This is a genomic window from Streptomyces lunaelactis (assembly GCF_003054555.1).
Classification (GTDB): domain Bacteria; phylum Actinomycetota; class Actinomycetes; order Streptomycetales; family Streptomycetaceae; genus Streptomyces; species Streptomyces lunaelactis.
Genome location: NZ_CP026304.1, coordinates 7,856,016 through 7,913,011, shown reverse-complemented (window position 1 = coordinate 7,913,011; position 56,996 = coordinate 7,856,016). Strand labels below are relative to the sequence as shown.

49 protein-coding genes and 8 pseudogenes (2 of these 57 cut by a window edge) are annotated in these 56,996 nt (G+C 68.8%); 33 read left to right on the top strand and 24 right to left on the bottom strand.

The window, feature by feature from the left end; all coding sequences use genetic code 11:
* Positions 1-205 carry the 5' portion of a hypothetical protein gene (locus SLUN_RS36165; protein WP_108154092.1) on the bottom strand. Its footprint begins 425 nt before the window's first position, so 205 of the gene's 630 nt are visible here — the first part of the coding sequence; it begins with the start codon at positions 203-205; its stop codon lies beyond the left edge, outside the window.
* Positions 206-729: 524 nt separating this feature from the next.
* On the opposite strand from SLUN_RS36165, the pseudogene SLUN_RS39745 reads away from it, so the two are divergent.
* From SLUN_RS39745 to SLUN_RS36120, 8 genes and pseudogenes are all read left to right on the top strand, one after another.
* A pseudogene (locus SLUN_RS39745) lies at positions 730-1,173 on the top strand (mannose-binding protein); the annotation flags it as partial.
* A gap of 635 nt (positions 1,174-1,808) precedes the next feature.
* On the top strand, positions 1,809-2,534 hold the full coding sequence (locus SLUN_RS36150) for an IPT/TIG domain-containing protein (protein ID WP_108154091.1): 726 nt from the start codon (positions 1,809-1,811) through the stop codon (positions 2,532-2,534).
* Positions 2,535-2,598: 64 nt separating this feature from the next.
* The gene (locus tag SLUN_RS36145) at positions 2,599-3,114 is read left to right on the top strand and encodes a VOC family protein (RefSeq protein WP_254709907.1); all 516 of its coding nucleotides are present in this window, start codon (positions 2,599-2,601) and stop codon (positions 3,112-3,114) included.
* 183 nt (positions 3,115-3,297) lie between these two features.
* Positions 3,298-3,945: an ABC transporter permease gene (locus SLUN_RS36140; RefSeq protein ID WP_108154090.1), complete on the top strand. Its 648-nt coding sequence runs from the start codon at positions 3,298-3,300 to the stop codon at positions 3,943-3,945.
* Complete coding sequence (locus SLUN_RS36135) at positions 3,938-5,233, top strand: betaine/proline/choline family ABC transporter ATP-binding protein (protein ID WP_371413885.1); 1,296 nt, start codon at positions 3,938-3,940, stop codon at positions 5,231-5,233. The genes SLUN_RS36140 and SLUN_RS36135 overlap by 8 nt, the downstream gene beginning before the upstream one ends.
* Positions 5,234-5,337: 104 nt before the next feature.
* Positions 5,338-6,105 (top strand): ABC transporter permease, encoded by a 768-nt coding sequence (locus SLUN_RS36130; protein WP_257153862.1) that lies wholly within the window; start codon positions 5,338-5,340, stop codon positions 6,103-6,105.
* Complete coding sequence (locus SLUN_RS36125) at positions 6,105-7,094, top strand: glycine betaine ABC transporter substrate-binding protein (protein WP_108154088.1); 990 nt, start codon at positions 6,105-6,107, stop codon at positions 7,092-7,094. Before SLUN_RS36130 ends, SLUN_RS36125 begins: the two co-directional genes overlap by 1 nt.
* 130 nt (positions 7,095-7,224) lie before the next feature.
* Positions 7,225-7,432 (top strand): annotated as a pseudogene (locus SLUN_RS36120) (HAD-IA family hydrolase); the annotation flags it as partial.
* A gap of 681 nt (positions 7,433-8,113) precedes the next feature.
* Here the strand turns inward: SLUN_RS36120 and SLUN_RS40560 are convergent.
* The 4 genes and pseudogenes from SLUN_RS40560 to SLUN_RS36100 all read right to left on the bottom strand — a co-directional run.
* A complete protein-coding gene (locus SLUN_RS40560; RefSeq protein WP_257153861.1) occupies positions 8,114-8,419 on the bottom strand; it encodes a DUF899 family protein in 306 nt (101 codons plus the stop codon).
* A 109-nt stretch (positions 8,420-8,528) separates the two neighbouring features.
* Positions 8,529-9,380 (bottom strand): NADP-dependent oxidoreductase, encoded by an 852-nt coding sequence (locus tag SLUN_RS36110; RefSeq protein WP_306610735.1) that lies wholly within the window; start codon positions 9,378-9,380, stop codon positions 8,529-8,531.
* A 113-nt stretch (positions 9,381-9,493) separates the two neighbouring features.
* Positions 9,494-9,922, bottom strand: a complete 429-nt coding sequence (locus tag SLUN_RS36105) for a nitroreductase family deazaflavin-dependent oxidoreductase (RefSeq protein ID WP_108154087.1) — start codon at positions 9,920-9,922, stop codon at positions 9,494-9,496.
* A 414-nt stretch (positions 9,923-10,336) separates the two neighbouring features.
* Positions 10,337-10,667, bottom strand: a pseudogene (locus SLUN_RS36100) (NADPH-dependent FMN reductase); the annotation flags it as partial.
* Here SLUN_RS36100 and SLUN_RS41815 point away from each other — a divergent pair.
* The 4 genes from SLUN_RS41815 (at position 10,653) to SLUN_RS36075 (ending at position 15,204) form a co-directional block, all read left to right on the top strand.
* A complete protein-coding gene (locus SLUN_RS41815; protein ID WP_371413884.1) occupies positions 10,653-10,781 on the top strand; it encodes an NAD(P)H-dependent oxidoreductase in 129 nt (42 codons plus the stop codon). The pseudogene SLUN_RS36100 and the gene SLUN_RS41815 sit on opposite strands and share 15 nt — an antisense overlap.
* Positions 10,782-10,871: 90 nt before the next feature.
* On the top strand, positions 10,872-11,669 hold the full coding sequence (locus tag SLUN_RS36095; protein WP_108154086.1) for an SDR family NAD(P)-dependent oxidoreductase: 798 nt from the start codon (positions 10,872-10,874) through the stop codon (positions 11,667-11,669).
* Positions 11,670-12,064: 395 nt separating this feature from the next.
* On the top strand, positions 12,065-12,961 hold the full coding sequence (locus SLUN_RS36085) for an oxidoreductase (RefSeq protein ID WP_108155137.1): 897 nt from the start codon (positions 12,065-12,067) through the stop codon (positions 12,959-12,961).
* Positions 12,962-13,371: 410 nt separating this feature from the next.
* On the top strand, positions 13,372-15,204 hold the full coding sequence (locus SLUN_RS36075; RefSeq protein ID WP_108154084.1) for a glycoside hydrolase family 15 protein: 1,833 nt from the start codon (positions 13,372-13,374) through the stop codon (positions 15,202-15,204).
* Positions 15,205-15,720: 516 nt separating this feature from the next.
* Here the strand turns inward: SLUN_RS36075 and SLUN_RS36070 are convergent.
* A complete protein-coding gene (locus SLUN_RS36070) occupies positions 15,721-16,731 on the bottom strand; it encodes an NADP-dependent oxidoreductase (protein WP_175313308.1) in 1,011 nt (336 codons plus the stop codon).
* A gap of 111 nt (positions 16,732-16,842) precedes the next feature.
* Here SLUN_RS36070 and SLUN_RS36065 point away from each other — a divergent pair, with 111 nt between their 5' ends.
* From SLUN_RS36065 to SLUN_RS36045, 5 genes are all read left to right on the top strand, one after another.
* The gene (locus tag SLUN_RS36065; RefSeq protein ID WP_108154083.1) at positions 16,843-17,436 is read left to right on the top strand and encodes a TetR/AcrR family transcriptional regulator; all 594 of its coding nucleotides are present in this window, start codon (positions 16,843-16,845) and stop codon (positions 17,434-17,436) included.
* A 359-nt stretch (positions 17,437-17,795) separates the two neighbouring features.
* Entirely contained in the window at positions 17,796-18,170 is a 375-nt protein-coding gene (locus tag SLUN_RS36060; RefSeq protein WP_108154082.1) for a hypothetical protein, read from the top strand.
* A 200-nt stretch (positions 18,171-18,370) separates the two neighbouring features.
* The gene (locus SLUN_RS36055; RefSeq protein WP_108154081.1) at positions 18,371-18,703 is read left to right on the top strand and encodes an ArsR/SmtB family transcription factor; all 333 of its coding nucleotides are present in this window, start codon (positions 18,371-18,373) and stop codon (positions 18,701-18,703) included.
* Between the two features lie 681 nt (positions 18,704-19,384).
* Complete coding sequence (locus SLUN_RS36050) at positions 19,385-20,059, top strand: hypothetical protein (RefSeq protein WP_108154080.1); 675 nt, start codon at positions 19,385-19,387, stop codon at positions 20,057-20,059.
* A gap of 410 nt (positions 20,060-20,469) precedes the next feature.
* The gene (locus SLUN_RS36045; protein WP_108154079.1) at positions 20,470-20,763 is read left to right on the top strand and encodes a DUF6300 family protein; all 294 of its coding nucleotides are present in this window, start codon (positions 20,470-20,472) and stop codon (positions 20,761-20,763) included.
* A gap of 203 nt (positions 20,764-20,966) precedes the next feature.
* On the opposite strand, the gene SLUN_RS36040 is transcribed toward SLUN_RS36045, so the two are convergent.
* Together SLUN_RS36040 and SLUN_RS36035 are read right to left on the bottom strand one after the other, a co-directional pair.
* Positions 20,967-22,685, bottom strand: coding sequence for an acyl-CoA dehydrogenase family protein (locus SLUN_RS36040; protein WP_108154078.1), 1,719 nt, complete (start codon positions 22,683-22,685; stop codon positions 20,967-20,969).
* A gap of 79 nt (positions 22,686-22,764) precedes the next feature.
* Positions 22,765-23,331, bottom strand: coding sequence for a PadR family transcriptional regulator (locus SLUN_RS36035; protein WP_108154077.1), 567 nt, complete (start codon positions 23,329-23,331; stop codon positions 22,765-22,767).
* Between the two features lie 573 nt (positions 23,332-23,904).
* Between SLUN_RS36035 and SLUN_RS36030 the strand changes: the two genes are divergently transcribed.
* Positions 23,905-25,188, top strand: a complete 1,284-nt coding sequence (locus SLUN_RS36030) for a hypothetical protein (RefSeq protein ID WP_175313300.1) — start codon at positions 23,905-23,907, stop codon at positions 25,186-25,188.
* 31 nt (positions 25,189-25,219) lie between these two features.
* The gene (locus SLUN_RS36025) at positions 25,220-25,441 is read left to right on the top strand and encodes a hypothetical protein (protein ID WP_108154076.1); all 222 of its coding nucleotides are present in this window, start codon (positions 25,220-25,222) and stop codon (positions 25,439-25,441) included.
* A gap of 211 nt (positions 25,442-25,652) precedes the next feature.
* Here SLUN_RS36025 and SLUN_RS36020 read toward each other — a convergent pair.
* From SLUN_RS36020 to SLUN_RS36000, 6 genes and pseudogenes are all read right to left on the bottom strand, one after another.
* Positions 25,653-26,201 (bottom strand): annotated as a pseudogene (locus SLUN_RS36020) (acyl-CoA dehydrogenase); the annotation flags it as partial.
* Positions 26,193-26,402 (bottom strand): annotated as a pseudogene (locus SLUN_RS40555) (PadR family transcriptional regulator); the annotation flags it as partial. The pseudogenes SLUN_RS36020 and SLUN_RS40555, both read right to left, overlap by 9 nt.
* A gap of 614 nt (positions 26,403-27,016) precedes the next feature.
* Positions 27,017-27,456: pseudogene (locus SLUN_RS42495) on the bottom strand (hypothetical protein); the annotation flags it as partial.
* Positions 27,457-27,514: 58 nt separating this feature from the next.
* On the bottom strand, positions 27,515-28,393 hold the full coding sequence (locus SLUN_RS36010) for a universal stress protein (RefSeq protein WP_108155135.1): 879 nt from the start codon (positions 28,391-28,393) through the stop codon (positions 27,515-27,517).
* 450 nt (positions 28,394-28,843) lie between these two features.
* On the bottom strand, positions 28,844-29,047 hold the full coding sequence (locus SLUN_RS36005; protein ID WP_159100412.1) for a hypothetical protein: 204 nt from the start codon (positions 29,045-29,047) through the stop codon (positions 28,844-28,846).
* A 124-nt stretch (positions 29,048-29,171) separates the two neighbouring features.
* Positions 29,172-30,041, bottom strand: coding sequence for a universal stress protein (locus SLUN_RS36000; RefSeq protein WP_108154073.1), 870 nt, complete (start codon positions 30,039-30,041; stop codon positions 29,172-29,174).
* Between the two features lie 636 nt (positions 30,042-30,677).
* On the opposite strand from SLUN_RS36000, the gene SLUN_RS35995 reads away from it, so the two are divergent.
* The 4 genes and pseudogenes from SLUN_RS35995 to SLUN_RS35980 all read left to right on the top strand — a co-directional run bounded on the left by SLUN_RS35995 (position 30,678) and on the right by SLUN_RS35980 (position 34,786).
* Complete coding sequence (locus SLUN_RS35995) at positions 30,678-31,301, top strand: DoxX family protein (RefSeq protein WP_108154072.1); 624 nt, start codon at positions 30,678-30,680, stop codon at positions 31,299-31,301.
* Positions 31,302-31,383: 82 nt separating this feature from the next.
* A pseudogene (locus SLUN_RS35990) lies at positions 31,384-31,575 on the top strand (glyceraldehyde 3-phosphate dehydrogenase NAD-binding domain-containing protein); the annotation flags it as partial.
* The gene (locus tag SLUN_RS35985) at positions 31,575-32,378 is read left to right on the top strand and encodes an HAD family hydrolase (protein ID WP_371413883.1); all 804 of its coding nucleotides are present in this window, start codon (positions 31,575-31,577) and stop codon (positions 32,376-32,378) included. The pseudogene SLUN_RS35990 and the gene SLUN_RS35985, both read left to right, overlap by 1 nt.
* 2 nt (positions 32,379-32,380) lie before the next feature.
* Positions 32,381-34,786, top strand: coding sequence for a glycoside hydrolase family 65 protein (locus SLUN_RS35980; protein ID WP_108154070.1), 2,406 nt, complete (start codon positions 32,381-32,383; stop codon positions 34,784-34,786).
* A gap of 12 nt (positions 34,787-34,798) precedes the next feature.
* On the opposite strand, the gene SLUN_RS42490 is transcribed toward SLUN_RS35980, so the two are convergent.
* Positions 34,799-35,803: a universal stress protein gene (locus SLUN_RS42490; protein ID WP_371413882.1), complete on the bottom strand. Its 1,005-nt coding sequence runs from the start codon at positions 35,801-35,803 to the stop codon at positions 34,799-34,801.
* On the opposite strand from SLUN_RS42490, the gene SLUN_RS35965 reads away from it, so the two are divergent.
* Both SLUN_RS35965 and SLUN_RS35960 read left to right on the top strand, forming a co-directional pair.
* The gene (locus SLUN_RS35965; protein WP_108154069.1) at positions 35,702-36,601 is read left to right on the top strand and encodes a universal stress protein; all 900 of its coding nucleotides are present in this window, start codon (positions 35,702-35,704) and stop codon (positions 36,599-36,601) included. The two genes, SLUN_RS42490 and SLUN_RS35965, sit on opposite strands and share 102 nt — an antisense overlap.
* 150 nt (positions 36,602-36,751) lie before the next feature.
* Positions 36,752-37,447, top strand: a complete 696-nt coding sequence (locus tag SLUN_RS35960; RefSeq protein WP_108154068.1) for a response regulator — start codon at positions 36,752-36,754, stop codon at positions 37,445-37,447.
* A 193-nt stretch (positions 37,448-37,640) separates the two neighbouring features.
* Here the strand turns inward: SLUN_RS35960 and SLUN_RS35955 are convergent, their stop codons facing one another.
* Positions 37,641-39,371 (bottom strand): sensor histidine kinase, encoded by a 1,731-nt coding sequence (locus tag SLUN_RS35955; RefSeq protein ID WP_257153860.1) that lies wholly within the window; start codon positions 39,369-39,371, stop codon positions 37,641-37,643.
* 738 nt (positions 39,372-40,109) lie between these two features.
* On the opposite strand from SLUN_RS35955, the gene SLUN_RS35950 reads away from it, so the two are divergent.
* From SLUN_RS35950 to SLUN_RS35940, 3 genes are all read left to right on the top strand, one after another.
* Positions 40,110-41,462 (top strand): HAD-IC family P-type ATPase, encoded by a 1,353-nt coding sequence (locus SLUN_RS35950; RefSeq protein WP_257153859.1) that lies wholly within the window; start codon positions 40,110-40,112, stop codon positions 41,460-41,462.
* A gap of 85 nt (positions 41,463-41,547) precedes the next feature.
* Entirely contained in the window at positions 41,548-43,932 is a 2,385-nt protein-coding gene (locus SLUN_RS35945) for a phosphoketolase family protein (protein WP_108154067.1), read from the top strand.
* Positions 43,933-44,089: 157 nt separating this feature from the next.
* Positions 44,090-46,705 (top strand): cation-translocating P-type ATPase, encoded by a 2,616-nt coding sequence (locus SLUN_RS35940; RefSeq protein ID WP_108154066.1) that lies wholly within the window; start codon positions 44,090-44,092, stop codon positions 46,703-46,705.
* Between the two features lie 170 nt (positions 46,706-46,875).
* Here the strand turns inward: SLUN_RS35940 and bla are convergent, their stop codons facing one another.
* Complete coding sequence (gene bla, locus SLUN_RS35935; RefSeq protein WP_108154065.1) at positions 46,876-47,754, bottom strand: class A beta-lactamase; 879 nt, start codon at positions 47,752-47,754, stop codon at positions 46,876-46,878.
* A 222-nt stretch (positions 47,755-47,976) separates the two neighbouring features.
* Here bla and SLUN_RS35930 point away from each other — a divergent pair, with 222 nt between their 5' ends.
* Positions 47,977-50,196, top strand: coding sequence for a WD40/YVTN/BNR-like repeat-containing protein (locus tag SLUN_RS35930; RefSeq protein WP_108155131.1), 2,220 nt, complete (start codon positions 47,977-47,979; stop codon positions 50,194-50,196).
* A 16-nt stretch (positions 50,197-50,212) separates the two neighbouring features.
* Here the strand turns inward: SLUN_RS35930 and SLUN_RS35925 are convergent, their stop codons facing one another.
* The 3 genes from SLUN_RS35925 to SLUN_RS35915 are packed head-to-tail and all read right to left on the bottom strand — an operon-like array spanning position 50,213 to position 51,719.
* Complete coding sequence (locus SLUN_RS35925) at positions 50,213-50,605, bottom strand: hypothetical protein (protein WP_108154064.1); 393 nt, start codon at positions 50,603-50,605, stop codon at positions 50,213-50,215.
* A 41-nt stretch (positions 50,606-50,646) separates the two neighbouring features.
* Positions 50,647-51,093, bottom strand: a complete 447-nt coding sequence (locus tag SLUN_RS35920) for a nitroreductase family deazaflavin-dependent oxidoreductase (protein WP_108155130.1) — start codon at positions 51,091-51,093, stop codon at positions 50,647-50,649.
* Positions 51,094-51,152: 59 nt separating this feature from the next.
* On the bottom strand, positions 51,153-51,719 hold the full coding sequence (locus SLUN_RS35915; protein ID WP_108154063.1) for a dihydrofolate reductase family protein: 567 nt from the start codon (positions 51,717-51,719) through the stop codon (positions 51,153-51,155).
* A gap of 146 nt (positions 51,720-51,865) precedes the next feature.
* On the opposite strand from SLUN_RS35915, the gene SLUN_RS35910 reads away from it, so the two are divergent.
* Together SLUN_RS35910 and SLUN_RS35905 are read left to right on the top strand one after the other, a co-directional pair.
* Positions 51,866-52,222, top strand: a complete 357-nt coding sequence (locus SLUN_RS35910; RefSeq protein ID WP_108154062.1) for a DUF779 domain-containing protein — start codon at positions 51,866-51,868, stop codon at positions 52,220-52,222.
* Between the two features lie 106 nt (positions 52,223-52,328).
* Positions 52,329-52,763, top strand: a complete 435-nt coding sequence (locus SLUN_RS35905; RefSeq protein ID WP_159100411.1) for a hypothetical protein — start codon at positions 52,329-52,331, stop codon at positions 52,761-52,763.
* Here SLUN_RS35905 and SLUN_RS35900 read toward each other — a convergent pair.
* Entirely contained in the window at positions 52,753-52,947 is a 195-nt protein-coding gene (locus SLUN_RS35900; RefSeq protein WP_108154060.1) for a hypothetical protein, read from the bottom strand. The genes SLUN_RS35905 and SLUN_RS35900 overlap by 11 nt on opposite strands.
* Positions 52,948-53,199: 252 nt before the next feature.
* Between SLUN_RS35900 and htpX the strand changes: the two genes are divergently transcribed.
* Together htpX and pspAB are read left to right on the top strand one after the other, a co-directional pair.
* Entirely contained in the window at positions 53,200-54,120 is a 921-nt protein-coding gene (gene htpX / locus SLUN_RS35895) for a zinc metalloprotease HtpX (RefSeq protein ID WP_108154059.1), read from the top strand.
* A 62-nt stretch (positions 54,121-54,182) separates the two neighbouring features.
* On the top strand, positions 54,183-54,785 hold the full coding sequence (gene pspAB / locus SLUN_RS35890) for a PspA-associated protein PspAB (RefSeq protein WP_108154058.1): 603 nt from the start codon (positions 54,183-54,185) through the stop codon (positions 54,783-54,785).
* Between the two features lie 28 nt (positions 54,786-54,813).
* Here pspAB and SLUN_RS35885 read toward each other — a convergent pair whose 3' ends face one another.
* The 3 genes and pseudogenes from SLUN_RS35885 to SLUN_RS35875 form a co-directional block, all read right to left on the bottom strand.
* Complete coding sequence (locus SLUN_RS35885) at positions 54,814-55,680, bottom strand: phosphatidylinositol-specific phospholipase C/glycerophosphodiester phosphodiesterase family protein (protein WP_108155129.1); 867 nt, start codon at positions 55,678-55,680, stop codon at positions 54,814-54,816.
* A 170-nt stretch (positions 55,681-55,850) separates the two neighbouring features.
* Positions 55,851-56,118, bottom strand: a pseudogene (locus tag SLUN_RS41810) (ABC transporter ATP-binding protein); the annotation flags it as partial.
* Positions 56,119-56,165: 47 nt separating this feature from the next.
* Positions 56,166-56,996, bottom strand: partial view of an acyl-CoA dehydrogenase family protein gene (locus SLUN_RS35875; RefSeq protein ID WP_108154057.1) — the 3' portion only. The gene runs 258 nt beyond the window's last position; only the last 831 of its 1,089 coding nucleotides appear in the window; the start codon falls outside the window, past its right edge — the gene reads right to left on this strand; the stop codon is at positions 56,166-56,168.

Here is a 56,996-nt window from a genome sequence, read left to right as displayed (position 1 = left end):
CACCCTCGGTGCTCATCATCCGCGGCGTCGTCAGATGCGTCAGCCCCGGAACGGTCAACGGAACCCCCGCGAACATCCCCTCCTCGTCAGGAATGCCCGCGTCCCGCGAGGCCAAGGGGTGCAGACCAATCTCGTGGGCCAGCATCCCCATGATGTAACCGATGTCGTACTTCTCGAAGTAGTAACTGGCAAGGTTGATGTCCACACCGGCATCACCACGGTCTGTCACATCGGCCGGAGTCTCCGTCGTACGGAGGTGCAGGGTGATCCGGACAAGGCGGTCGCCGACGTAGTCACGGATCGTGTCGTGCTTCCGCAGCAGCTCGATGATGCGGACCGCCTTGTCGCGGTACCCCTCGTTCGTGTGCTTCAGGTTGGTGAACTCGAAGTTCCCCGACTTGAAGGGGATGAGGACCGGCTCCGGTGCTGCGGGCGTCGTATTCGGGTTCTGCTCGGTGCCGGTGTCGGTGTCGGTGTCGGTGTCGAGGGCAGTCTGGGGCGTGCCTCGCCGGTGTTGCCGCCGGTCCGGTCCGGAGCAACGCGTTGCTGGATGCTGTCGCCGCGGTTGTTGGTTCCGACGCTGGTGGCGAGCTGGGCGAAGTCTCCGAGGACGCCGAACCTTCCCTTGTCGGCAGGCAGCAACGGGCGGACGGGACTGTCCTGGGCGATGTGCTCGGCCAGCTGGGCTTTGTAGGTGTTGTAGACCCTTGCCGTGTAGTTGGGGTCCCTGATCGCCCTCGCCCGGTGGTCGTTGCTCCGAAGGTCGCCGTCGTCCAGCCTGCCGCGCCCTCGCCGAGCCCCAAGGCGAGCAACTCGCCCGAGAAGAAGGCCAAGGCGACCCCGAAGCCGAACTGGGGCACCAAGACCGTCTACACGACCAGTGTCCTGCAGGTCGGAAACACCTGGTCCACCAACCGCATCCGCATGGTCATGCAGAGCGACGGCAACCTCGTCGTCTACAACGAGAAGGGCAAGCCCATCTGGGCGGCCATGACATTCGGCGCCAACCACCGGGCAATCTTCCAGCAGGACGGCAACCTCGTCATCCACAACGCCGACGACCGCCCCATCTGGGCCTCCAAGAGCCATGGCCACGAGAACGCCCAGCTGGTCCTGCGGGCGGACGGCAAGGTCGTCATTCTTCACAACGGCGGAGTCATCTGGTCCACCTGACACCGCGACGGGTCGGAGAGGCCCGCCGACTGTCGGACCTCGCGGCGGGAGAGGGGCGCCCCCGTCAAGGCGACTTGACGTAAGCCTTGCCGGGTCGATCACGACAGCGATGCCGGCGATCCGGCCGTCGATGACGGTGAATGCAATGACCGAGAGTGGGGAGCCGTCCTCGCGCCACGACACGATCCCGGGAAGGCCGTTGACAAGCACCGCCCTCCCCGCGCGGCTACGCCGGCGGACAACTGCGCGCCGGCGGCGACCTCAGTGGCGCCGAGGGCGACGACCACGCCGTCGGGGGTGTCGACGGTCCGACACCGCGTTCCTCATCGACGCGCCCCGGGCCGCCTCGGCAAAGACGGGTGCGAGGCATGCCAGCCTGCGGCCGCATCGGCCGCCGAAGGCCCTGACCGCTCAAGAACGCGGACGAAGCCCCGCCACCAGCCGGGCATACCCCAATGGGTCATGCAGGCCGTCGTGATCGGCAGGCCAGTCGACCCCAGCGCCAACTGATCCCCCATAAGGGTGAAAAGTGCTGATCTGACGTTCACATCCGCAGGAAGTGATGCATCACCGTCCCGAGTACGCGTTTTCCAGCGGCATACCGGCCGGACGCAGGACAGACACGGAGGAAGAACATGCCGATCACTCAGAACCAGGGTTCAACCGCAGGGGGCCAGACAGTGACCGTGACCGGCACCGACCTCGGCGGTGCCACGGCGGTGAACTTCGGCACGAAGCCGGCCGCCATCACCGGCAACACGGCCGGCTCGGTCTCCGTCATCACACCGACGGGAGCCGGCGTGGTGGGGGTCACGGTCGTCACCCCCGGCGGCGTCGGCGGTCCAGAGCCCTTCTTCTATCTCCCGCCGCCGGTGATCCTGTCCGTGTCGCCGGGCTCGGGGCCGGTGGCAGGCGGCAGCACCATCACCATCTCCGGGCGGTACTTGGCCTCGGCGACCACCGTGCAGTTCGGTGGCTCGACGGTCACCCCGACGGTGGTGTCCGACCAGGAACTGACGGTCGTCTCGCCGACCGGTGCGGCCAGCACGGTGGCGCTGGCCGTGGTCACGCTTGGGGGGACGGCCAGCACCGCGTTCCGCTTCGTCGACCCGCCGACCGCGACCGGGTTCAGCCCGCTGAGCGGGCTGCCGGCCGGCGGCACCCTGGTCGGCATAACAGGAACGAACCTGCTGACCACCACCGGGGTGACCTTCGGCGCCGTCCCGGCCACCTTCGCCGTGCTCTCCGACACCGAGATCGCGGCCATGGCGCCGGCCCATGCGCCAGGGACAGTCACTATCACCGTCACCACCACCGGTGGCAACGACGCGGCGCCCGGGACCTTCCTGTACCTGTTGTGAACGCTCCGCCGTCCCACCACCACGCAGAGCCCGGCATCGCACCATGCAACGGTGGGATGATTTCATGGCGGTCGAATCAGTGGTCGTGCGGCAGCGCGTCGAGGATCTGGATGCGGCCGTGCCGTTCTACGAGAAACTCACCGGGAGCACCGCATCCCGTTTCGCCTTTGCCGGGGTCACCCTGGCGAGCGTCGGCCCCTTCCTGCTGTTCAGCGGCCCGGATGAGGCTGCGCAGCGAGTTGCCGGTGTGGCGGCCACTCTGGCGGTGGCAGACCTGGACGCAGCGGTGAAGGAAGCGGTGGAGGGAGGCGCCGAGGTGGTGGTTCCCACCTCTCCGACACCCAACGGTCACCGCGTCGTACAGCGGCACCCCCCACGGCAGGGTTTACGAGTACGTCGGTCCCTGAACCTCCAGCCTGGGGCGTCTCCCACCGGCATCGCTTGGGGCATGTCGCTTCGAACAGCCGTTGTTGAGCCGGCTTCACCACGCCGCCTGTCCTGCCGCTGGGTGCACCGGATGCCGCGCGTGCCACGGTCACGGACCTGGTCCGGGCCGCGGAACGTCACCAGACCGCCGTGACCACCAGCAGCCGCCCCTTCCTCGGTGATGTCGCCGAGGATCTCGCCGGGCAGCTGCCGAGCCGGTGATGCGGCTCCCGTCGGGCGCGGCCCAAGTACTCCTCGCCGCTGGGGGGGTGGTGACATGCTGTGCCGTTTGGTGGCACGCTCGAATGCCGACCGCCCTTGAGGGAGGGACCGAGAAGTGAGCTTCTGGGAGTACCTGGGCACCCGCTACCAGCAGCTGCTGGTGGACGCCTATCAGCACGCCAGCGCCGTCTTCCAGTGCATGGTCGTCGCCACGGTGCTCGGGGTCTTGATCGGCGTCCTCACCTACCGCACCGAGTGGGCGGGAAACCTCGCGATCACCACGACCGCAAGCATCCTCACCGTCCCCTCCCTGGCTCTCCTCGGCCTGCTCGTCCCGGTCGTCGGCCTCGGCGTCGCGCCGACCGTCATCGCGCTGACGCTGTACGGACTGCTGCCCGTGGTCCGTAACGCGGTCGTCGGGTTGCGCGGAGTCGACCCGGCCCTCGTCGAGGCCGCCAAGGGCATGGGGATGTCACGGTTCGCCCAGCTGCTCAGGGTCGAACTGCCCCTCGCCTGGCCGCCGATCCTCACCGGTGTCCGGGTGTCGACCCAGATGCTGATGGGCATCGCGGCGATCGCGGCCTTCGCCTCGGGGCCCGGGCTCGGCAACCAGATCTTCCGCGGGATCTCCAGCCTGGGCAGTGCGAACGCGCTCAACGAAGTACTGTCGGGGACGCTCGGAATCGTCGTCCTGGCCCTGCTGTTCGACGCCGGGTACGTGCTGATCGGACGGCTCACCATCTCACGGGGGATCCGTGGCTGACTCTGCCGAAATCGTCGAACCGACCTCCCCGACGTCCGGCGCCGCAGGCCCCGGCGGATCCGCCCGATCCGCCGAGCCCGACCGGCCGGCCGCCGCCGGCGCGAGTATCCGGCTGGACAACCTCACCAAGCGCTATCCGGACAGCCAGGCCCCGGCCGTGGAGGACGTGACCCTGGACGTCGCGGCCGGCGAAACCGTGATCCTCGTGGGGCCCTCGGGCTGCGGCAAGAGCACCACCCTCAAGATGATCAACCGGCTGATCGAGCCCACCTCGGGGCGGATCACCATCGGCGGCGAGGACGTCACCGGGATCAACCCCGTGGCGCTCCGCCGCACCATCGGCTACGCCATCCAGGCCACGGGCCTCTTCCCGCACATGACCGTCGCCGAGAACATCGCGCTCGTACCGAAGATGGCCGGCTGGCCCCGCGCGAAGGTGCGGGACCGGGTCGAGGAGATGCTCGAACTGGTCGGGCTGGATCCCGGGGAGTTCCGCGGCCGCTATCCGCGCCGGCTCTCCGGCGGCCAGCAGCAGCGGGTCGGGGTGGCGCGGGCGCTGGCGGCCGACCCACCCGTGCTGCTGATGGACGAGCCGTTCGGGGCCGTCGACCCCATCACCCGCGAGCGCCTGCAGGACCAACTCATCAGGTTGCAGCGCGAGTTACGCAAGACGATCGTCTTCGTCACGCACGACTTCGACGAGGCCATCAAGGTCGGCGACCGGATCGCGGTGCTGCGCGACCGGTCGCAGATCGCCCAGTTCGACACTCCGGAAGCGATCCTGGCCAGTCCGGCGGACGACTTCGTCGCCGGTTTCGTGGGCGCGGGAGCCGGGGTGAAGCGGCTGCACCTCAAGCGCGTACGGGAGGTGAAGCTCGCCGACGTCCCGACCGCCACCGTCGACGACCCGCTCGAGACCGCCCTGCACCTGCTGGACGCGGGCTCCGCCTCCGCCGACCACCTGCTGCTACTGGACCGGGAGCGGCGCCCGCACTCCTGGCTGCGACGCGAGGACCTGACGCGCGCCCGGAGTGCGGAACCCGCCGGAGAGCCGCTGCCGTTGTCGGCGGGCACCCCCGTACGGAGCCGGATCGGGGTGGACATGACGCTGCGGGACGCGCTGGAGGCGCTGCTGGCCGACGGTGCGGGCCGCGTCGCGGTCACGGGACAGGACGGCGCGTACGCCGGCGTGGTGGACATGTCGACACTACTGAACGCGATGCACGGGGCGCCGGGCGAGCGGGGAGCCGAGGAGGCTCGGCCGACCGGCCGGGGTGAGCCCGCGTGAGCCGGAGCGAGGTCGATGTCGGGGACGGTGGTGGAGCCGCTCCCGAGGCCGGTTACGGGTCCCCGGCCCCGGGGCCGGCTCCAGGGCCAGGGCATGACGAGCCCGTGACCCGGCTCGCCGCACTGGACCGGGTCCCGCCCCGTATCACCTGGCAGAAGCTGGTGACGCTGCCGGCCTTCGTCGCGGTCGTCCTCGGCGCCACCGCGCTGTATCTCCGCACCACCGAGCTGGACTCGATCGCCAGGAACGCCCTCGCAGACGGCGCCGTGCGCACCGCACTCCTCCAGCAGACCGAACTCGTCGCGATCTCCACCTTCTTCGTGCTCATCATCGCGATCCCGCTGGGCATCGCGCTGACGCGCGGGGTCCTGCGCCGGGCCGCACCGCTGTTCGTCGCGGTGGCCAACATCGGCCAGGCGACCCCGGCCCTGGGCCTGCTGGCGCTCCTGGTGATCTGGCTCGGCATCGGCCAACGAGCCGCCTTGGTCGGCATCGTGGCATTCGCGGTGCTGCCGGTGCTGAGCAACACCGTGGCCGGCCTGAGGGCCACCGACCCGGCACTCGTGGAGGCGGCGCGCGGCATCGGGATGTCGCCGCTGCTGGTGCTGTTCCGGGTCGAACTGCCCCTGGCCGTACCGCTGATCCTGGCGGGCGTACGGACCGCGCTCGTGCTGAACGTCGGCACCGCGACGCTGGCCACCTTCGGCGGCGGAGGAGGACTCGGGGACCTGATCTCCTCCGGCATCACCAACCAGCGCATGCCGGTGCTGGTGCTCGGCTCCGTACTGACGGTCGCCATGGCGCTGATCGTGGACTGGCTGGGGATGCTCGTCGAGTTGCTGCTGCGCCCGCGCGGCCTGGAGGTGGACTGATGCGCCTGACCCGGGTACGGACGGCCGTCGCGGGCGCGGGCGCCCTGCTGCTCGCCGCCGCAGGGCTGAGCGGCTGCGGACTGACCAGCGGCAGCCCGCTGGCCGACTCGGTGCAGCCCGGCTCCATCGGGAAGGGGCGACCGCTGAAGGGCGCCCAACTGACCGTGACCTCCAAGGAGTTCACCGAGCAGATCATCCTGGGCCAGATCATGGGGCTGGTCTTCAAAGCGGCCGGCGCGGAAGTCCTGGACCGGACGAACATCCAGGGCTCGATCGGTGCCCGCGAGGCGGTCAAGTCCGGTGCGGCGGACGGGATGTACGAGTACACGGGCACGGCCTGGATCACCTACCTCGGTCACACCAAGCCGGTCGTCGACCCGTACGAGCAGTGGGAGGCCGTACGCGACGAGGACCGCCGCAACGGCATCGCCTGGCTGCCCGCCGCCCCGCTCAACAACACCTACGCGCTGGTCGCGAACCGGGCGAATGCGCAGAAGTACCGGCTGCGCACTCTCTCCGACGTGGCACGTCTGACGAAGAAAGACCCGGGCGCGGCGACGATCTGCGGCGGAAGTGAGTTCTCGGTGCGCGAGGACGGCCTGCCGGGCGTGGCGAAGACGTACGGATTCGCCCTCCGGCGCGGGAACTTCAAAAAGATGGACGACGGCGTCGTCTACACCCAGGTCGCCAAGGGCGCGGCCTGCACCCTCGGCGTGGCTGCCACCACCGACGGCCGCATTCCGGAACTCGAGCTGAAGGTGCTGGAGGACGACCGGCACTTCTTCCCCAACTACAACGCGGCACCCGAGATGAACAGCACCACGATGAGGAAGTACCCCGCCATCGCCGACGTCCTCGCCCCGATCACCAAGCGGCTGACGGGGGCGGAGGCCCAGCGGCTGAACGCGCGGGTGGACGTGGACGGGGAGGACCCGCACGAGGTGGCGAAGGACTGGCTGGTGCGGGAGGGCTTCATCCGGGAGGGCTGACAGACGGCTTAGCCCCAGGCTTGAACTCCATCACAACCGGCTCACCGCCCCGAAGAGATCACGGCAGCACGACGGTGCACGTCGGCCCGGTCGTCCGGCAGCCACTTGGTGACGATGCCGGTGAGCATCTGCCCGGTCCCGGGATACCGTCTCGGCCGACGAGGTCGCGCACGACAAGCCCGCGCCGGACGTCTTCCTGGAGGCGGCGCGCCGCCTGGGAGTGTCCGCGGCCGGCTGCGTGGTCCTGGAGGACCACGCCCCAGGCGCCGCCGCTGCACACGCGGCCGGGATGCGCTGCGATCCCGTACGTCGCCGCACAGGCCGACGACCCGGCGTTTTGCGGCGGGCAGACGCAGGCGAAGCCACAACACGGACGCCACAATCACCTCATAGGCGCGCACGCGAGGAGTACGGCGGGTCCGCCTCGTCAAAGACGGGCAGACAGCCAGCCTTTGACGAAGATCCGGGCCATTCCCGGGCCGGCCCTCCACCACTTGTCTCGATCTTGGCTATCTTCGCTGGTCAAGCTACGTCTGAGCCTTGTACCACCAGCAGACGAAGAACTTATTAGTAAGTTATTCACCAAAGAAGATCGGCTTCTTCTAAGAACTTGAGGACGGCGCCTGACCTGCGCAAAAGCCCCGTCAGGCACCGTGCCCTGGTCTCGGGACAGCTACGAAATCGCATGATTTCCAAAGTTCACTTGCCTCCGATATCCCACTTCATACAGAAGATCCGGGCCGTGCACGGGCCAGCGCGATCGCCGGTCCACCGTGCATACCAGCAGACGCAGAGCCCTTTCCAAGGTCATGCAGAGCACGCCAGCCGCCGGCCCCGGAATCCCCACCCCGGGAGCCGGACGGCTCATGTGCTGTGCGACGGGTGGGCGGCGGCGGCGTTCGCGGCGAGCGCACCCGACACGCCCGCACCTTGAAGTCCCTGGTGCGCGCTGCGAGATGCCGCGCACGCCCGGATGAGTATGCCGACCGAACCGATGGCAATCGACCAGATGCCGTTGCCTACAACAAGGTTGACAGTGGTGATTGGACATCGACGATCTCGGCCACTACCAACAGTGGCGCGCCGACCCGTTCACCACACGGATCCGGTGCTCGGTCAGAGAGCACGCCATCCGGACCTCCACCGTCGTGCAAATAGCGGCTCCAGCCCATCCGCTGCTTGTACGCCTGCAGTTTCGCGATCGGAGCCCGCGACACCGCGCAGAGCGTGACATCGTCGTTCGCGAGGTGGATGACTGAGCCGTCAAAACCGTCAGCGATCGCCGAGCGGGACGGGCACCCTGCCACTACATGCGGCGCGGCCACCCGTTGATGGGACGTCCACCTCAAAGCCATCCCACCCAGGCCACAGCCTCACTACACCCCCCGCCACCAGGCCGTTGACCAGGACAAATGGAGAAATCTCACTGGAGCACTAGGGCCTGAGGACGATCTTGCCGTGGGTGTGGCGGCGTTCGAGCTCGGTGTAGGCCTCGCGGACTTGCGCCAGCGGGTAGACGTTCGCGATCGGCACCTCGAGCCGTCCGTCGGCGATCAGGCCGGCAAGCTCGGCGAGCACCTTGGCGCCCGGCCCGGCCGCGACCCCTCCGTCAGTCTTCACCCCGTGCTTCTCGGCGGCCGCGAAGTCGGCGATGGTGTCGATCCGATCGGTCGCGACGCCGAGGGCGAGGGCCAGTTCGACGTACCCGTGGCCGAAGGTGTCGATGAAGGCGTCCACGCCGCTGGGCGCGGCGGCCCTGATGCGGTCCGCGATGCCCTCGCCGTACGCGACGGGGATCGCGTCGTGGCTCTTCAGCCACTCGTGGTTGCTCTCGCTCGCCAGGCCGATGACCGCGGCCCCGGTACGGCGCGCGAGCTGGACGGCGAGCGAGCCGACTCCCCCGGCGGCTCCGGAGATGACGACGGTCTCGCCGTCCTTGGGCTGGACGGCGTGTACCGCCCCCCACGCCGTTACGCCGACGACGTACAGGCTGCCGGCCACCTCCCATGAGACCTTCTCCGGCTTGCGCGTGAGGTCACCGGCCTCGACCAGGACCAACTCGGCCTGGGAGGCCCGCTTCTGGGTGAATCCGATCACCTCGTCGCCGGGCAAGAATCCAGCAACCCCCGCGCCGACCTCCTCGATGACCCCGGCGAGGTCGCTGCCCTGCCCGGACGGGAACGTCGACGGGAACAGGTCAGCCACCGCCCCCGTGCGGATGGCCGCCTCACTGGGGTTGATGCCGGCCGCTTTCACGCGTACGAGGGCCTGCCCGTCCCCGGGCACCGGGCGTCCACCTCGTCGACCCGCAACACGTCGATCCCGCCGAACTCGTCGTACCTGACCGCCCTGGGCATGATCTCTCTCCTTCGACTCGCTGAAACTGACAGGGGTGTGGGCTACGCCCGCCGGAGTTCGAGCACGGGAATGATGCGGATTCCGGCAGTCTGGCGTGCGTACTCGGCAAAGCCGGGGTAACGCCGCGCTTGCTCGGCGTAGATGCGGTCCCGTTCGGCGCCGATCAGTTCGCGGACGGTCACCTGGTAGGTCGCAGTGCCGCGTTCGATGGTGCTCTCACCGGCGGCGGTCAGGTTGCGGTACCAATCCGGGTTGGTGGGTGCTCCGCCCTTGGTTGCGAAAACGTAGACGATGTCCGGCTCGGTGTCGTGCGGGAGGTACATCGTCGGGCTGACGTGCTCCTGCCCGCTCTTGCGGCCGCGGTGATGGACGAGGACCAGCGGAGCGCCCTCGAAGACCCCGCCGACCCTGCCCTCGTTCGCTCGGAACTCTGCGATGGTCTTCGCGTTCCGGTCGAGTGCTTCGCTCATGTCGAACTCCTATCGTCAACGATCCGGGTTATGCGCTGGGAGGATGAGCTGTAGGGACAGAGCGGGTTCTGCCTTGCGCTAGGCGGTGACGCGAGCGCCGCTACTCATCGACGTCGCTGGCGGCGGGGAAGGCTGCCGCAGGATTGCTTCGAGGCTCTCTCGCTGTTCGGTGCTCACGGAGGATCTCCCTTCGGTCGGCGGCCTCCTCCCGGGAGGCGGGCCACTGCGATCCTTTCCACCAGGCGGGTGATGAGGCATCACCGGATCACGGAGATTCGCACGGCCGGGGCACCCGCAGGACCGATCATCTGCGGACAGGCGTGCCTTCTCGGTGCAATGGGACGTCTCGGCTCGTAGGACATGGCGGGACTTCTTGTACGCCGCAAAATGGGTGAACGGAGCCCGGCGGGTGGCTCAGGCTGCGGCGGCCGAGGCCATGCGCAGCGGTGCGAGCGCGGTGCTCCAGGCGATGACCTGGTCGAGCATCGTGTTCAGGGGCGGGCAGGTTGTGGTCGCCGGGCTTGAAGACGCTGAAGTTCTCGAATTCGGTGATCATCGACAGCGTGACCTGCTGGCGTACGTCGGTCATCTGGAGCTCGCCGGCGACGAGCCTCAGCTGTTCGACAGCCCGGACGCCGCCGACACCGCCGTAGGACACGAAGCCGACCGCCTTGTTGTTCCACTCGGCGTAGAGGAAGTCGATGGCGTTCTTCAGTGAGCCGGGGATGCCGTGGTTGTACTCGGGGTGACGAAGAACGCGATCGACTACGCCTACGCCGAGTGGAACAACAAGGCCGCAGCGTTCGTCTCCTACAGCACCGTCGGCGGCGTCCACGCTGTCGAGCACGTGCGCAGCTGAACCGACCCGCTGCGGACCCGCGCGCGGCGCCTGGTCCCCGCAGCTCTCAGCAGGTCACCGCCTCCGTGGGTGTGACCAGGAGGAATCCTCATGACAGAGAACAGCGTCTCCGCCCAAGCCGCACCGTGGGCCACGCACCAAGGCCGCGTCGCCGTCGTAACCGGCGCCGCGCGTGGCCTCGGCGCCTCCATCGCCCGCGGACTGGCGCGCCGGGGCGCGACCGTCGCCGCAGTCGACCTGTCGGCCCCCGAGCAGACGTACAAGGAGATCGAGGAGGCCGGCGGCACGTGCGTTCCGTTGGTCGCCGATGTCTCCGACCCGGACGCGGTCCGCGCGCTGCACGATTCGGTGCTGGCTGCCTGCGGGCCCGCCGGCATCCTGGTCAACAACGCCGGGATCGCCGGCATGGCGCCGCTCGCGGACGTCGACTTCGCGCACTGGCGCCGAGTGCTGTCCACCAACCTCGACTCCCAGTTCCTCATGTCCACGGCCTTCGCCGCGGACATGCGCGAGCGCGGCTGGGGACGGATCGTCAACATGAGCTCCTCGGCGATCTACACCAACACCACCGACATGACGCCGTACCTCGCCAGCAAGGCAGGCATCCTCGGACTGACCAGCGGCCTGGCCAACGACCTGGCCCCCTTCGGCATCACGGTCAACGCCGTCTCCCCGGCGTTCACCCGCACCCCGCTGATCGACGAAACCGTCGCGGACGGGGCCATGCCCGCCGGCATTGACTCCCTGCTCGCCACCGAGCAGGCGATCAAACGCCGCGCCACGCCCGAGGACATCGTCGGCACCGTGCTCTTCCTCACCGGCGAGGACTCCGCCTTCGTCACCGCCAAGTTCATCGCAGCCGACGGCGGCTACACCCGCAACTACTGACCCGCCTCTTCCCAGAGGACCCCGACGGCGCTGTGCGGAACACGGTCGGGGCCCAGACAGAACCGCGCGCGACCTGACCGATCACCCCTTCGTGAAAGGCAGTTGAGACGATGTCGGTGCTCGATTTCCCCCTCGAACCGCCGCTCCTTCCTGGCCCGGTCTGCCAAGGTCGCGGCTGTCCCGGCGATCGCCGCGCCGGCCTCCACCGACGCCAACGGCCTGCCGGACTACGCCCCGAGTCCGCCTCGGGGCTCGGCCCCGCGGTCAATGCCCAGGGCTACTACGTCGGGCGGATCAAACGGAACCTGCCACGCTGGCGGATCCGGGCTCGCGGCCCGTACAAGCACCATCATGGTGGTGCATGCACGAACAGTGATTCCAGCGCAGGAGAAACCATGTCGGACCACCTGCACGTCATCGAATCCGCAGGGTCGTACGCTCTCGGCCCCTGGCACGTGCGCCGGGTCGGATACGGCGCGATGCAGTTGGCCGGCGACAACGTCTTCGGCCCGCCACGAGACCGCGACGAAGCGCTGCGCGTGCTGCGTGCCGCAGTCGACAGCGGCGTGAACCACATCGACACCGCGCAGTACTACGGCCCCAGCGTGGTGAACGAGCTCATCCGCGAGGCGTTGCGCCCCTACCCGGCCGACCTGGCGATCGTCAGCAAGGTGGCCGCCCGTCGCGATGCCGCCGGCGCGGTACTGCCCTTCGACGAACCACACCAGCTCCGCCAGGGCATCGAGGAGAACCTCACCACGCTGGGCATCAGCCACCTGGCCGCGGTGAACCTGCGCATGATGGACCAGTCAACACCCGGCAAGCGGTTCGACTCCCAACTGGCAGCCCTGATCCAGGCCCGCGAGGAAGGCTTGGTCGACGGCATCGGCCTCAGCAACATCTCGAAGCGGCACCTGCTGCGAGCGCTCGAGCAGACGGAGGTCGCCTGCGTCCAGAACCTCTTCAACCTCGCCGATCAGAGCTCCCTGGACGTGCTCCAGGAGTGCACGAACCGGGGCATCGCGTTCGTTCCCTTCTGCCCGCTCGGCTGGCCGCAGGGCGTCCAGAACCACATCCTGACGAGCCCGGCGCTGGCCGCGCTGGGCAATCGGCTGCAGGCGACCCCCGCACAGATCGCACTCGCCTGGCTCCTCGACCTCGCGCCCAACATCCTTCTCATCCCCGGAACCCGCACGCGCGCTCACCTGGCCGAGAACCTCGACGCCGCCGGAGTCCAGCTTGATGAGGCTTCCAAAGCGGAGTTGGCCAGACATTTTCCGGCGACGCGCTAGCTGTACAGTCCCGGTCAGCTGTGCTGCGGGCTGTGATGCCGCCGGCCGCGGTGCGGCCTGCTGAGTTTCGGGCACCGCACCGGTGCGTTCCTGACGGTGGACCCGGATGGTGGCGATCGCGATGAGCAGGGCGATCATGGCCGGTCTTCGCCGCGAGCAGCAACCCGAAGGGGACCGCGCCGGGCAGTTTGGTGACCTGCGGGGTGTCGGACGCGGCGCCGGAGGGCGTGACGGCGAAAACGTCGAGGTTGCTGCCGTCCACGCCGAGAGGTGCCGGCGGGCTGCCTGAAACCAGCCGACCGCCGAGTCCTGTCCGCACGGCTCCGCCAGACCCACTCCTCGAGTAGCGGGCTAGCATGAAATGCGGAGGTTCTTCTCCAGGCCCGCGCCGCAGCGGCAGGGAGGCCGGCATGGCGTTCGACACGACTGGTTTCGAGCAGGCCGACAGCAGCCGCTACATACCGATCTCCAAACACGGTCTGATCGGCGATCTTCGAACGACCGCCCTGGTCGGCACGAACGGCACCATCGACTGGTACTGCTGCCCGCGCTTTGATTCGCCCAGCGTGTTCGGGTCCATCCTCGACGCCGACCGGGGCGGCTCGTTCGAGCTGGCCGCCGAGGTCCCGACACGCACCAGGCAGTTCTACTTCCCCGACACGAACGTCCTGATCACGCGGTTCTTCGCCGCAGACGGCGTGGCCGAGATACAGGACTTCATGCCCGTGGTCGACGAGTCGCGGGAGGCGGCCCGGCACCGGCTGATCCGGCGGGTGGTCTGCGTCCGCGGAACCCTCCCGTTCAGGGCGCGGATCGCCCCCCGCTTCGGCTACGGCGCCGAAGCGCACACCACGAACCTCGAAGGCCACACGGCGGTGTTTCGCTCCCCGTCACTGACGCTCGCGCTGACCGCCACCGCACCCCTGGAGAGCGACGGCCTGGATGTGTGGTCGCACTTCAAGCTCCTAGAGGGCGAGTCCCACGTGTTCGCCCTCGACCAGATCGGCGACGACGTGGCCCCTCGGTCCTGTCCACGCGCCGAGGCACAGGAGCAGGCCGAGGCGACGGTCAGGTTCTGGCGTCACTGGCTGGCCGGTTCGCGCTACCACGGGCGGTGGCGGGAAACGGTGAACCGCTCCGCTCTGGTACTCAAGCTGCTCACCTACGCCCCGACCGGTGCGATCGTCGCCGCACCGACCACCAGCCTGCCCGAGCAGATCGGCGGCGAGCGCAACTGGGACTACCGCTACGTCTGGGTCCGCGACGCCGCCTTCTGCGTCTACGCGATGCTGCGCCTGGGGTTCACCTCGGAGGCCGAGGCGTTCATGGGGTTCTGCGAGCGCGGCATCATGGGCGGCACCGGTGCGACCGGCCCGTTGCAGATCATGTACGGCATCGACGGGCGCAGCGAGCTGCCCGAGTACGAGCTGCCGCACCTGGAGGGCTACCTCGGCTCCGCACCGGTCCGGGTCGGCAACGCCGCCACCGGCCAGCTCCAGCTGGACATCTACGGAGCCCTGATCGACTCGATCTACCTGTACGACAAGTGGGGACAGCCGATCAGCAGCGCCCGCTGGGACGAGGTCGGCGCGATGGCGGACTGGCTCTGCGAGCACTGGGACCAGCCCGACGAGGGAATCTGGGAGACCCGCGCGGGCCGGCGGAACTTCGTCTACTCGCGGCTGATGTGCTGGGTGGGACTGGAGCGGGCGATCCGCATGGCGAACCGCCGCGGCCTCCCGGCCGACCTGCCCCGCTGGCGGCAGTCCCGGGACGCGATCTACCGGCAGATCATGCAGCGCGGCTGGTCGGCCCAGCGGGGCGCGTTCGTCCAGGCCCTGGACGACGATGTCCTGGACGCCTCGCTGCTGATGATGCCGATGGCCAAGTTCATCTCGCCCACCGACCCCAAGTGGCTCTCCACCCTGGACGCCCTCACCGCAGACCTGGTCTCCGACTCCCTGGTCTACCGCTACGACCCGACCGCCAGCCCCGACGGCCTGCACGGCCCCGAGGGCACCTTCTCGATCTGCTCCTTCTGGTACGTCGAGGCACTGGCCCGTGCAGGCCGACTGGAGGAAGCCCGGCTCGCTTTCGAGAAAATGCTCACCTACGCCAACCACCTCGGCCTGTTCGCCGAGGAGATCGGCCCGACCGGCGAACAACTCGGCAACTTCCCCCAGGCCTTCACCCACCTCTCGCTGATCAGCGCCGCCTTCAACCTCGACCGCGCACTCGGCTGACGCGGCACCGCCACCCGGACGCAGTGCCCGACGCGCCCCTGGGTGGGGCAAGATCCGGGCCAGTTACGGGCCAGCACCGCACGATCGACGACGGATCCCTCTATTTCGCCTGCTCAGAAGCGGTATGGCGCGTGTACCACCAGCACTCGAAGAACCTGCGGGTGTCGTACTCGCCGAAGAAGCTGGGGTTCTTCTAGCCACAGAGAAAGGGCGCCTCAACGAGCGGCGCGCCGCCTTGCGACCGACCGCTCCACCGTCAGGACGCCGGACCGCTGCCGCCGGCGACGGTGATGTGCCGGCCGGTGATATACGCAGCTCCGCCAGCATCAGGAATGCGACCGTCTCGGCGATCTCCTGCGGCGAACCGAGCCGACCGCACGGGTCCGCTCGGTTCGCCGCAGCAAGCATCGTGGCCGCCTGGTCGCCAGACGCGCCCCAAGCTCTCCGCATCGGCGTCTCGATGGCCACCGGTGTCCCGCGGACGGGCGCCGGACGCGTCGGGGAAACGGCTCGTTCCTAAGCGACCGTGAGCACGATCTTGCCCTGGATGTGCCCTCGGGCGGCGCGTTCGTGCGCTGCTCGGGCATCCGCGAGCGCCAACGTGCTGTCGATCGCGACGCGGACCGTGCCCGCGTCGAGCAGGCGTCCCAGTTCAGCGAGCTGCGCGCCGTTCGAGCGGACCTGTGCGCTCGAGACCGTGACGCCCAGCTTCGCGGTCTCTTCTTCGTCGAATTCGCCAGGGAACACCGGGAAGAGGGCGCCGCCGCGCTTGAGCGTGCGCAGGAAGCGGCTGCTGTCGGGGCCGCCGACGGTGTCGAGAACGAGGTCGACGTCGTGCACGAGTTCCTCGGGACGAATCTTGGTGTAGTCGATGAACTGATCGGCGCCGAGCTCGCTCAGGAACGATTCATGCGCGCCCGATGCCACCGCGATGACACGTGCACCCTTCCACTTCGCCAGCTGTAGCGCGAAGTGCCCCACGCCGCCCGCGGCGCCGTTGATGAGCACCGTCGTGTCGGCGTCGAGTGCCGTCGGGCGATGCCGTGCCTCCTGGAAGGGCGAGGGGTGATCGTGTCCGAGCTCGATCAGGAACTGCCACGCCGTCAGCCCCGCCATGGGCGCCCCGGCGGCGTGCACGTGGTCGATGCCGGCCGGCTTGCGTGCGAGGTCCGACGCGGGCGCGGCCACGTACTCGGCGTATGCGCTGCCGTCGAAGCTGGGAAAACGCAGAAGACCGAAGACTTCATCACCTACGGCGAGGCCGTCTACGTCCGCGGCGACGGCCTCGACGACGCCCGAGACGTCCGTACCCGGAATCACCGGCAGGCTGACCGTCGATTCCGTCTCCCCAGGCATCCTGGTCAGCCCGCCGCGCAGGTACCAGTCCGGAGGATTGATGCCGACCGCGTGAACGCGAACGAGCACCTCACCCGGCCCCGGCTCGGGAATCGGCACCTCGTCGTAACGCAGAACTTCAGGGCCGCCGTGCTCATGGAGCCGGACCGCCCTCATCGTGTGTGTCGGCATCGTTTTCTCCTGCCCGCGCTGCGGGATACGCTTATTCGGATCAGCGATCCACATAAATGGACCACTGATCCGAATATATGGACCACTGATCCGGATAGTCAAGAGGGACAGATGCGGGCCGACGCCAGGAAGAACCGCGACCACCTGCTCGCAGTAGCGGGCACCGCCATCACCGAGCAAGGCGTCGACGTGTCACTGCGCGACATCGCGCGCAGGGCCGAGGTCGGGCTCGCGACGCTGCTGCGGCACTTCCCGACGCGCGAGGCGCTGCTCGAGGCCCTGCTCCGCACGAGCTTCGACGAACTGACGGCAAAGGCAGGCGAGCTCGAGACGTCGAGCTCGCCCGAAGACGCTCTCGTTTCGTGGCTACGCGACTGCGTCGCGTGGACAACCGAGTATCGGGGCGTGACCGTGCTGATGGCAGCCGCCATCGAGGACACCGAATCCGCACTCCACGCTTCGTGCGTCACCCTGCGCGCAGCCGGTGCGCGGCTCCTCACCCGTGCCCAGGCCGCGGGCATGGCGCGGAGCGATATCGATGGCGCCGATTTGTTTGCGCTGGTAGCCATGCTCGCTTGGCTCGGCGATCAACCCTCGCTCGCGCCCCGCGCCGATCGCCTCTTCGACGTTGTCGCGAGCGCGATTCTGACGAGCGCCGGGAACAGCCATGCCAAGGGGGAACGCCGCCCTCAGACCCGTAGCTGAAATGGCCACACGCTGACCAGCGGCAGGGGATCCACGCGGTCCGCCCCGCGCCTCCAGGTCTTCGTCTCTGAACGCCGGAACGACAGCGTGCTTCAACTGCTTCTGATGGTGTCCATTGACGCGCCGGGTCGTCATGGCCGGCGCCCGCCGGGAGGCACCGCCATAGGACGGTGATCTACGGCGACGTGGCGACCGAGACCGGGGAGCGCATCCTACGAGAAATGGGGTCTCCCTGGTCCGCTTGTTCGCATACTCGCCTGGACTTTGCTCACCATCGGTAGCTTTCCCTCACGTCCCGTAGGCGACCTGCCCGGCGGGCGTATGCGAACAGGCAGAGCAACAGAGGAGTGAGCAACTACATGACGAACGTGGAGACTTCCCTCAAGGAGACCATGGCATCGATCGAGGGCTGCGTCGGCGCCGCCCTCGTGGATTACACCAGCGGCATGGCCCTGGGCACCATTGGCGGCGGAAAGGGCCTCGATCTGGCGGTGGCCGCAGCGGGCAACACCGATGTGATCCGCGCCAAGACGCGCACCATCGAACACCTCAACCTCAAGGACGAGATCGAGGACGTCCTGATCACCCTGGGCAAGCAGTACCACCTCCTCCGGCTGCTCAAGGGCCGCGGTGGCAACGGTCTCTTCCTCTACCTCGTGCTCGACAAGGCGAACGCGAACCTGGCCATGGCGCGGCACCAGCTGAAGGGCATCGAAGCGGAGTTGGAGCTCTAGCCTTCCCATCGGTCCTCGCGTCTCCGGCTGCCCATGAATTGAAGATTTCTTCAGTTCGCCAGTTCCCGATGCGGTCAACCGCCCGGGAGTGCGGCACCCGGAGGCGGGAGGATCGGTGCACTGCCCTGTGCCTCACGGCGGCAGCAGCCGAGGCCCGGATTACGGGCCCCGGTCGTCGAACTCAGCAGGAGCGTTCACACATGCAGGTACCGCTGTACCAGGCCAAGGCGGAGTTCTTCCGGATGCTCGGACACCCCGTCCGCATCCGCGTGCTGGAGCTCCTTCAGAACGGCCCCGTTCCCGTTCGGGACCTGCTGTCCGAGATTGATATCGAGCCCTCCAGCCTCTCCCAGCAACTGGCCGTGCTGCGCCGCTCCGGAATCGTGGTGTCCATCCGCGACGGATCGACCGTCAGCTACGCCCTGGCCGGCGGAGACGTGGCCGAACTGCTGCGCGCGGCCCGCCGTATCCTCACCGAACTCCTCGTCGGCCAGAGCGAGTTGCTTGCCGAGCTCCGACAGGCTGACGTGTAGTCGGGTGCCGAACGGACCCTAAAAGCTGTGTCACGTCCTCGTTCGCAAGTCACGGGTCGTCAGGCGAGGGGGTATCTGGTTTCCGTTCGGATTGACGTCGATGGATGGCGTCGCGAATGGCAGCGTAAGGAGGTGGTTCGTCATGCAGTCATTGCGAGGTCACCAGTTGAGTCCTTGGCTACTTCGTTCAGCTGGCGGAGCTCCCCGGGCCCGCTGCCCCTACGCGACCCGGTTTCCTGGAGACCCACGTCGAGCAGGGCGGCCGAACCGGCGCCCTTCGGTGGGGCGGCGGGCGGGTCAACATCCACGCCTGCGGCGCCTCCGACTACCAGCAGCTCCTGGCCGCGATCCGGGCTGACGTCCGCCCCGGCGAGAACTACGTCATCCTCGGCGACTTCAACCGCAACATCCGGTACCGGGAACAGCTTCCTTCTATGGTGGTCGCTCGAGCCATGACGCCACTCGGTCCGGCGCACCCAGCATGCGCCGCCGGACCGACGCGTGGCGCGCTCCGCCCTCCCGCCCACGCCCCAAGAGGGGAACCGACGAACTGCGGTGCCGCTCGCGGTCCGCCGGCCGACCGCCGCAGAATCGTGGCGCCCGTCCAGGGAACCGATGCCCGACCCCGGCCCGTCCCTGCTTGTAGATCTTCGTTCCTTGGGCCGATGGGGCACATGGGCAATGTCGATACGCGATCTGTGGCACCTCCGCCGTCAGAAGTGGCGTGTCCTGTACGGCTTCGCCGCCGCCGCGACCGTCTGGCTTGCGGTCCCCGGCCTGCTCGTCGCCGCCACGGGACTCGGTCTGGCCTGGCCCGCCTTCACGGCTGCCTGGAGCTACGACCTGGAGCGTCGGCTCAGCGGTACGACGAGCGTGGCCTACCCGCTGGTGGGCTGGTGCCTGCCCATCGCGCTCGCGAGCCTCACCCTTCTCCTCGGCTTCCGCTTCTCGTTGGCCCCGGCAGCCGTTGTGGCAACGGGGTCGTCACCGAAGGACGCGCTGCGCCGCAGTTGGGCCCTGACCCGCCGCTCGCGGTGGCTCACGAGCGGTGTATGCCTGCTGCTCACGGCTGCCGCCGCAGCCGTCTTCACCGCGCTGCGGCTCGCGCTGACACCGCTCGCCGACCCGGCCCGCCGGTTCATGCTGGACCTCGCCGACGGCAACCGGTACGCCGCCGACGCGATCGGCACCCTGATGCCGTCGGCCTCGGCACTCCTGCTGCTCCCCCTGATCGTCCTGCCGCCCGTCTGCGCAGCCCTTGCCGTGTTGCACGCGGGTCTGTCAGGAGCGTCCGGGTGCCCCGGGCGGCCAGGAGGCCCAGACGGCCGGCGTCCGCCGTGCCCGGCTCCGCCGTGAGATGACGACGCGCAGACCGATGCAGACGAAGCTGAACACGTCGCAGTCCAGCGTCACCGGCCACGTCTGCGGAGTCCCACAGCTCGGCGAAGCGTCGCTGTCCGCGCGCAGTTCGGCGATCAGGCGGTTTCCGGTCGAACGCATGCATCCGAACAGCACGCAGGCACGGGCCCCGTCGTCGGCGGCCCCGCGACCAGATCAGGCTGCACGCAGGCCACCCACACCCACACGGAGGTACTTCCGCCGAGGGCTAACGGGCCGCGCGTAGCCGTCCACCAGCGCATCGTGGACGACACTGGGATAATTGGGATCCTGTTGTCGGCGGCAGGCGGCCGTCGACCCGTACCGGGAGGTTGACGCTGCCGATCACGCGGGCTTTGGTAGGCGCAGGTGACGAGCAAGGAGGCCGTGTGGACCGTGTGGAACTCGCAGAGACGTTGCCGTCCTGCTCACGATGCGGTGGATCGCTGACCACCAGTGGCGTCATGCCGCATGAAGACGCGAGCGGCTTTCCGATCCACCTGGAACTGTGCTCCTCCTGCGATACCGACAAGCCCGCCGCCGGCGCTCTGCTGCGTTGGTTCGCGACCGGCGGCGGCCACGACATGGCACGCGTGCATGAGGGCGCGGACCTGATGACGGAGTGGACCAAGGAAGCCATGGCCGAGCAGGGCTGGATCTGGTCCGACCACAACGGCCGGTGAAGTATCGGACGAGGTGTGTCCAGCCGTCCTCGCCGCGGCCGGTGACCGCGCGGCCGCCCTCGCCCGGGGTCGTCGCTGGATGGGAAGTCGGAACAACGCACCGTGGCCCTCCGCGCGGGAGTCGCGCGGAGGGCCACGGTGCGTGCGTTACTGCTCCCGGGGGACATGACCGTCACGTGTCGACGGGCTCCCTGGGGGCGTTGTCACGGCGCCATTTCGTACGCCCCCGACAGTGCCTCGACACGCTCCCAGACGCGCCCCGAACGCGCTTCGTCGACGACCGGACGCCGAACGGCACCGAGCGCCCAGCGCTGCTGGTCCGCGGTGGCGGAGTCCTTGCCGTGCAGCTCGACGGCGAAGGCGGAGAAGTCGCGGACGAGGACGGAGAACAGCTCGTCGAGCACGTCCTCGTCCAGGTCCGTCAGGCGGGCCTGCTCCAGGATCAGCTGGCCGTGCACCACCAGCGCGAACAACTGGCCGACGGCGAGAAGAAGATCGAGGTCGCGGCTCTGCTCCTCGTCGGGGGCTGAGGTGGTGACGAACTCGCACAGGGCGTCGGCCTGCTCCCGGAAGCGGGCGACGTTCGGCACCCCGGCGTATACGTCGTAGGCGGGGCGCCAGTCGTGGAAGCGCACGGAGCCCAGGCCACGGGCCGGTCCCTGCTCGAAGAGAAACGTGTCGTCGGCCGCGTCGAGGCGGGTCGGCACGGCCGCGAACTCGGCCGGGTGCAGAAGGTGGTTGCGCATGAACTTGAGGATCAGCGCGAGGTTGACGTGGACCGTGCCCTCAAGCTTGGGCAGCCCCCGGATCTCGACGGCGGCCTGTGCGAAGTAGGTGTCCTTCTCGAAGCCCTTGGCGGCGATCACGTCCCACATCAGGTCGATGACCTTCTCGCCCTCCGTGGTCACCTTCATCTTCGTCATCGGGTTGAACAGCAGATAGCGGCGGTCGTCCGATGAGGCGGAGCGGAAGTAGTCGACGGCGCGGTCGCTGAACAGCTTCATGCCGACGAGGCGGACGTACGCGTCGGCCAACTCGCGGCGCACGTGCGGGAAGGCGGTGACGGGGCGGCCGTACAGGATGCGGTTGTGCGCGTGGGTGACCGCCTCGTAGATCGCGTGCTCGCAGATGCCGATCGAGGCGGTGCAGAGATTGAACTTGCCGACGTTCACGGTGTTGAGGGCGGCGTCGAAGGCGGCGCGGCCCGTGTGCAGGACGTCGTCCGAGCCCACCGGGTAGTCCTCGAGGCGGAACTCGCTGACGTACTTCGAGGAGTCGACGACGTTCTTCACGAGGTGATAGGCCGGGTGGCGGCTGTCGGCGGCGAAGAAGACGTAGCCGTCCGGGCCCTCGACGTCAGTGCGGCGACCGAAGACCGAGACGAGCCCGGCGGCGTTGCCGTTGCCGATGTAGTACTTGGAACCGTCGGCCCGGAAGCCGCCGTTGCCGTCCGGCGTCAACAGCATGTCGGTGGAGTAGATGTCGGCGCCATGGGTCTTCTCGGAAAGGCCGAAGGCGAACACCTCGCCCTGGGCGAGGAGTTCCGCCGCGCGGGTGCGAGCCGCGGTGTTGTCGCTCTGCCAGACCGGTCCGAGACCAAGGATGGTCACCTGCCATGCGTACCAGTAGTCGAGACCGTAGAACCCGAAGATCTCGTTGAGGGCGGCGATCCGGGCCGTGTCCCAGCGCTGGTCCTTGTGCCCGGCGGCGGACGCGGGGGTGAGGAAGGTGGCGAACAGCCCTTCCTTCGCTGCGAACGCGAGGAAGTCGGCCAGCCAGGCGCGGGAACGGTAGTCCTCGATGAGCCTGCGCTTGCCGCGATCCTCGAACCAGGCGACGGTGGCACGCAGCAGCCTGCGGGTCTCGGGGTCGAACTGCGCCGGGTCGTACGTGCGCGGGTTGAAGAGCAGGGGGTCGGCCATGGAGGTCCGCCTTCCGAGGGTTGAGGGTGGAGGGTGCACGGCTGAAGGTCGCGGAGTGCGGACGGCGGAGGCCGACAGTTCAGGCATGCGGGTGTGATGCGCCGAACCGGCGGAGGGTGGCGAGTACGTCGTCGAGCCAGGCGATCGTCATCCGCTCGTACGCGATGCCGCCGCGCAGCACGACATGCTGCAGCTCCTGGCCCGCGTCGAGCGGGGTGGGGGCCGCCGGGCCGGTGAAGTCGCGCAGCTCCCCGGCGAGATAGTGCGCGAGCCGGTCGCTGTGCACCTGGCGGTGCCGCTCGACCTCACGGACCAGCACGGACGGGTCGTCGAAGGCCGCGCCGCGGATCTTCACGGCGAGGTCGTGCCGGATGCTCTCGGGTTCGATCGATTCGTGCAACCACTGAGAGAGGGCAGCGCGGCCGGGGCCTACGACGGAATACTCCTTCTTGTCCGGCCGGCTCTGCTGCGTCAGCTCGCGGACGGCGAGCAGGCCGTCGCTCTCCATGCGCTTGAGAACGCGGTAGATCTGCTGGTGGGTGGCGGCCCAGAAGTATCCGATGGACCGTTCGAACCGCCGGGCCAGCTCATAGCCGGAGCCCGGCTTCTCCAGCAGGGAGACAAGGATCGCGTGCTCGAGCGCCATACCCCGATCCTTCTATGCAACTCGTTGCATAGACAAGCGGCAGCGCCCGGGTGAGACACGGCTCACGCGGGGGGCTCGCTCCCCCCGCCCGAGTGGATCAGCCTCCCCCGCGCACTCCTCACCGGTAGGTCCGGCCGCCCGCCACCAGAGGCACTGGGCCAACGTGATCGTCCCCGTTCCAGCCGCGGCACCATGACGGGCGCACAGGGTCAGTGCCGCCAGGGCCTCCGGAGCCCCAGACTGACCCCGGCCCGCCATTGCCGTACGGCTGGCACAGCGCGGTCGCCGCAGCCGAGTTCGTCGCTGAGGCGACGCGCTGCTCCAGGTCCCGCGGCCAAAGGCCAGGGCCCGTGGCGTACGCGGGTGGAGCGGGGAGCGGCGCTCGGTCCCCGGCGCGGCTGACCCGCTTCCCGCGCCGCAGCCCCCGGCTTGACAAGCGGCGACAGGAATCGATGGCAATCGGTGAAGGTTGACTGTCGGACTGTGACTGCGATGTGATCCAACTCCAGGCTTGTGTATGGCAGTCAAAGGGAATAATCCTCGCTTCTCAGGGGGAACGAGGGGGGCTTGCTCATGACTGCGGGGGACCCGCAAAGCCGTATTCCGGCGTATCCGGGCGTCGAGCGCTTCATCGACGCGTTCGACAAACTGGTGGCACAGCCGCGTCGCAGCCGCAGCAGAGTGCCGGTCGTCCTGCTCAGCGAGCCGGGCGGCGGCAATGCGGGACGCCGGATCATCACGGGGCTCCGCTCACGGATGCGCGGCCGCAGCGAGGTCCTCGCCCCGCACGCGTACATCCCGCAGATCCCGGACGGGACAGACCCGCCGCCGCTCGAACTCTTCGAGCATCTGACCCTTCAGCTCGCCGAGACCATGCCACCCGGCACCGGTGAACTACGGCTGCACAGCTACCGGTTACTGCGCTCCGTCGTCACCGCGCCCGCCATCGAGGGACTCATGGAGCGCCGCCACTCCGAGCTGCGCAACCACTGCTACGCGGAGCACCGGAACTGGTCCCGTATCGCCCAGACCCTGTGGTGGCTCGGTGGCCGCGACCAGGCCAACGGCGGCACGCTCCTCGAGCTGCTGTGGAACTTCATCGCAGGCCCGCTCTTCCAGCGGCTGCCGCGCGCCTTCTACGGCTGGCGCGCCAACCGACGCATGCTCGGGCGGGCCCGCAACCGCAGCTGGTACGCCGAGTGGGTGCGCCGGCAGCACGGCAGCCCGCCCACCGACTTCTTCCGCTCCGCGCTCGACCTCGTACACGGCGAGCCCGCCAATGAGCCGGAGCGTATGGACAGAGTGCTCATGCACGCCCTGCTCGCCGACCTCGACCAGGCGTGCCGGGCCCGTCTCTTCAACCCCTGGCGGCGACGTCGCACCTCCCGCTTCGTGCTTCTCTTCGACGAGGCGGGGCCCGCCGACTCGCGCGTCCAGCGCTTCCTGCGTGAACTCCGCTCCGCCATGGAGGACTTGCGCTGTACCTCGGTGTTCGCAGTGGCCGGCGGCGTACGCTCGCTGGCCTCGCGCATCCCCGACATCGACGCATCGGGCCTCGCCCACGCCGGCGCCGAGCTGATCAACGTCGAGCGGCGCGGGATGACGCCGGGTCAGCCGACGGGCATCGTCGTGCCGGTGGCCGAGGGACCCGAGGACGACCAGGCCGCGGTGTACTGGCTCGGCCGCTGGCCTACTCTGGTGACGCCGTCGCCGCGCTGGGGTCCCGGCGCCGAGGTGGCCGGAGTGCTCGGCATCGGAACGCTCGCACTCGCACTCGCCGCCGGCCTCGTCCTCGTACCGGACATCGCCGGCCGCGAGGAGGACGACCCCTGCCAGGGCTCCACTTTTCGGACATGACGACCGCCTCGACCGCGGGCTGCTGCAAGGCGTGCTCTACCAGGGCCTGGGCGGCGGGGGCTTCGACGGCGCAACCGGCCGTATCGACGCGCACGGCGCGGCGGGCGGGGGACGGCTGACGGAGGACAAGCTGCTTGCGGTGCTGCGGGGCCGCAGCGACAAACCGGCGACCGAGCTGCTGTGCGGCACGGTGGCGCGCGGCGATGAACGCACGACGTGGGGACCGAAAGGCAAGGAGCACTCGTGCCCGTAAACCGGGTCGGCTCGGGGCTGTCACGACACTCGACTCCAGGGGCGCCTCGTTGCGCGCCCCAGGGGCGTGACTGCCCGCCCCGGAGCCGCGGGGAGCGCCGCGGCTTCCTGCGGTCCGAGGGCGGTCGCCAGCGGCAGTCCGCCCTGCGCCAGCGTGCCGACGGCGGCTTGGCCTGTGGGCCCGGTGGGCGGACAGTCGGTCTGCTCCGTTGTTACGGCGCCATCTCGTACGCCCCGGACAGTCCCTCGACACGCTCCCAGACGCGGGCGGAGCGGGCGTCGTCGACGACCGGGCGCCGGACCGCGCCCAACGCCCAGCGCTGCTGTTCCGCGGTGGCGGAGTCCTTGCCGTGCAGCTCGACGGCGTGCGCGGAGAAGTCGCGTACGAGGACCGAGAACAGCTCGTCGAGCACGTCCTCGTCCAAGTCCGTCAGGCGAGCCTGCTCCAGAATCAGCTGTCCGTGCACCACCAGCGCGAACAACTGGCCGACGGAGAGATGGAAATCGAGGTCACGGCTCTGCTCCTCGTCGGGGGCTGCGGTGGTGACGAACTCGCACAGGGCGTCCGCCTGCTCCCGGAAGCGGCCGACGTTGGGCACATCTGCATACGCGTCGTAGGCGGTGCGCCAGTCGTGGAAGCGTATGGAGCCCAGGCCGCGAGCCGGTCCCTGCCGGAAGAGGAAAGCGTCGTCGGTCGCGTCGAGACGGGTCGGCACGGGCGCATACTCGGCCGGGTCCAACAGATGGTTGCGCGAGTACTCCTTCTTGTCCGGCCGGGTCTGCTGCGGCACCTCACGGGCGTCGACCCACCCATCGCTCTCCATGCGCTTGAGAACGCGGTAGATCTGCTGATGGGTGGCGGTCCAGAAGTAACCGATGGACCGCTCGAAGCGCCGGGCCAGCTCATAGCCGGAGCCCGGTTTCTCCAGAAGAGAGACAAGGATCGCGTGTTCGAGCGCCATAACCCGATCCTCCTATGCAACTCGTTGCATACACAAGGTGCGGCACCCCGGGTGAGACGCGGCCCACTCGGACGTTTACGCGGCTCGCTGACGAGGGCGGCGTGATCGCTTCGATCGTGACCCGTTCGCCATTGTGGTTGGCAGCGATCTTGTCGAGCGCGGTCCGCCACTCACTGCGGTCGAGTGTTGCGGCCTCAGCCATCTGCGATCTTCTCTGGGCTCCTCGCGGCCTGGACTCGCCGATGTCCCTGCCCTGCGGCACGCCGACGAAACCCGCCTCCCCATGGAGGCGCGCCTTTGCGCGCGCCCTTCGAGGACTCGAGGGTCATTCATGGTCGCGGCTGGACCGTGTGCTGTGGCCTGGTGGTGGCGGTCCCCCTTCCAGGCCACGGTCCGCCGGCACCCCGCGGTACTCGGGTGTCACTCGGCAAGATCCGGGCCAGTCACGGACCGACGCGCTGCCTTCCACCGGCATAGCCGCCATCTCGCCAGGTCAGCAGTGATGTGACGCCTGTACCACTAACGGACGAAGAACCTGCTGGTGAGCTACTCGCCGAGGAAGCTCGGCTTCTTCTAGGGCCAAGAAGAGGGCGCCTGAACTGGGCTGCTGCCCGTCAGGCGCCCTCTGCGCCATCCGATGACAAAGCAGCCCGGATTGCGTCGACTATCCCAACTCCTCCCACCGGTCTCCCACTCCTGATCAGCAGTTGCGGACCAGTCGCGGACCAGATCCGGCACTCAGCCCTGGGGAACTTGGCGTAGTGCCGGAAGAGGACTCAATGCTCTGCCCGGCTCGGCGCGCGCATTCGGCCGGGGTCCACGTCAGAGTGCAGCCAGAAGGAGATCCCGGCGTGCCGAAGATCGTATGGCCTCGTGGCAGCCGGCCGTCCGGCGCCACGCCGAACCGGTCGAAGTGTGATCTCAGCGTGCTCACGAAGGAGGGCGGGATCGGCACGGGCCGCGTGGCCTTGGCCGCGCGTCGTTTTGGGGAGTGCACTTCATAGACCTCACCGTCGTCGGTCCACTCCTTGCCGGGGGTTACGACCCCGCCCCGTCAGGTTGAGCATGCCTCACCCGGCCTCCGGGAGGTGCCCCCAGTTGCTGTAGAACGTTCAGTATGCGGCTATGCCTTCCCGCGGCGGTACCACGATCAGAGGGCAGGTCGCTTGATGGAGGAGCACGTGGCTCACCGAGCCGAGCAGCATGCCGCGAAAGCCGCCGAGCCCGCGGGACCCGACCACCAGGCACCGCGCATTTGCGGCCGTGTGGGCCAAGGCCCGCGCCGGGTGGCCATACCTCACCCGATAGTCAACCTCAACCTCCGGGTACTTCTCCCGCCAGCCCGCTGTCGCTTCCGACAACTCGATCCTGGAGCGATTCTCGACATCGGCCTGCTCGCCGCCTACCGCCCGCTCGCGATGCAGGTAGCGCACCATGATCGCCCGCAGTCGAGCCCCGGACACCGCGGCCTCTTCGAAGGCGAACGCCATGGCATCGCGGGAATTGGCGGACCCGTCGACCCCCACGACGACCAGGGGCGGCTCGCCGACGGCGTGCTCGGGTTCGCGGGCCACCACTACCGGGCACCCGGCATGGGCGGTGAGGGTGACCCCAAGGGGGGAGACGGTGAACAGCTGCTCCGCCAGGTTCAGCCGCTTCGCACCCACCACCAACAGAGCGGCCTCTGCACCCTGTTCCACCAGCACCCGGGCTCGCGGACCGTCAGCGGAACGCGCCTCGACCTCCAAGCCCGGATGGCGTGCGTGGACGAACTCCACAGCCTCACGCAGCACCGCCTCTCCGCCGGACCGGAAATGAGCGCTCCAGGTGCGCTCCGGGTGGGGGACGTGGGGGTCGGGGTCTGCTCCCGGCGGCCATTCCAGCGCGTGTACCAGCCGCAGCGGCAGTTGCCGCAGCGCGGCTTCGTCCGAGGCCCAGGCAAGGCCGGTTCTGCTCGCGTCGGATTGGCTGACTCCGGCGACTACGGGCATACGCCCGTGGGCATGGGGGGCGGGGGCCGTAGGCATCTTGGCTCTCTCCTTCACTGTGACAGCGCCGGCATACCGGCCCCATCAGCCTCGCCGCACCGCCCGCCACACGCGAGGGCCATCAGGTGCCCGCCGGGGGACCACTGGTCCCGGCTGAGGCGCACCCCAGATGTCGCGGCCGTGCCCAGCCCCCCGGACGTGACTTGGTGGGACCGCCATTCCCCCACCAGCCGACAGATCGAACGACAGCCGGACACCCCGGGATCGGGCCCGGCGAACCGACGGGCCGCCATATCGTCGGGTCTTTCCCCGGCCTCAGCGAGCCAAAGGTGAGCATGCGGACGTGTCGCAGGAAGAGTTCACGTCTCGCTCGTGACGCATCTCCGCCTCGGCCTTCACCTACCTGCCCGTGTTCGATGCCGGACTGCAGGACGACATCAGTGCCCAGGTGGCTCAGGCGCACGGCGACATGCTGCTGCCGTGGCGGCAGAAGTTCCACACGGTGGACGTGGTCGAGAAGCCGGTCCCGGGTTCTGCTACGCGGCAGCTGTCGGCGGCCGCCGAGGGCGCTGATCTGGTGGTGGTCGGCCGGTCGCATCCGGCGCGGTCCGCTGCGGCCCGCACATCGGCCAGGTCGCCCATGCCGTCATCGAACACGCCGCGTCGCCCGTCGCCGTGGTGGCCCACAACTGGCCGGCCGCGGCCGAAACCGAACCGCCCTGGACGGACCCGTCCAGGGCGGTTGCGGTGTAGCAGGGCGCGTGGTCCCATGCGCGCGGTGTCAGGGGTGCGGTACGACCGCGACCGCACCGGGCGCGTGGTGGAGAACAGCATGGGTAACTGAGCCAAGACGGCGCAGGCCCGTGTCGTGGGTGCGGCGTCCGACGACCACGAGGCTCGCGCGGCCGCTGTTGGACAGCAGAACCTCCGAGGCTGCGCCGATCTCGACATGCTCGATGACATCCACATCGGGGTACTTCTGGCGCCAGGGCCCCAGGGCGTCGGCCAGGATCTCTTTGTGCAGCGGCTCCAAGCCACCCGCCTGATCGGCCAGCCACATCGATCCCGGACTCCAGGACAGGACCGACGGGATGCTCCAGGCGCGTACAGCTCGAAGCGTCGCTCCGCGTTCGGCGGCGGCCGCGAAGGCGAACTCGAGGACTGGTCCGCCGGCTTCCTCTGCTTCCTGGACGCCGACGACGACCTCGTCGAAGCGCTGTTGCACTGTGGTCTGCCTCGGCCCGCGCACCATGACGACCGGCCCGGTCGCCTGGCGCAGCACCTGCAGCGACACAGAACCGACCAGATAGCCGGTCAGCGTGCCGTAGCCGCGAGAGCCCAGCACCAGCATCTCGGCCCGCGCGGCTTCGGCGACGAGCGTCGGTACGGGTTCATCGACCAGCAGCTCGGTAGTGACGTTCAGGTCCGGGTACACCTTGGCCACGCGGGCTTCCGCCTCGTTCAGCACGTTGCGCACCCACCGCTCCTCCATAGCACGGTCCCCGATGTACACCTTGTCGGTGCCGCGCCACACCCAGGCGTGCACCAGGCGCAGGTCCATCCCCCGGCGCGCCGCCTCGTGCGCCGCCCAGTCCGCGGCGGCGAGGGCGTGGTCTGTTCCGTCCAGTCCAACGGTGATGGTGCCAGGCATGGTCGCCTCCCGGTGGTGCCGCCGCGGTCAGTATTCGCAACGGACTTGCTGACTTCGTGAGGTAGACGATTACAGAGGAGGGACCGGCGGTGCCTGGGCCGATCGTCCCTGGCCCGGGTCCTCTCGGCCCTGTTCCACGCTGTACCGACCGCCGCCGGGCCGGGAACGATCCCTGCACCGCGCTCGGGCCCCTACACAGTCGGGGCTACGGCCGGCCTCTCCCCTCGTCGGGCGAACGTCGGCCGCACGTGGGGGGAGCGCCACCAGCTCGCGGGCGATGGCCTGCGCCCAGGAGCGGATCCGCTCTCGGTCACGGAAATCCCCGCCTCGCCCGGTCGGCCGCTTCTCCCGAGTCGCGGTCGCATGCAAGTGATCGCGCAAGTCCGCCCAAACCGGCCGTGACTGGCCCCCGCGCCCGCCGCCCGATACAGATTTCGCGACGCATCTCAGGCTTCCTGCCCGGAGCTGACAGCCGGGACCGCAACGGCCGAGCCGGATCGCCCCAACAGGTCTGCCGCCACCGTGCCGTTCGGCCGTGCGGCAGGGCCGTTCGGCCGCAGCGTACTCACCGGCCCCAGCGGGAGATTGGGCACGCACACCGCTCGTCGCGCTCACTCGTGAAAGGTACTGACAGGCATGGTCGTTCACCTTCCTCCGCGTCGGCACACCGGTATCCGTATTCCGTCGTGGCATCGAGCCGGGACGACCCGAACCGGCGACGGCGCGCAGCCCCGGTCCGTGATCGGCGCCCTTGCCCGCGCTGCCGCCGCCGCCCGCGTTCTGATCGGTTTCGTGTTCCTCTGGGCGTTCTTCGACAAGGCCTTCGGATGGGGCTACGCCACACCCTCCGCCCGAGCCTGGATCAACGGCGGCTCGCCGACGAAGGGATTCCTCGGCGGCGTCGCCGTCGGACCGCTGGAGTCGACCTTCCATTCCTGGGCCGGCGACACCTGGGCCAACTGGCTGTTCATGCTGGGTCTACTGGGCATCGGGGCCGCTCTCGTGTCCGGCATCGCGCTACGGCTCGCCGCTGCCGCAGGCACCGTGATGATGGCGCTGATGTGGGCGGCGGAATGGCCGCCGGCCAAGGGCCTCTCCGACGGAGCCCCCAGCATGTCGTCGAACCCGGTTATCGACTACCACGTCATGTACGCGGTGATCCTGATCGTTCTCGCCGTTGCCGCCGCGGGCCGTACCTGGGGGCTCGGCAAGGTCTGGCAGGAACTCCCGTTCGTACGCCGCAACCGCTGGCTGCTCTGACCGTCGACCGGGGTAGCGCGACGCGCTACCCCGGGTGTCCGCGCCGTCGGGACTCGCTCCACGGCTGAAGAGAGGATCGCACATGACCGTACGCATAGGTATCAACGGGTTAGGCCAGGTCGGCCGCACCTATCTGCGCGCCGCGCCGGACAAGGCCGACGCCGACGCCTCACCGATCGAGGTCGTTGCCATCAACGACCTCGCATCACCCGAAACACTGGCTCATCTGCTCGCAAATGACTCCACGCACGGGCGCCTGGGCGCTGAACGACTGTGACCGCGTCCGCCCGGCGCCACGGAACCGCCCGCAGCGGCCTTGTGCTCGAGCTGCGGGCCATCGAGGCCGTGGTCCTCGACACCGACGGGGTGATCACCGACTCCGCCCAGGTCCACGCGGCCGCCTGGAAGACAGCCTTCGACGCCTGCCTGCGTGACCACCCGCCCGAAGACGGTCGACAACGCGTGCCGTTCGACCTCCAGCGGGACTATCTGCGCTACGTCGACGGCAAGTCCCGGCTGGACGGCGCCACGTCCTTCTTGATGAACCGCGGGGTGCCGGTGCCGACGGGCATCCCCGGGGACCCGCCGGGGACCGGCACGGTCGTCGCAGTGGCGGCCCTGAAAGAACAGCTCTACAGCGAACGGCTGCGCGGCCCTGGCATCGACGCCTACCCGGGGTCCGTGCGTCTTCTGCACGCCCTGCACAACGAGGGCATACCGCTCGCGGCGGCCTCCGCGTCCCACCACGCCCGTGAGGTTCTCACTCGCGCCGGGGTCCTGGGCCTCTTCGCCGAGCTCGTGGACGGCGAAGAGGCCGCTCGCCTGCGCCTGCCCGGCAAACCGGACCCGGCTCTGTTCGTGGAGGCCGCCCGCAGGCTGAACGTCCCGGTCGCCCGCACCGCGGTCGTCGAGGACGCCTTGGCAGGCGTCCAGGCAGGCCGACGTGGCGGATTCGGCCTGGTCATCGGGGTAGACCGCGCCGCCGGACCCGACACCGCGGCTGACCTGCTGCGGCACGGCGCGGACTTGGTGGTGCGCGACCTCGCCGAACTGCTCTCGCCCGGAACCGAGGACTGACCATGCGGGACTGGACCTGGGAGTACGACGGCTACGACCCCGCCGAGGAACGCCTCAGAGAGTCGCTCTGCGCTCTCGGCAACGGCTACTTCGCCACCCGCGGCGCCACTCCGGAATGCCCGGCGGACACCGCGCACTACCCAGGCACCTACGCCGCGGGCTGCTACAACCGGCTGACATCAACGGTGGCCGGACGGCAGATCGAGAACGAGGACATGGTCAACCTGCCCAACTGGCTGCCCCTGCGATTCCGCATCCGCGACGACGGTGACGACAGCGCCGCTACGAATGGCTGGTTCACCCCTGACAGCACCGCGCTGGTGGACCACCATCAAACGCTCGACCTGCGCACCGGCACGCTGGCACGCACCGCGACGTACGAAGATCCGCGGGGGCGTCGGCTCTCCGTACGCCAGCTGCGTTTTGTTCATATGGCAGACCCCCATCTGGCAGCCCTGCGAACGGAGTTCACCGCGCAGGGGTGGACCGGTGAGATCGAGGTCGAGTCCGCTATAGACGGGACGGTCACCAACAACGGTGTCGCCCGCTACCGGCAATTGGACGGCCACCATCTGTCCGGCATCAGCCGGGGCAACTCCGGCGCCGACACCGTGTGGCTGGCCTGCCGAACCAGCACCTCGGACATCCGTATCGCGATGGCGGCCCGCATCACCGTCGAAGGGCCTATGCGCCCCGTGCCCACCGACCACGAGCCGGCGCGTGCCGCACAGATACTCCGCCTGACGCTCACGGCCGATCGCACAGTGACGGCCGACAAGACGGTTGCCCTGCACACGTCGCGGGATCCGGCGATCAGCGACCCGCTGGGGGCCGCAGTCGACCGGGTGAATACCGCGCCCCGTTTCCATGAGCTGCTGCTCTCGCATCAAGCGGCATGGCAGCAGCTGTGGCAGAGGGCCGACATTCAGGTACCCGGTGAGGCTGGCCGCATTCTGCGGCTCCATCTCTTCCACGTGCTGCAGACGCTCTCGCCGCACACTGCAGACCTTGATGTGGGTGTCCCGGCCCGAGGCCTGCACGGCGAGGCTTACCGGGGCCATGTCTTCTGGGACGAACTGTTCGTCCTTCCCTACCTGAACCTGCACTTCCCCGAGGCGTCCCGGGCCCTGCTCACCTACCGCCACCGGCGACTCGACCAGGCCTGCCACGGGGCTCGCGAGGCGGGACGAGCAGGCGCCATGTATCCCTGGCAGAGCGGCAGCGACGGCCGTGAGGAGACCCAGGAACTGCACCTCAACCCCCGCTCCGGGCGCTGGCTGCCCGATCATTCGCGGCTCCAGCACCATGTCGGATCCGCCATCGCATACAACGTGTGGCAGTACTGCAGGGCGAGCGGTGACACCCAGTTCCTGCACACCAAGGGAGCCGAGATGCTGCTGCAGATCTCACGCTTCTGGTCGGATGCCGCCACCTACGATGCGGCCCTGGGCCGCTACCGGATCCGCGCAGTGGTGGGACCCGACGAATACCACGACGCCTATCCCGGCGCTGCCACACCGGGCCTGGACGACAACGCCTACACCAATGTCACCGCCGCCTGGGTACTCGCCCGCACCCTCGACGTCCTGGAGTCGCTGCCGGAACCGCGCCGTCGCGAGCTGTCCGAGCGCACCGGTCTGGAGGCCCGGGAGCTTGACCGCTGGGAGGACATCTCCCGCCTACTCCACGTGCCCTTCCACGACGGTGTCATCAGCCAGTTCCAGGGGTACGGCAACCTCAAGGAACTCGCCTGGGACGCCTACCGGGTCCGGTACGGGGATATCCGCCGGCTCGACCGGATCCTGGAGGCCGAAGGCGACACGGTCAACGGATACCGGGCATCCAAACAGGCCGACGTGCTCATGCTCGGCTACCTCTTCCCGCCGGGCGAACTCCGCTCCCTCTTCAGCCGGCTGGGACACGACATGGACGACGCCCTGTGGCAGCGCACCGTCGACTACTACTTGCGCCGTACCAGCCACGGCTCCACCCTGAGCGGGCTCGTCCACGGATGGGTCCTGGCCCGGGTCCGACCCGAGCAGGCCTGGGCGTACTGCAAGGAAGCCCTCGAAGGAGACATCGCCGACCTCCAGGGCGGAACCACGGGCGAAGGAATCCACCTCGGAGCCATGGCCGGTACCCTCGACCTGGTGCAACGCGGCCTGTCCGGACTGCAGACACTCGACGACGCGCTTGGGCTGGACCCCGTCCCCCTGCCGGAACTCTCCACCTACGGCTTCGCCCTCCGTTACCGAGGGCACCTGGGCGTGCACTTCCGGATGCGCCCCGGACAGCTCGAGATCACGGTCCCTGACTCGGACCTGTCGCCGATCGACATCGAACTCACCGACCGTTCGATCTCGGTGAAGCCCGGAGAGACGTACCTTCTGCCTCTCCCGGGACACTGACTTTGGACACCGCTATGAGGGCACGACAGCGAAGGGACACCTTCCGTGGCGCACAACATCGACGACCGGGCCGAGTGCCGGGCTCCGCCGACCCACCACGAGCAGTTCCATCCGCATCGACTCCCGAACCAAGGCAGCAGCCGCCGTGAACCGCAGCACGTCCTTCAGGACCGGTATTTGCGGGTACTTCTCCCGCCACGGGCGCAGGACGTCGGACAGCATCTGCACCTGCTCGTCCTCCCAGGTCGCCCGGTCCGCTTCCGGGACCGCGAACGGCATCCAGCCGTCGGCCGGACAGGGCAGCTCCCAGGCGTGCACCGCACGCACGCGGGCCGACCGGCGCCGAGCCGCTTCGAACGCGAAACAGACCGCCACATCCGCCGGGTCGCGAGCATCGACGCCCAGTGCAACCTCGTCGGGGCGGACATCGGCGCCTCGATATTGCCGCGAACCACAGGGACCAGTCTCCGCGGTCAGCTCCGGAACGGGACAGCCTGTCAGCCGTACGGCCTCGACCCGCAGTCGGGGACACCGGCAGGTGATCGCGGCGGCGGGACACCCGGGCAGCGCCTCGGGGCGATACGGCCAGAGGTCCGCAAGGTCGGCCCTGGACCACGGGGAAACATGGACGACCCGCAACGGCAGCCGGCGAAGAGCAGCTTCCCGAGCCGTCCAGTCCGCGGTCCCAGCGCTGCATGACGATCCATCAACTCCAGCAACCACGCTGCGCCATGACGGTCCACCTTCCGTCGGCCGGAGAGCAGGGCCTCCACCCGATTCCACCTTCGGTCGCGAGCATGCCCCTCGGGAGGGGCCTTTCGGACCGCAGAGGGGGCCTGGCGCCCCTGCCCCATTTGCTCGGCGCGAGTGAAGCTGCTGCCAGGAACACAACAGACCAAGCAGGAGGTACTGCTCATGGCTCGTGCCGTGATTGTCGGGATCGACGGCTCTCCCGAGAGCCTGGCTGCCGCGCGCTGGGCAGCCACAGAGTCCGTGCTCCGCAGTATTCCGCTCCATCTCGTGCACGCCTGGGAATGGTCTCCCGCCCCCTCGGCTTCCGTCCCGACCAGTGAGACTCAGCGTCATTGGGCCGGTCGTATGCTGCGTACGGCCGTGGAACAGCTCCGTAGCAGCCACCCTGGGCTTCGGCCGACCCACGAGCAGATATCGGACTCGCCCGTCGCCGCGCTCCTGGCAGCGGCCGAGAACGCCGAGGTACTCGTCCTCGGCTCCCGCGGCCTGAGCGGAATGGCCGGATTCATGACCGGCTCCGTAGCACTCAGAGTGGTCGCCCATGCTCCGCGGCCGGTCGTACTCGTACGATCCGAGAGGCATACCGGGGCACACTCATCTCCCGACGTACTCCGGCCGACCGGCGCTCCCCACAGCTCCGACGTTGTGGCCGGCATCGACCTCACCCATTCCTGCGACGAGGTGATCGAATTCGCCTTCGAAGCGGCCCTCGTACGCGGCGTGGGCCTGCACGTCGTACACGGCTACACCTTGCCGTCGTCGTACGCGATCGCCGCCGGTGAGGGCACGCTCATCGCCGATTCCGGGCTGGTCAGGGAACGTGAGTACGCGCTGAGCACGGTCCTGGAGCCGTGGCGCGAAAAGAGCCCTGACGTTGCCGTCCGTGCCAGCAGCGTTTCGGGGCAGGCCGTCGCCCACCTGGTCGAAGCGGCTGCCGATGCGCCGATGCTGGTCATCGGCCGACGCGAGCGAACATCCCCCCTCGGAATGCATCTGGGGTCTGTGGCTCACGGCGTGATTCATCACGCAGCCTGCCCGGTGGCCGTAGTGCCCCACGCCTGAGACCAAGCCCCGGTCCAGGTGACCACCCGTCGGGTGGGGCTCCCGTGGCGAGATACGCGGGGGCCCATCCGGCCCTGGCGCGGCCCCATGGCGACGGACTAGGGATGGAACCATAGGGCAAGGTGCTCGTGACAGTGTGGAGGACAAGCAATGACCGAGGACCTGGAAACTTCACCGCGGAAGCCGATTCGCGTATTCCTGCTCGACGACCACGAGGTCGTGCGGCGCGGGGTGAGCGACCTGCTCGACGCGGAGCCCGATATCGAAGTCGTCGGTGAGGCGGGGACAACAGAACAGGCTCTTGCCAGAGGGCCGGCGCTGCGTCCTGACGTCGCCGTGCTGGATGTGCGGCTGCCGGACGGCGACGGGATCACGGTCTGCCGAGAACTGTGGTCGAGGATGCCGGACCTGGCATGTCTGATGCTGACCTCTTTCGACGACGACGACGCACTCCTCGACGCGATCATGGCGGGGGCCGCAGGCTATGTGCTGAAGGAGATCAAAGGGTCTGCGCTTGTTGCCGCGGTCCGCACCGTCTCCTCCGGCCAGTCGATGCTCGACCCAGCGACCACGACCCGTCTGATGAGTAGCCTCCGCGGCGACTCTCCGCAGAACACCGAAGCAGGCGCACTGTCCGGGCTCTCCGCCCGCGAACGGGAGATCCTCGATCTCATCGGAGAGGGACTGACCAACTCCCAGATCGGCAAACGGCTTTACCTCGCGGAGAAGACGGTCAAGAACAACGTCTCCCGCCTGCTCGCCAAGCTGGGCGTCGAGCGGCGCATCCAGGCTGCGGTCATGGTCACGCAGGCCGCTCCGCAGGCCCCAGTTCGGCGGGACCGCTGAAGCGGAGGAAGGCACTCGTCAGTCCGGGAGAGACTTCACCCAGGGACGCCCGGTACCTGCCACGTCAGGCGCGTGCCGCCGTGCGGGGAGGTGTCGACGGTCCATCGGGCGCCGAGCCCGGCCTACGACGGGCCGCGACTGAGCGCTCACGGGGCACCGTGCACTACTTCGCGCCGCGCTGTCCGGGGAGGGGTCACTCGTCGGCGGCCGAAAGGGGAACGCTCCAGTCCACGACACTGCCAGTGGGCTGATTGGGCGCAAGGACCAGAGCTCCTCCGAGTTCCTCGGCGCGGGTGTGGAGGTTGGCCAGGCCGCTGCGGTGGGCGCGCGCGGGGGCAGTACCCCGGCCGTTGTCGGTCACCCGCAGCGTAAGGCGCGCCGAGGTTACCTGGGCGGTGATCTCCACCTCGGTGGCGTCGGCGTGCCGGGCGGCGTTTGCGAGGGCTTCGCGGAGCACTGCAAGAAGGTGGTCTGCCATGGCTTGTGGGACCAGGGTGTCCAGCAGCCCGGTCATGCGCAGCGCAGGTGCGAATCCCAACGCCTCGGATGCCCGGTTCGATTCGGCCACCAGGCGGGAGCGCAGCCCGGTGTCCTCGGGGCGACCGCGCTGTTGCAATCCGTAAATGGTGGAGCGGATGACCTTGATGGTGTCGTCGAGGTCATCCACGACTCGTGCAATGCGCTCGGCGACCCGCGGCCGGTCGGCAACCTGGGCGAGGGTGGACTGCAGGCTCAGACCGCTGGCGAACAGGCGCTGAATGGCCAGGTCGTGCAGATCGCGGGCGATGCGGTCACGGTCGGTCAGAACGAGGAGGCGTTCGGCGTCGTGCCGATGTCCGGCGATCTCCAGGGCAAGAGCGGCATGGTTGGCGAATCCGGCGATCATGGCCACGGCCGCGTCGGAGAACGCGGGACGGCCGCACTGGCGGGCGACTTGCAGGACACCGCGCACATGTTCGGGCGTACCGAGGGGGACCAGGAAGACCGGTCCCAGGGTCGTGGAAGCGGTGTCCCGTTCGGCGCGGGGGTCGGCGTTCCAGTCCTGGGTGGTGATCGTCTCGCCTGAGCTGTAGACCTTCCCGGCCAAGGTGGTGTGCGACAACACCAGTCCAAGGGCACGATTCGCGTCCGTTCCGGCGGCGGCCTCGATCACCAGAATGCCGGTGCGAGGAACGGGCACGGCGAGGGTGACCACGTCGGCGTCGGCCATCTCGAGGACGGTAGCGGTGAAGTTCCTCAGTACCTCGGCGGGTTCAACGCCGGACAGCAGGGCACGGGTCAGTTCGCCGCTGGCCATCAGCCAGCGCTCCCGACGCTGGACGGCGTCGTACAACCGAGCATTGTCGATTGCCACCCCGGCTGCCACGGCCAGGGTGACCAGCACCGCTTCGTCATCGGCGCCGAACTCGGCCCCGCCCCGCTTCTCGGTCAGGTACAGGTTGCCGAACACCTTCTCACGCACCCGGACGGGGGCACCGAGGAAGGTCCGCATCGGTGGATGGCCGGCCGGGAAGCCGGATGCATCGGGCTGCTCGCCCAGGTCGACCAGCCGCAGCGAGTGCGGTTCACGGATCAGGAGCCCCAGGATGCCCCGGCCCTGCGGATAGGGCCCGATCTGCTCGATGGTCTCGTCGTCCATGCCGACCGTGATGAACTGGCTGAGCCCATTTTCCTCACCAATCACGCCCAGGGCCCCGTACCGAGCATCAACCAGGTCGGCCGCGGACTGCACTATCTGCTGCAGTACAACACCAAGGTCCAAGTCGCTGCCGACGGCCAGAACCGCCTCCAGCAGCGGATCTACGCGATCCCGGGGCGAGCGCGCAAGGACTGCCTGCGACTGCGGTTCGTTCAGCAGCTCGTCCAGCCGCAGCTGCGATGCCGCCGCCCCGGTATCCCCCTCGGCATCCGTGTCTTCGCCCACTTCGGCTCCCTAAGGCCGCCGGCACATTGCCTTTGGCTCCTCCAGCCTGCCCCGGACGGATCGGTCTGCACGCATCCACGCGTACCAAGAAGAATCCATGCCGTCAAAGAACCCGCGTTCACGAAGCCGTCCAGCAAGCTGCGGGGCACGAACCCATCAGCCCTGCGACGCTCGATGACGCCCACCACGATCTGGATGATGCTGCCGGGGATGCCGGCGAAGAGGCCATCGAGTCGCTCTGACAGGGCCGGTGGGCCCCTTGGAGAGGCCGTTCGGCCCTCGCTCCTGAACCCGAATACGGCACAGGCTGAGATGGCGGGCACCACGCCCATGAGCCCTCACCCACTGAAGTGATGGCGCATGGCGACTGCCGAGGATCAACACCATAGGGCAGGAGTTCGTGTCCATGATCGTCACGCTGTACGGGCGGCAAGCGGCCCGGTGCGCGCCTTGTCACCGAGTTCTCCACACCGGTCCGTGCGGGCATTGCCCGCTCCACACAGGGTCGGTACTCGCCTGTAGGCTGCATAGCGAGGCTCCAGCCCCCGGCAGCAGATCAGTCACTCTGCACCCGAGGAGGCGAGTGATGCGTGAAGGGGCCGGCGGTACAGGCGAAGCTGTCCATCGGGCGGACGCAGCCCGTGCATCCTGCGTCACACGCCGATCGCTTCTCCTCGGCATCAACCCCTTACACGCCTATTGCGTGACCGGGAAAAGTGCCGACAGTGGTCGATTGCGGTGAGCTCCTCCCCCGCAACGACGCAGACTACCGGCGTCCACGACATCAGCTCGTCGGCTTGCCTGCCGGTCCACGAGGTCCTGCGCGAGCTGGTGTCGACCAGGGAAGGCCTCTCGGCGGAAGCAGGACTGGTCCGGCCCGCCGCTGCCGACGAACACGGCCTGGAACTGGCCGGGCTGCTGGTCTTCCTCGATCCGCCCAAACCCGACGCCGCAGCGGCGCTGCTCCGGTTGGCCGGGCTCGGTGTCACAGTCAAAGTCGTCACCGGAGACAACCCGGCCGTCGCCGTCAGGGTCTGCCATGACCTCGGTCTCACCAGCTCTGGCACGATTACCGGTACCGACCTCGACGCCATGGACGATGCCCGGCTCAGAGCGGCGATCGCACACACCACGGTATTCGCCCGCGTCAGTCCGCAACACAAGGCCCGCATCGTGCGTGTCCAGCGCACCACCGGTCACGACGTCGCTTTCCTCGGCGACGGTGTCAACGACGCGCTCGCACTGCACGCAGCTGACGTGGGTATTTCCGTCGACTCGGCCACCGACGTCGCCAAAGACGCGGCTGACGTCATCCTGCTCGAAAAGGATCTTGATGTCCTCGCGGACGGAGTAGTCGGCGGCCGTCGGATCTTCGCCAACACCATCAAGTACGTGCTCATGGGAACGTCCAGCAACTTCGGCAACATGTTCAGCGCCGCCGGAGCCTCGCTTTCCCTCGGCTTCCTGCCGATGCTGCCGTCGCAGATCCTGCTCAACAACCTGCTCTATGACACCAGCCAGCTCGCCATTCCCACCGACCGTGTAGACGAGGCGCAATTGCGCCGTCCTTCGCATTGGGACATCAGGTTCATCCGCCGTTTCATGATCTTCTTCGGTCCGCTCAGTTCGGTGTTCGACTTCGCGACATTCGGCGTCATGCTGTGGGTCTTCCATTCCGGACCCGCCCAGTTCCGGACCGGGTGGTTCGTCGAGTCTCTCGCCACCCAGACCCTGGTGATCTTCGCCATCCGCACCCGCCGTATCCCGTTCTGGCGAAGTCACCCCAGCCTCCCGTTGACCCTGGCCGCCCTCGGAGTTGTCAGCGTAGGAGTCCTTCTGCCCGCTACACCGCTGGCCGCCAGGCTCGGGTTCCAACCGCTTCCGCTTGGCTTCTTCGTCGCGCTTGTCGCCATGGTGATCTGCTACCTCGCCCTGATCGAGGTAGGTAAGCGGATCTTCTACCGCCGGCGGCCGACGCCAATTGCCGAGCGGCGGGGCGCGGTAGGCCACAGCCGTCTCCTGCGTCGTCGTGCTGCCCGGTTCAGCACTGCTCTCCGCCGTGACCACCGACCCCGCCCCGTTGGGAGATAAGCCGAGCACATCGGGTCCAACGGCCGCCTGCCCCTACCGACCGACCGCGCGAAATCTCCGCTCGACCCCCGTAGAGGAGCACGAAATGCCCGACATTCACCAGGGATCAGCCAACTACCTCGATGAAGCAGAGCTGGCGGCGTTGGACGCGCATTGGAGGGCCGCAAACTATCTGGCCGTCGGGCAGATCTATCTGATGGCCAATCCTCTGCTCCGTGAGCCATTGAAGCCGGAGCACATCAAGCCTCGGCTGCTGGGCCACTGGGGCACCTCGCCCGGTCTGAATCTCGTCTACACCCACCTCAACCGGGTGGCCCGGGACCATGGGAAGGACACCATCTGTGTCTGGGGCCCCGGCCATGGAGGACCGGCCGTCCTGGCCAACTCCTGGCTGGAGGGCACGTATTCCGAGACCTACCCGGACGTGAGCCGGGACGCGGAGGGTATGGCGCGCCTGTTCCGTCAGTTCTCCTTCCCGGGCGGGGTGCCCAGCCATGTGGCCCCGGAGACTCCGGGATCGATCCACGAGGGGGGTGAACTGGGGTACTCGCTCTCTCATGCCTACGGCGCCGCCCTGGACAACCCCGGTCTGCTGGTCGCCTGCGTCATCGGCGACGGCGAGGCGGAGACCGGTCCGCTGGCCGCGTCCTGGCACTCCAACAAGTTCCTCGACCCGGTCCACGACGGAGCGGTCCTGCCAATCCTGCACTTGAACGGGTACAAGATCGCCAACCCGACCGTGCTTGCGCGACTGCCCAGGGACGAACTCGACGACTTTCTCCGGGGCCTGGGCCATGACCCGCTGCATGTCGAAGGTGATGATGCACTTCAGGTGCACAGCGCCATGGCACGCGCCATGGACACCGCACTCGATCGCATCAGCGCCATCCAGCACGGCGCCCGCGAACAGGGCGTCACCGAACGCAAGCGCTGGCCGATCATCCTGCTGCGCACGCCGAAGGGATGGACCGGGCCGGCCGAGGTCGACGGCGTACAGGTGGAAGGCACATGGCGCGCGCATCAGGTGCCACTGTCCTCCGTACGCGAAAACCCGGACCACCTCAGGCAGTTGGAGGAGTGGCTGCACTCCTACCGGCCGGCGGAACTCTTCGACGATCGCGGCCGCCCGCGCGAGCGGGTGCTGGAGTGTGTGCCCGCCGGCCCTCGCCGTCTCGGGGCCAGCGTGCACGCCAACGGCGGCCTGCTCGTACAGGACCTGCCGATCCCGCCGCTGGAACGGTACGCCGTTCCGGTCGACAAGCCCGGTACGACCCTGCACGAGCCCACCCGGGTCCTGGGCGACCTGTTGGAGGGGGTCATGGAGAACACCGCCGAGCGTCGGGACTTCCGTCTGGTGGGGCCGGACGAGACGGCCTCGAATCGTCTGCAGGCCGTGTACGGAGCGACGGGCAAGGCATGGCAGGCGCGGACCCTGGAGGTCGACGAACACCTGGACCGCCACGGCCGGGTGATGGAGATCCTCTCCGAACACACCTGCCAGGGCTGGCTGGAGGGCTATCTCCTCACCGGCCGCCACGGGCTGTTCTCCTGCTACGAGGCGTTCGTCCACATCGTCGACTCCATGGTCAACCAGCACATCAAGTGGCTGCGCACCTCAAGGCGCTTGCCCTGGCGCCGCCCCATCGCCTCACTGAACTACCTGCTCACCTCGCACGTATGGCGGCAGGACAGCAACGGCTTCTCCCACCAGGACCCCGGCTTCATCGACCACGTCCTCAACAAGTCACCCGAGGTCGTGCGGGTCTACCTGCCACCGGACGCCAACACCCTGCTGTCGGTGGCCGATCATGTGCTGCGCTCCCGCGACTACGTCAATGTCGTCGTCGCCGGAAAGCAGCCCTGCTTCGACTGGCTGACCCTCGAGCAGGCCCGCGGACACTGTGCCCGCGGTGCCGGAATCTGGGACTGGGCAGGCGCAGAGAATGAGAGCGGGGAGCCCGATGTCGTCCTCGGCTGCGCGGGCGACGTCCCCACCCTGGAAATCCTGGCCGCCGCTCAGTTGCTCCGCCGGCACCTGCCCCACCTGGCCGTACGCGTCGTCAACGTCGTGGACCTGGCTCGGCTGCTCCCCAAGGAGGAGCACCCGCACGGCATGCCGGACGCGGAGTTCGACGCGCTGTTCACCTCCGACAAGCCCGTCATCTTCGCGTACCACGGATACCCGTGGCTGATCCACCGCCTGGCCTACCGGCGCACCGGGCACGCCAACCTGCATGTGCGCGGCTACAAGGAGGAAGGCACCACCACCACGCCCTTCGACATGGTCGTGCGCAATGACCTCGACCGGTACCGGCTCGTCATGGATGTCATCGACCGAGTCCCCGGACTGGCGGTACGCGCCGCCACAGTCCGACAGGAGATGGCGGACGTCCGTCTGCGCCACCACGCCTGGATTCGTGAACACGGCACCGACCTGCCCGAAGTCAGTGAATGGAACTGGAACAGCTGAGCGCCCCGGTGTTGGTCCGTGATGTCGGAGACAGGACGCTGATGCACCCCAGCTCCAACTGACGCGGTCAAAGCTCCAACTGACGCGGCCAACGCACCCAGCGCCCACTGAGCCAGGCCCGTAAGACCATGAGCACCTTGAAGCAACCGGAGTCACCATGCCCCTTACATCCGCACCCCTTTCGGGGGCCGCCCGGGCGACAGGTCTCAGTCAGGAGCAGGCATCCCAGCTGCTGGCGGAGTGGGGTCCCAACGAGCTCAGCGAACAGCGCAGGATATCGCTTCGATCCCGAATCTTCGCTCAGCTTCGTGACCCGCTGATCATCGTGCTGCTGGCGGCCGTGGCACTGACCGTGGCGACCGGGGACTACGCCGACGCGGTCGTCATCTGTGTGGTCGTGCTCTTCAACACCACCGTCGGGGTGGTGCAGGAGGTGCGCGCCGACAATGCGGTCGCTGCCCTCTCCGCCATGACCGCGCCCGCCGCACGAGTACTGCGCGGCGGGACGGAACAGGAGGTGACCTCGTCAGCCGTCGTCCCGGGCGACGTGCTGGTACTCGGTGAGGGCGACATCGTCCCCGCTGACGCCGCGCTCACGCAGGCCGCTGCCCTTCTGATCGACGAGTCGGCGCTGACCGGCGAATCCGTACCGGTCGACAAGGACGTCCACGGAACGGATCCGCACACGGGACAACTACAGGCGGGAACCGTCGTACTGCGTGGCCGCGCTGTCGCCACCGTCACCGCCACCGGGCCGCGCAGCGCCCTCGGCATGATCGCCGCCTCGCTGCACCCCCGACAGCAACAGACCCCGCTCCAAAAGCGCCTGGCCGGGCTCGGCCGGGTACTGGCCCTGGTCACTGTAGGGCTGTGCCTCCTCGTGCTCGTCCTGGGACTGGTGCGCGGCCAGTCCTTGGAGACGATGGCGGTAACGGCCATCAGCCTCGTCGTGGCAGCCGTCCCGGAGTCACTGCCGGCCGTCGTCACCCTCGGCCTGGCGCTGGGCGCGCGGCGGATGGCCGCCCGCAACGCCGTGGTTCGCCGCCTGTCCGCAGTGGAGACCCTGGGATCGGTCACCGTACTGGCCACGGACAAGACAGGCACCCTCACCGAAGGCCGCATGGTCGTCGAACGAGTATGGACCACCGCCCACGGCACGGTGACCCTGACGGGCGCGGGATACGAACCCGTTGGTGAAATTCTCACGACCGGCCGACATCCAGAACCCGCCACCAGGGATGCCGTACGAGAAGTGCTCATCGCAGCGGCGTTGTGCAACGACGCGTCGCTGATTCCGCCCGGGGAAGCAGACGCGCAATGGACCCCGCTCGGTGATCCAACCGAGGCCGCCCTGCTGACCGCCGCCGCCAAAGTGGGCTGCACACCCGACGAGTTGGTGCGAACTCATCCCCGCGTCGACGAGGTGCCGTTCGACAGCCTCCGCAAACGTATGACCACCATCCACCGCACGCCCTCGGGAACGATCGAGATCTACCTCAAGGGCGCACCTGAAATGGTGCTGGACGCCGCTCTTCTGAACGAAAGTCCCGCGTCACTGGAGCATGCGCGTAAGGAGGCCGCCGCCCTGGCCGCCGAGGGCTACCGCGTCCTGGCCATAGCGTCAGGTTCGTCCGCCCGTATTCCTGTCCCGATCGAGGAGTCGGAAAGCGGCTTGCGACTGCTGGGACTGACAGCCATCAGCGACCCGCCCAAAGAAGCAGCCACGGCGACCGTGCAAGCCTGCCGCCGTGCCGGGATCACTCCGGTTCTCATCACTGGAGACCACCCAGCGACTGCCCGTGCGATCGCGGAAAGGGTCGGTATCCTCACGGGAGCTGACGCCACCATGCCGAGCCGCGTGGCCACCGGCAAAGAGCTGGCCGCCGGACAGATCCCGGACCCCACCCAGGTCAGGGTTTTCGCTCGTACCACGCCTCAACAGAAACTGGACATCGTCCAAGCATGGCGCGCTCGCGGAGAGGTCACAGCGATGACCGGCGACGGCGTCAACGACGGCCCCGCCCTGCGGCAGGCCGACATCGGCGTGGCGATGGGCCGCCGGGGAACCGAAGTTGCCCGCCAAGCTGCCGATCTGGTCCTCGCCGACGATGAACTGACCTCGGTGATCTCGGCCGTGGAAGAGGGCCGCCGTGTCTACGCCAACATCCGCCGGTTCCTGGTCTATGCGCTGGCCGGCGGTGCCGCGGAAATCCTCGTTATGCTCATTGGCCCGATGCTCGGACTCGCATTGCCTCTGCGAGCAGGTCAGATTCTGTGGATCAACCTGCTCACTCATGGTCTGACAGGGGTCGCCATGGGCGCCGAACCGGTCTCACCCCACGCCATGCGACGCGCGCCGCGCCCGCCGCAGCAGCACGTACTCGGCGACGGGCTCTGGCAGCGGGTGCTGCGGCTGTCGGTCCTGGTCACGGCAGCCAGCCTCGCTGCCAGCCTCTGGGTCCGGCACTCCGGCGGCCCGTGGCAGACCGTCCTGTTCATCGCCCTGCTGGCCGCCCAGCTCGGCGTCGCTCTGGGGCTGCGGGAGCGACTGTTCACGCGCCAGAATCTGTTTCTGCCCGCAGCTGTGCTGACTGCGGCGGGGCTGGGCGCTGCCGCACTCTACGTACCCTTCCTGGCAGACCTGTTGGACACCTCATCGCCATCGTGGACCGGTATCGCACTCGCCGCGGCTGCCGGCGTCATCAGCTTCGGCGCAGCGCGCACCGAGAGCTGGTTGGCGAGGACTGCCGACCAGACACCTGCCGCACCGTGAGACAGAACGCCGGTGGACGTCCCGGGTCTCGAATACTTCGACCGCTGGACCGACGTGGCCAGCTTCATCACCCTTCTCCTTGGCGGCGTCCGGGTGGCTCCGTCGCAATAGAAGCCGTCGTCACACCCCGATGGCCTCGGGCCGCACGTAAGGTCCGAGGCCACGGCAGGTCAGGAGAGTGCCGAAGCCAGCAGCGTGGCGGTCTTGGCGATGAGCGGGTTGTCCGCCAGCGCCTCGGGTTCCTGTTGGGTCGTCAGGACGGCCAGTACGATCGGTGACCGGTCCGGTGTCCAGGTGATGCCCACGTCGTTGTTGGTCCCGTACTTCCCGCCGCCGGTCTTGTCCGCGACAGGCCAGTGGGCGGGAAGGCCGGCGCGGAACCTCTCGCCGCTGGTCGTGTTGGCCAGCAGCCACCCGGTCAGCCGCTCCCGGTCCTGGGGTGCGAGCACGGTGCCGAGAGTCAGGCGCGCGTAGCTCTGCCCGATGGCGCGGGGGCTGGTGGTGTCGCTCGCACGCCACGATTCCGCCGAGTTCAGCTCGGGCTCCCAGCGGTCGAGCCGGGTTGTCCTGTCCCCGATGGAGCGGCAGAAGCGGGTGATGGCGGTCGGGCCTCCCAGCTCGCGGAGCAGGAGGTTTGCCGCCGCGTTGTCGCTGTAACAGATGGTGGCGGCGCACAGCTCCCCGACGGTCATACCGCCTGCGAGATGCTCGGGATTGCCGGTGATCGGGGCGTATCCCGAGTCCTTCACATCCTCTGCGGTGTACCGGATGCGCTTGGCCAGGAACTCGCCGCCCCGGTCGAGGTCCCGCAGGACGGCCGCGGCGGCGAGCGTTTTGAACACCGAGCACATCGGGAAGCGTTCGTCCGCGCGGTACAGCACCGTTCTGCCCGTCGCCGTGTTGCGGGCGTACACACCCAGACGGGCGGAATGCTCCTGCTCAAGCCCCCTCAGCTGCCCGGTGATCTCGTCTCCCCCAGGTGCTGAGGCGTAGGCGCTCGTGCCCGTGGACACGGTGGCCAGCGCCGCCCCTGCGCCAATGGCCAGCATCGCGCGGCGGGTTGGGCGCGCTCCTAAGATCTCCAAGATCGCAATCTCCTGTTCTCCTGCGGCCAGTACGTCATTCAGGACGCGACAAAATTCTCCCTGGTTTCACTTCGTGTCCCTCCCGACTCCTCCACCACAATGTCCAACAGGCGGCCTTCTGTTGAACTACGGCCTCTCGTAACGTCAGCACCGCTTGAAATGGCCATGACGAAGAAGAGGGTGCCCATGCGCAGACGTCTGCTTCACCTGGTCCTCGCCCCGCTGGTGGGCGCCTTATTGATCGCGGTGCCCGCGGCCGCCGCGGCACCGCCGGGCCCGCCCGACGTGTACCGGCCCGTCCGCGGACCCGCCGCGCCCGCCGAGTACCGGTATCTGCAGAAGACCCTGCCGGGACAGTCGATTCCGCGGCACGCCCACGAGGACGCCGCGGCGCAAGCACGCCAACTGCCCACCGCCGGCGGGCGCTGGAAGTCGGTCGGGCCGACCAACATCGGCGGGCGGATCGTCTCGCTCGCCCTCGACCCCAAGCGCGCCGACACCCTGTACGCCGCCGCGGCCAGCGGCGGGATCTGGCGCAGCACCGACGCGGGGCAGACCTTCACGTCCGCGTGGCCGGACGACTGGACGCAGGCGATGGGAGCGGTCGCCACGGGCCCCGACGGCACCCTGTACGCCGGGACCGGTGAGCCCAACCCCGGTGGTGGCAGCATTACTTACGAGGGGACGGGCCTCTACCGGAGCACCGACGGCGGCGCGCACTGGCGCTCGATCGGACTGCGCGACTCCGGCGCGATCAGCGCGATCACGGTGGACCCCGACAATCCGCGTCGCATCTACGTGGCCGCGGCGGGCTCACTCTACAGCGGGGGCGGCGACCGCGGTGTCTACCGCTCGGACAACGGCGGGCAGACCTGGCAGCGCATCCTCACCGGGGCCAACGAGTACACCGGCGCCACCGAATTGGTCGTCCAGGGCAAGAAGCTGTACGCCGTGATGTGGGACCACCGTCGTACACCCGAACTGCGCACCTACGGCGGCGTGGGATCGGGCGTCTTCCGCAGCGGCGACGGCGGAAAGAGCTGGCAGCGGCTCGGCGGGGGCCTGCCCCCACAGGGCCCGGACGTGGGACGCATCGGCCTCGCTGTCGCCGGCGACCGGGTCTACGCCATCGTCAACAGGACCGGCGGACCCTTCGAGGGCTTCTACGCCTCCACCGACGCAGGCGACAGCTGGAGCCGGACCCCGGCCGACAAGAACCTCACCGAGTCCCAGTCCAGCTTCGGCTGGTGGTTCGGCAAGATATGGGCCGATCCAACGGACGCCAGGCATCTGCACGTTGCCGGGGTACCGCTGATGACCTCCAAGGACGCCGGCGCCACCTGGACGTACGACGACACGAGCATGCATGTCGACCAGCACGCGATGGTCTGGGACCCGCGCAATCCGGGCCGTGTCTACCTGGGCAACGACGGCGGTGTCTACCGCTCCGACGCGAACGGGGACGGCGGCTGGGTCAAGGCCCGCCACCAGCCGTACACCCAGCTCTACAGCGCGGCGATCAGCCCGCAGGACACGTCACGGATCTCCGGCGGAGCCCAGGACAACGGCTCGCTGCGCTCCTGGGGCGGGGACGGCTTCAACGAATACCTCGGCGGAGACGGCGAGGAGAACCTCATCAACCCGGCCGACGTCAGCAATGTGTTCGCCTGCTACCAGTACGGCAACTGCTTCCGCTCCACGGACGGCGGCGACACCCTGACGTACTTCGCGGACAAGACGATCTTCAAGCGGCGCAACTGGTTCACGCCCGTCGTCTTCGACCCGCGCGACCCGAAGATCCTCTACTACGGCGCCGAGGTGCTCAACCGCTCCACGGACGGCGGCGTGACCTGGCAGCCCATCAGTCCCGACCTGTCCGGCGGTCCGGGTCCCGACCCGATCTACACCAACTACGGGACGATCACCTCGATCGCCCCGGCGGGCGACGGCCGCACCGTCTACGCGGGCACCGACGACGGCCGCGTCTGGGTCACCAAGGACCTGGGCGCGACCTGGACGAAACTGGCCGAGGGCCGTCCCTGGGTGACCCGGGTCGTCGTCGACCCGCGCGACCCCGACCGCGTCTACACCACGCACTCCGCCTACCGCGCCGGGTCCGATCTGGCCCATGTGTACGGCAGTTCGGACGGCGGCAAGCGCTGGAAGGACCTCTCCGGCAACCTGCCGGACGCACCCGTCAACGACCTCGTCATCGGGCGCGGCGGCCTCCTGCATGTCGGCACCGACCAGGGTGTGTTCACGTCACCAACAGGCGGGCGGCACTGGCTCCGCCTGGGCCGGGGCATGCCCGCGGTCCCGGTGGACGACATCGAGTACGACGCCGGGCACCACCGTCTGGTCGCGGCAACCTTCGGCAGGGGCTTCTACGAGCTGACCACGCTCTGACCACGCTCTGATCAAGCTAGCGGCAGAGGCGCTTGAAGGCGTCCGCGCCCGGCCGGGCGCGGAACGTCACCTCATGTCCAGCGTCGTCGGTGAAGACCGCCTCCGTCGGGGACTTCAAGGTCATCGTGCCTCGCTGGTACGGGTTGTCCCACCCTTCGGGTGGGCTTCCCGCACCATTGGACAGCGGGGTCTTCGCCTCGAAGTACGTCGAGCCGATCCGGGCTTCGTCGATGCCGCAATGCGTGTAGAGCTCGAAGGGCATCGCCCGGGCGGGCTGCGCCGCCCGGGCGGACGGCGGTGCCTTGGCCACCTCCGCGTCGGCGTCGGCCTCGGAGCAGCCCGTGAGCACGCCGGCCGCCAGCGCGAGCGCCATGAGTGTCAGCGCCCTTTGTCCTGCTATCTGCGTCATGACCTTTCGACGCTCGGGCAGGGTCGGCGGTTCCCTGCCGGTCAGTGCTCCTTGGCCGCCGGCTCCAGGACGAAGACGGGGATCTGACGGTCCGTCTTCTCTTGGTACGCGGCGTAGTCCGGGTAGGCCGCGACAGCGCGCTCCCACCACTGCGCCTTCTCCTCGCCGGTCACCTGACGGGCCGTCATGTCCTGGCGCACCGGGCCGTCCTGCAGCTCCACCCGGGGGTCGGCGACGACATTGTGGTACCAGACGGGGTGCTTGGGGGCGCCACCCAGCGAAGCGACGACCGCGTAGGAGCCCCCGTGCTCCACGCGCATCAGGGCGGCCTTGCGGATCTTGCCGCTCTTGGCGCCCCTGGTCGTCAGGATGATCACGGGCATGCCCCGCATCGTCGTTCCCTTGGTGCCGCCGGAGCCCTCGAACAGCGCGACCTGGTCGCGTACCCAATGATGCGGACTCGGCTCGTACTCACCCTCAAGCGGCATGGCATCCGTCCCATCGTCGAAGACCGGCGTCAGGTGTTCAACGCCGTAGGCCCACACAATCATCCCGCCGGGCGGTCGTAACGGAGCAGCACTGTTCGCGAGTCGAAGGACCGCGAGTCGACGAACCGCAGGTTCAGCCGCTCCTTCCCCTGCAGGAACAGCGGCCTGCCGCCGCCGAGCACCACCGGGTGCATGACGATGTGGTACTCGTCGATCAGGCCGAGCTCCGTGAGCGCGGCAGGCAGCGTCGATCCGCCGGTCAGGAGCAGATCCTTGCCCGGGCTCTGCTTCAGGGCGGCGACCTCTTCGGCGAGGTTCCCGCCGATCACCCGGACGTTCCCTTCGGGCTGCTCCAGGGTCCGGGAGAAGACGATCTTCGGGGTGCGCCGCCAGACTGGCGCAAAGGCCAGGTCGTGGGGGTCGTTGGACACCGACTCCGCGTCGGGCCAGAAGCCGGACATCATCTCCCACACCACGCGCCCGTAGAGGAAGGTGTCGACGCGTGCCTGGAGGCCGTCTCCGTACGCGCCGAGCTCCGGTCCGAGCACCGGCCAGTCGAAGGCTCCGCCGGGCCCGTCGATGTGTCCGTCGAGCGACGAGTGGACGAAGTAGATGATCTTTCGCATGGCCGTTCCTCCTGGTTCGCGGCCCCCCTTCGGACGCCGTCAGTGTTGTGTCGAACGGGATCGCGCCCGATCGACACCCCAGGGAGGAGATCCTCCGCCAAGGCTCTGCAACGGCATTGCAACCTCGCCGGTGCTCTGCTGGCCGGATGACTCAGGCCCCGCGCGTCGAGCTGACCCCCGCAGCCGCCGAACTGCTGCGACGACTGCGGGCTGCCCACGGACCGCTGATGTTCCACCAGTCGGGCGGCTGCTGCGACGGCAGCGCGCCCATGTGCTACCAGGACGGCGAATTCCGTACGGGCGCGTCCGACATCCTCCTCGAGAACCTCCGGGTGGACGGCATCGAGGAGGCTGTCCCGTTCTGGATGTCCAGGAGCCAGTACGAGGTCTGGAGCCACACCCGGCTCATCGTCGATGTCGTCGAGGGCCGCGGCAGCGGCTTCTCGCTGGAGGCGCCGGAAGGGGTGCGGTTCCTGATCCGCTCGCGGGTGCTGGGTACCTGAGGCGTCCCCGTCCCTGGAAGGGCCACGGGCTTCATGGACGCTTCATGATCGCGTAATGAGCGGGGAGCCAAGGCACCTGCTGGCGTCGGCTGCCATGCTGGTCCGTGTGAACGCCCCCACTCGCGGCGCGTGGCTGCGCGCCGGAATCAGCCGCAACGGCGGACCCCTGCGGGAGACCGAGCAGGTGGTCTGGCTCCAGATCGACGCCTACTACGCGGACAGCCGTGGCTTCGCCGGCATCACGACGTACGACGGCGCCGATGTCCGTTTCCACCACGCCGTCGGGGAACCCGGCGAGGATGTGGGAACCCTTCAGCGGGACGGCGACCGCCTGATCGAGACGGGCACCAACCAGGACGGCAGCACGTTCCGCGAGGTGTGGACACCGCTGGTGGACAGCGACGAGGAGTGCGGTTCCTGGCGGGTCGACGAGGCGCAGACCGTCCGCGTCGGCACCCATGTGGTGCATGTGGATCCCAGCGGCGGACACTACTTCGAGCTGCCACCGGACGCCGAACTGCCCGCGCAGGTCACGGCCTGAGGCTGCCCACCACGTTGGCGGTGGCCGAGATGCCCTCCTGGATCGTCGGCGCCATGCTGGTGCCCGCGAGGAAGAAGCCGAGCAGGGCGCAGACCACCGCGTGCGACATCTTCAGTCCGCCGTTGCGCACAAAGATCACTGCGAGAACCAGCAGAAACAGGACCACCGAGATCGAAATGGCCATCGCCAACCTCCTCCGCCGCGCTGGAATTGCGGCATTCGGCGGTCAGTCTCGCGTAGCGGAGGGCCCGTACGGCCGACTGGCATGTCCGCCGTACGGGTGATGTCCGCGCCGACCCGGTGACGCGGAGCATGTATCCCATCGCTGCCCGTACGGACCGTCGGGCCGCCGCTCACTTATCCCGGTAATAGCCGGGAGAGGAGCACAATCGAGTGTGGGGGGCACGAGAAACAGGTCCGTCCGGAGAGTGATCAGATGCCAGGGAACCGGCCTCCGTCCCGCTACGCCCCGGATCAGGGACTCACCACCCGCATGGTGACGACGATGTTCCTGATCGGGTTGCTCTATGTCGTCTTCGTGGGCGCCCTGCTGGCGATCCTCAAAGGCTCGTGGCCGATCATTCTGCTGATCGCAGGCGGCCTGTTCATCGCGCAGTTCTGGTTCAGCGACCGGATCGCGGCGTTCAGCATGGGGGCCCGCGAGGTCACGCCCGAGCAGGCGCCCGAACTGCACGGAGCCGTCGACCGTATCTGCGCGCTCGCCGACATGCCCAAGCCCCGCGTCGCGATCGCCGACAGCGATGTACCGAACGCCTGCGCCGTCGGCCGCAACGAGAAGACCGCGCTGGTCTGCGCCACCACCGGTCTGCTCCGCCGGCTGGAGCCGGAGGAGCTCGAAGGGGTCCTCGCGCACGAGCTGTCGCACGTCGCCCATCGCGATGTCGCCGTGATGACGATCGCGTCGTTCCTCGGTGTCATGGCGGGCGTGATGACCCGTATCGCACTGTGGGGCGGCTTCGGCAGAGTGGGCAACAGCCGCGACCCCAACGCCGCCATCGCCATGATCCTGATACCCCTGGTCAGCGCAGCCGTCTACGCGATCAGCTTCCTGCTGACCCGGGTGCTCTCCCGCTACCGCGAACTGTCCGCCGACCGCTCCGCCGCGCTGCTGACCGGCCGCCCCTCGGCACTCGCGTCCGCGCTCACCAAGGTGACGGGCGAGATGGCGAAGATTCCGACACAGGACCTGCGCAAGGCGGAGCCGTTCAACGCCTTCTGGTTCGCGCCGGCGTTCTCCTCCAAGGAGAGCCTGGGCCGCCTGCTGTCCTCGCACCCGACGCTGGAGCAGCGCCTGGACCAGCTGGGCAGGATCTCCGCGCAGCTGGCCCGCCCGTAAGGATCCGTGACGCGACCTCCGCGACGACCGACAGATGACGGACAACGGACAGAGGTACTTCCGTGGGACTCCTCGATGCGATCCTCGGCCGCAGCAAGCCCGTACGGCCCGACCTCGACCAGCTCTTCGGCCTGCCCGCCGCCGCCATCACCCTCCAGGCCGGCGCAGGCTTCACCCCGACCGGCATCGGCTCGGTGTGCTTCGCCAGCGTGGAGGGCGGCGCTTTCGCGCAACTCCAGGAGGACGTACGGGAGCTGCTCGACGCCGACACCGACCTGGGCGGCGTCCCGGTCGAGTTCAGCCAGGACGCGTACGGCTACACCTGGCTGCTCGCCCGTCACCCCGCCGACGACACAGCTTCACTGGTCAACGACCTGCACGCGGTCAACACCCTGCTCCAGGAAGCGGGATTCGGCCCGCAGCTGCTCTGCTCCCTGATGACCTTCCACGACGCCGCGGGCGATCGCGCGCTGGCGTTGGTCTACCTCTACAAGCGCGGCACCTTCTACCCCTTCGCGCCGCTCCCCGGTTCGCCGCAGAAGCGCGACAACGCCCTGGAACTGCAGACCAGGGCGTTGCTCACGGACGACCTACGCGTCGAGACGGACCTGGCCCGCTGGTTCCCGGTCTGGGGCGCGCCGGGGCTCGGGGGGCCGAAAGCCTAGGGCTTGTCGGGTCGATCAGGCCGGGTCCTTACGCGCGCCGTGCGCGCAGGAAGCGTTCGAGCGCGGCCAGGTCGTCCGTGTTGATGTGGTCGACGTCGGCGGCGAGCAGCTCGGTCCAGACGGCGTCGCGTGCGGGACCGGCCACATCCGGGGTCGCCCAGAAGCGGACACGCTGCCCGTGGTCGTGGGCGGCGGCGACGATGGAACGCAGCTTCTCCCGCTCGGCGGCCGGGAAGGGGCCGGTGCCCAGCCAGCTGAAGCTCTGGGTCCAGTTGCTGGAGATCAGCGGCACGAAGGACGCCGGGGCGGTGGTGCCGAGGTCGTCGAGGCGGCCGTCGTAGAAGGCGTACCGGACGCGCTGTGCCTCCATGGGTACGCGGGCGGTGCGGTCGCCGGAGATCACCGGAGTGACGGCGCCGAGGTGGACATGGCCGTACGCGTAGCTGCTCAGCATCCGCCGGTAATAGCGCAGCTGCCGGTCGAGTTCGAGATACGCGGCGACGCCGTCCGTCTTGATGTCGACCAGCAGCTGCACGGGCCGCCGGTAACCGCGGTACACGGACCCGTGGTTGGCCTTCACGCGAGCCAGCAGCGGGTCGAGGTAGAGCGAGCGCAGCGTACGGGTCGGGTCGAGGTCCGCCGGCTCATGGGCGACGAGCAGTTCGCCGTTCACGAGGAAGATGTCGGCCTCGACGCTGGTGAAGCCGTGCGACAGGGCGTCGTGGAGCGGCCGTTCATGCAGATAGTCGTTGTGGGCGTGGGCCCGGCGCAGCGGCTGCGGGCGGGTCTGCCCGCCGTGCTTCTCGGCGGCCTGCGCATAGGCGGGCGCTGCGACGGCGCCGGCCAGCGCGGCGGCGAGGGTGGTGACGGCTCTGCGACGGGTGGTCAGCACGATGGTGCCTCCGGGCTCTGCGGGTCGGGAGGGACATCGGCGAGTATCCGCCGGGAGGCGGCCCAATCGGCAGTAGGCCGCGAAGAGTTCGGCCATCCGTCACTTGGTGCTCAGTACGGGCGCGGGCACGCGGGTGCGTCGCGCCGTCGGCGCGGCAACCCCTCGGAGGTGACTCACCGCCCGCCGAGTTCGGACCACTGGACCGTGCGGCCGCACCATTGCTCCAGCAGGACCCGGTCGTGGCGCACCCCGAGCAGGCCCGCACCGTGCGCCCGGCCGGCACTCCTCGACGACCGCGACCAGCACGGCTGTTGTCGAGGCGTCCAGCAGCGCGGTCATCTCGTCACAGATCAGCCGGCGCGGCCGCAGCACCAGCGCCCTGGCCGGGCGGGCGCGCTGCGGCTGCCCGTCGCTGACCTCGTGCGGGCGGCGGCCGGGGAGTTAGCCCGACCGCCTCACCGCATGGAAAGGGCGCGAAGGCCCACGGCCTACGGGGCTCGCAGGTCGATCAGTTCGGCCAGTGCCTCCTTGTGGCGGCCGGGCGTGCCCAGGGCGATCTCGTCGGACTTGGCGCGCTTGAGGTACAGATGCGCGGGGTGTTCCCAGGTCATACCGATGCCGGCGTGGAGCTGGACGCACTCCTCGGCGGCGTGCACGGCGACCCGGGAGCAGTACGCCTGCGCGACGGCCACGGTGAGAGCGGCCTCCGGGCTGTCCGTCGCGAGAGCGTCGGCGACAGCACGGGCCGCGGCCCGGCCCGAGACGACCTCGAGCCACAGCTGCGCCATGCGGTGCTTGAGCGCCTGGAACGAGCCGATCGGGCGGTTGAACTGATGGCGCTCGCGAGTGTGGCGTACGGTCTCCTCCAGGCACCACTCGGCGAGGCCCAGCTGTTCGGAGGCGAGCAGCCCGGCACCTGCGAGCAGTCCGCGGCGAACGGCGGCCTCGGCGGTTGCCGCGTCCGCGAGGCGGGTCGCGGCGGCTGTCCGGTCGACGGTGACCGCGGCGAGCGGACGGGTCAGATCGAGCGGGGTGAGCGCCTCGACGGTGACGCCGGCGGCCTCGACCGCGTACAGCCCGTCGGACTTCAGGACAAGCAGCACATCGGCGGCAGCGGCGTCCGGGACACCGGTGATCCTTCTCGCGCCGAAGGGCAGGGGCCCGTCCGGGGCGGCGGACAGCGGTACGGCGAGCACGGCGACCTGGCGGCCGGCCGCGAGCTCGGCCAGCAGCGCGGCGACCGGCTCCGACTCCGTGTCGAGGGCGAGCAGAGTCTCGGTCGCGATGACCGAGCTGGTCAGATACGGCGCTGGGGCGAC

What these genes read in the sequence shown, in the direction of transcription:
- SLUN_RS36050 (WP_108154080.1), top strand. Translation starts at nt 19,385, where the DNA reads ATGTCGATACGCGATCTGTGGCACCTCCGCCGTCAGAAGTGGCGTGTC.
- SLUN_RS36125 (WP_108154088.1), top strand. Translation starts at nt 6,105, where the DNA reads ATGCGCCTGACCCGGGTACGGACGGCCGTCGCGGGCGCGGGCGCCCTG.
- SLUN_RS35995 (WP_108154072.1), top strand. Translation starts at nt 30,678, where the DNA reads ATGGTCGTTCACCTTCCTCCGCGTCGGCACACCGGTATCCGTATTCCG.
- htpX (WP_108154059.1), top strand. Translation starts at nt 53,200, where the DNA reads ATGCCAGGGAACCGGCCTCCGTCCCGCTACGCCCCGGATCAGGGACTC.
- SLUN_RS36060 (WP_108154082.1), top strand. Translation starts at nt 17,796, where the DNA reads ATGACGAACGTGGAGACTTCCCTCAAGGAGACCATGGCATCGATCGAG.
- SLUN_RS35960 (WP_108154068.1), top strand. Translation starts at nt 36,752, where the DNA reads ATGACCGAGGACCTGGAAACTTCACCGCGGAAGCCGATTCGCGTATTC.
- SLUN_RS36035 (WP_108154077.1), bottom strand. Translation starts at nt 23,331, where the DNA reads ATGGCGCTCGAGCACGCGATCCTTGTCTCCCTGCTGGAGAAGCCGGGC.
- SLUN_RS35945 (WP_108154067.1), top strand. Translation starts at nt 41,548, where the DNA reads ATGCCCGACATTCACCAGGGATCAGCCAACTACCTCGATGAAGCAGAG.
- SLUN_RS36085 (WP_108155137.1), top strand. Translation starts at nt 12,065, where the DNA reads ATGTCGGACCACCTGCACGTCATCGAATCCGCAGGGTCGTACGCTCTC.
- SLUN_RS36030 (WP_175313300.1), top strand. Translation starts at nt 23,905, where the DNA reads ATGACTGCGGGGGACCCGCAAAGCCGTATTCCGGCGTATCCGGGCGTC.
- SLUN_RS35910 (WP_108154062.1), top strand. Translation starts at nt 51,866, where the DNA reads ATGACTCAGGCCCCGCGCGTCGAGCTGACCCCCGCAGCCGCCGAACTG.
- SLUN_RS36010 (WP_108155135.1), bottom strand. Translation starts at nt 28,393, where the DNA reads ATGCCCGTAGTCGCCGGAGTCAGCCAATCCGACGCGAGCAGAACCGGC.
- SLUN_RS36105 (WP_108154087.1), bottom strand. Translation starts at nt 9,922, where the DNA reads ATGAGCGAAGCACTCGACCGGAACGCGAAGACCATCGCAGAGTTCCGA.
- SLUN_RS36095 (WP_108154086.1), top strand. Translation starts at nt 10,872, where the DNA reads ATGACAGAGAACAGCGTCTCCGCCCAAGCCGCACCGTGGGCCACGCAC.
- SLUN_RS36150 (WP_108154091.1), top strand. Translation starts at nt 1,809, where the DNA reads ATGCCGATCACTCAGAACCAGGGTTCAACCGCAGGGGGCCAGACAGTG.
- SLUN_RS36070 (WP_175313308.1), bottom strand. Translation starts at nt 16,731, where the DNA reads ATGCCGACACACACGATGAGGGCGGTCCGGCTCCATGAGCACGGCGGC.
- SLUN_RS35915 (WP_108154063.1), bottom strand. Translation starts at nt 51,719, where the DNA reads ATGCGAAAGATCATCTACTTCGTCCACTCGTCGCTCGACGGACACATC.
- SLUN_RS36000 (WP_108154073.1), bottom strand. Translation starts at nt 30,041, where the DNA reads ATGCCTGGCACCATCACCGTTGGACTGGACGGAACAGACCACGCCCTC.
- SLUN_RS36065 (WP_108154083.1), top strand. Translation starts at nt 16,843, where the DNA reads ATGCGGGCCGACGCCAGGAAGAACCGCGACCACCTGCTCGCAGTAGCG.
- SLUN_RS42490 (WP_371413882.1), bottom strand. Translation starts at nt 35,803, where the DNA reads ATGGAGCGGAATACTGCGGAGCACGGACTCTGTGGCTGCCCAGCGCGC.
- SLUN_RS35940 (WP_108154066.1), top strand. Translation starts at nt 44,090, where the DNA reads ATGCCCCTTACATCCGCACCCCTTTCGGGGGCCGCCCGGGCGACAGGT.
- SLUN_RS35965 (WP_108154069.1), top strand. Translation starts at nt 35,702, where the DNA reads ATGGCTCGTGCCGTGATTGTCGGGATCGACGGCTCTCCCGAGAGCCTG.
- SLUN_RS35980 (WP_108154070.1), top strand. Translation starts at nt 32,381, where the DNA reads ATGCGGGACTGGACCTGGGAGTACGACGGCTACGACCCCGCCGAGGAA.
- SLUN_RS36055 (WP_108154081.1), top strand. Translation starts at nt 18,371, where the DNA reads ATGCAGGTACCGCTGTACCAGGCCAAGGCGGAGTTCTTCCGGATGCTC.
- SLUN_RS35900 (WP_108154060.1), bottom strand. Translation starts at nt 52,947, where the DNA reads ATGGCCATTTCGATCTCGGTGGTCCTGTTTCTGCTGGTTCTCGCAGTG.
- bla (WP_108154065.1), bottom strand. Translation starts at nt 47,754, where the DNA reads ATGCTGGCCATTGGCGCAGGGGCGGCGCTGGCCACCGTGTCCACGGGC.
- SLUN_RS35920 (WP_108155130.1), bottom strand. Translation starts at nt 51,093, where the DNA reads ATGCCGCTTGAGGGTGAGTACGAGCCGAGTCCGCATCATTGGGTACGC.
- SLUN_RS35930 (WP_108155131.1), top strand. Translation starts at nt 47,977, where the DNA reads ATGCGCAGACGTCTGCTTCACCTGGTCCTCGCCCCGCTGGTGGGCGCC.
- SLUN_RS35925 (WP_108154064.1), bottom strand. Translation starts at nt 50,605, where the DNA reads ATGACGCAGATAGCAGGACAAAGGGCGCTGACACTCATGGCGCTCGCG.
- SLUN_RS36040 (WP_108154078.1), bottom strand. Translation starts at nt 22,685, where the DNA reads ATGGCCGACCCCCTGCTCTTCAACCCGCGCACGTACGACCCGGCGCAG.
- SLUN_RS36145 (WP_254709907.1), top strand. Translation starts at nt 2,599, where the DNA reads ATGGCGGTCGAATCAGTGGTCGTGCGGCAGCGCGTCGAGGATCTGGAT.
- SLUN_RS36075 (WP_108154084.1), top strand. Translation starts at nt 13,372, where the DNA reads ATGGCGTTCGACACGACTGGTTTCGAGCAGGCCGACAGCAGCCGCTAC.